The sequence below is a fragment of the Azospirillum mesophilum genome (assembly GCF_053470405.2).
This window is the reverse complement of record NZ_JBPXMQ020000026.1, coordinates 1-56,558: the sequence shown is the minus strand read 5'-3', so window position 1 is coordinate 56,558 and position 56,558 is coordinate 1. Positions and strand designations below refer to the sequence as shown.

Sequence of the window (56,558 nt, the reverse complement as noted above, 5' to 3'; positions counted from 1 at the left end):
CCAGCGCGCAAGACCAGCGGCAGGTCCACGGGCCGGTGCTCCACCCGCTCGGTGAAGCCCAGTGTCGGGCGGTCCAGGTCCCAGCCGCGCGCCAGGAACTCCGTGCGCCAGTAGAGCTGCCGGGCCGGGTCGAAGTAGCGGTGCACCGCGCTCAGCTCCGCCGAGGGCTGCGGCTTGGTTCCGGTCTGCGGCTCGTCGTTCGCCAGCCGGCGCTGGACCAGCGCCGTGACGCTCCAGGTGCCGTCCTCCTGCCCGCCGAGCGGCAGGCCGTCGTCGAAACGCACCCCACGGATGTCCGGCGCGTCCGCCACCGTGACCGGCGGGTCCGGCGTGCGTTCCGGCGCCGGGGCCAGCGGCTCCACGTCCGAGGCGACGACCGTCGGGTCGGGGACGAGGCGGAAAACGCGCAGCAGCGCTTCCTCCCGTCCCGGCTCGGGCCGCAGATCCACCGCCTGCCAGCCGGCGGGGACCGGGCGGTAGCGCGTCAGGGTGTTCCCGTCGCGCAGCTCGTCAATGCGCAGCCACGCCGGCCCCTCGATCCGGTGCACCAGCGGCTCCGCCGCCGTGGCGACGTCGTAGGCGCGGTCGGCCCGCTTGGCCAACGGCACCATGGAGCCATCGGGGGCGCGCTCCCACAGGCCCAGGCGGACGAAGCGGTTGGCGACGGGGTTCACCAGGGCGAATCGCAGCGCGTGCTCCCCCGCCGGAACGGGGATGCGCAGGGTCTGCGGCGCGCGGCCGGGGCCGACGCGCAGCGTCGCCGGGGCACCATCGTCCAGCCACCAGCGCACCTCCACCGGCTCGGCCGGCATGGTCGGCAGGGTGACCGGGGACAGCCGCGCCTCCACCTCCCCGGCGGCGGTGTTGATGATGGACACGGCGACGGTCGCCGTCCCGCCGAGAAGCTGTTCGGCGGGGCCGAGCGGTTTCAGCAGGGCGGCCCGTGCCTGGACGGCAGGGCTCTCCGGCTCCCATCCCTCCACCGGCACGGTGCGCACCCCGGCGCTCGATTCCGGGGAGGCCAGCCGTTCCCAGCGCGCCTTGCGGGTGAAGCGTCCCCACACCGCCGGCACACCCGGAACCGCCGCGTTCTCCTGCGCCAGCCGCGCCGCCTCGGCCAGCGCAGCACCGTTGCGCTCCGGCGCCCGTTCGAAGGCGGCGAGCAGCCGGTCGAGCCGCGCGCGCACCGCCTCGCCGGGGGCGGCCGGTGCCGCCGCGCCTCCCGCCTGCGGGGCTGACGCGCCGAAGGCGGCCAGCGTTCCCTGCGTCGCGGGCGGCAGGACCGCGAGCGGAAGGGCCGGCCGCTCCACCGCCACGCGGACCAGCAGCGGCGTGCCGTCCGTCTCCACGGCAACCTCCGACACGCCGGCGGGCAGGGTCAGCGGCTCCACCACGGCGGTGCCCGGCACGCCGGGGGCGCCCAGGGCTTCCAGCCCGGCGGCCGGCACGTTGTTGGTGTAGGACACCGGCCGCGCCGCCCCGCCCGTGATCGTCCCACCCGCGCGGATGCGGAACCAGCCGTTGGCCGGTGCCCCCTTTGCACTCGGGTGCAGCGGGCGCGCCTCCACCCGCAGCGTCGCGGGACCGGGAACGCTCAGCCGCACGGGGTTGCCCGGCAGGGTGAGGAAGGCGGCGAAGGGCAGGTCGCGGGCCGTGGAGACGACGGTGGCCGCCCCGGCGTGGCCGGTGACCAGGGGGGATGCGTCCTCCCACAAGCGCGGTCCGGGGTGGGCCGCCTGCCAGGCCAGCCACGCATCGGCGGAGGGTGCTGCGCGGATCGCGCGCCCGTCCTCCAGCGCCTTGGCCCAGGGCGAGCCCGCCGGCCCGGCCTGCCGGAACAGGGCGAGCGCCCGCTCCTCCTCCCCATGGCGCTGCGCCTCCAGACCTTGCCAGACCAGCCGTCGGGCGGGATCGGGGTCGGCCCCCGCCAACACCTCATACTCCGGCCACCAGCCGAGCCGGTAGGCGGCCTGCGGCAGGTCCGCCGGGCGCTCCCCCGGCGGCATCGCCAGCCCGACCTGCAAGGCCATGGCGTCGCGCCGGTCGGCCATCAGCGCGTCGGCAAGCGCGCGCAGCAGCGTCAGGTCCGGCCGCCGCGCGATCTCGGCGGCGAGCATGGCCTCCTGCCCCTCCAGGTCGTTGGTCTCGCGGTAGCGCCGCATCAGATCGTCGAAGGCCTGCCGCCGCGCCTGCGGGCTGCGCGCGTCGCGGTAGAGGCCCTTCAGCACCCGCTCCGCCAGATAGTGCTCGCCCTGCCGTTCCAGCATGCGCGCCTGCCCCACCGTCGTGCCGCCGCCCGAGGGCTTCTCCACCGTTGCGAAGGCGGTCCGATGACGGGCGCGAAGCAGGCGCAGCAGCGGCAGCCAGCCGTTGTGAAGCTCCCGCGCCGCCTCCGGCCGGCGGTCGAGGTCGCGCAGGAAGGCGCAGCGGTCCGGCTGTTCGGTCCAGGACGGGCAGGTGATGGCCGCCGCAACCGCGCCGGTGAACAGGCGGTAGGCGTCCGGCTGGCCCAACCGGGCGGTCTCCTCCATCTGCGCGCCGGACGCCAGCGGCTCCGGGCGGGAGGCGCGGTACTGCACGGCGACGCGCACCGGCGGCCCGCCCTGTTCCCTCCACAGCGTGACCGTCCGCACCCCCCTGGGCAGCGGCAGTTCGGCCGTGCCCGCCTCCACCAGCGGCCCCGGCGGGTGGTTGACCGCGAAGGCGCCGTCCTGCGTCGGAACAACCGACCCTTCTTGATCGCGCAACCCCAGCCGTCCCGGCCCCGGCTGGTAGGCGTTCGGCGGCAGGTCGCGGCCGGGGTGCAGGCGCACCCGGCGCGGCGGGGCGCCGTCATACTGCACGAACAGGTCCACCGACCGGTCGAGCCCCTCGCGCGCCGCAATCAGGCGCAGCTGTGACGGCGCCTCCCGCGCCGGCAGGACGTAGCGGAAGGGGGCCGAACGCTCCGGCACGGGAAGGAAGCTTGCCCCGAGCAGCCGGTCCTGCAACAGCTCGGGACCGAGCCCCGCCGGGTCGGGCGGGCGCGGCGGGTCGAAGGGGCCGATCAGCCGGTCCTCCGCCACCCAGCCATTGCCCGGCCGCAAGCCTTTGGGCAGCCGTTGGGGCAGCAGCTCGCGGTATTCCGTGTAGCTGCCGCGAAGGCGCTCCGCCGCCCGCTGCACCGCCGGGTCGCCGGGGCGTTCCTTCGCCGACCGCTCCATCAGCGCCGAGGCGGCCAGCCCCGCCCCGCCCCAGCGGTTGTCGCGGGCGAGGCGCCGCGCCTGCGCCTCCAGCGCGGCGGGGTCGAAGGGGCTGTCGGCGCTTGTCAGCTCCGGCGCGTTCAGGCCGGGCAGCAGATAGCCCGCTACCCCGCCCGCCAGGACCCGCACCGCCACGGGGGCCGAGGCGTCGAAGGCCAGCCGGTGCGTCCCCGTCGGCACGTCGAGATAGCCGATCCGCTCCAGCCCCACCGCTTGGGGGGCGCCGTCCAGCCGGAAGGGTTCGGACAGGTCGGGCGTGGTCTCGAAGGACAGGGTCCGCCAGTCGGCCCCGTCCAGCCGCACCGCGATCCGGTAGGACAGCGTCCACACCGCGCCACCTTCCGCGAACAGTGCGCGGGTCCGCAAGGCCAGCCGCGCCGGACCCTGGACCTCGGCCGCCGCCTCGACGTTGGGCGTCAGCCGGTCGTGGGCGAGCGACTGCATCCGGCGCGTCAGCGTCGCGTCCGGCGCGTCGAGGTCCAGGCGGTCGCGGTACAGTGCCAAGTTCGGAGGCTCCTGCCGCGAGACGAAGAGGGCGAGGGCGAGCGGCCCGCCGTTCCCCGCCGGGTTCCGGACGCGGGCGATGGCGGGCGCGTCGGTCGGGCCGCGCACCAGCAGGTCGCGCCCGTCGATGGAGCGCTGCGGGTCCTGGAGCACGGCAAGGCCGCTGCCGTCCGATAAGGACACCTCGACCGCCTCCCGCTCCAGCGCGGCCCCCTCCGGCCGGCGCAGGCGCAACGCGCCGTCGGCGGGCAGGCGCACGGTCACCGACGCGCCCGGCGCCAGGGTCACCGCATGCAGGCCCGTCCCCCGGTCGCGCACCGGCCGCTCGCCGCCGGCCCAGAGCGGCGCGCCCTCCACATTGTCCCAGCGCAGCAGAGGGGCCGTGCCGCCGGACAGCCGGTCCTCCAGCGCGTCCACGTCGGCCCGCGCGCCTCCGGGGATCAGGCCGGGCGCGCACAGCAGGGCCGCCACAGCCATGGTCGTCGCCATCAGGACCGCGCGAAGCCGGCGCCGGATCATCGAAAGCCGCCCAGCAGGCAGTCGGCCAGCACGCCCCGCAGCGCCGCGTCGCGCGCGAGGTCGTGCCGCAGGTCGCGGGCCATCTCGACATGCATGAAGCCGTAATGGCCGAGGTCGCGCATGGCCTCCGCGTTGGTGTTGGTGGTGGCGCCGAGTTCGCGGATGTCGAAGGGGTAGAGCAGTACCGGCACCGCCCAGCCCGTCTTCAGGCAGCGCGCCCGGTCCCGGACGGCGGGTGGCGGAACCTTGGTGCCGTTGCTGACGATGGCCCCGGCCTCCGACCCGGCGTCGCTGTTGCGCTTCTCGTTCTCGAACCCGTGCAGCTGGACGACCAGCCCGTCGCCGTGCGTGCGGGCGAAGGCGCGGGTGAAGGCGTTGAAGTGGCTGACGCGCTCGTGCGCCATGTCGGCCTTCACCCGGCGCCCGCCCTCCTCGTACCAGCGCGGGACGCTGTTCCAGGCGGCGGCGGCGAAGGGCCGCTCGGCCATCAGGCGGGCGGCGATGGTGCCGGTGTCCAGATCCTTGAAGCGGTGCGGCGCCTCCAGAAGGATGGGGGCGGCGCGCCCGCGACGGATCAGGTAGACGCCCTTGCCCTCGCCCCGGCCGTGCGCCTCGCGCACCACGGTCATGTCAGTGTCGCCGACGCGCAGGCTGCCCAGCGCGAAGCCGAGTTGCCCCAGCGACCGTTCCACCGCCGGACCGGCGTCCCCTTGCAGCAGGCGGACGAAGGCCTCCTCCGCCTGCTCCGCGGCGGCCCGCGTCGCGGCGACGTAGCCGCCGGACAGGGCCGTTTCCTCCAGCAGCCGGTCGATGTCGTCCATACCCATATCCTTGCCGAAGGCCGTTCCCGCCATGGCCAGTCCCCCCGCGATCGCCAAAACCAGAAGACTCCTAACGCGCATGGCCCACCCCCTCCCGCGAGGCTTCCTGCCGGATGTCCCGCCGGGGCAGGAAGCCCGGCAAGGTGCGCGCCAGCGACAGATAGGCCTCCGGCCCGGACTCCAGCCGGACCCGCAGCCGGTAGGTCCCCGGCGGCAGATCGGTGCCGAGCGGCAGGAACAGCGTCCGTTTGGCCCCGACCGACTGCGCGCTGCCCAGGACCGGCGTGTCGAAGGGCTCCGGCCCTACGCGGACGCTGTAGTCGCGGCGGCGCAGGGTCCAGCTCGGGTAGGGGCCGGCGGCGCCACCCGGCCCGCCCTCCACGGCGATGGACAGGTTCTGCCGACCGCTGGCACCCGGTTGGGCGAAGAGGTGGGCGGCCAGCAGCTCGTCGCCCGGCGTGCGCTTGACGTAGTCGAACACGGTTTCCCCCACCGGCAGACGGATGGCGCGGCGGCGGATCAGGCTGTCCTCCGCCGGCTCCGCCTGATTGACGAACAGCCGGGCCGGCCCCGCGCCCACGGCCCTGACCCGGTGCGGCCCGGCGGGCACCGGCGGCAGCGGCACGACCGCCCGCGCCGCCCCGACGGACGGCGCCGCAAGGGACCGCCCGTCCAGTTCCACCTTGACGGAGAGCGGCCCGCCCTGCTCCCGCAGGGCCAGCAGTTCCGGCTGGATCGGCGCCCCGGCGAAGGGCGGGACGAAGGTCAGCGCCGCCTCCGTCCCGTCCGCCGGCAGCGGCGTGAAGATGGAGGCGAGTGCCGCCGGCCGGGCCAGCGTGGCGGCGCGCGGCACCAGCAGGTCGCGGGCGAGCCAGGGGCCTTGCGGCGTCACCTCCTCCCAGTCGTAGCGGCCGGCGAGGATCTGCTCGTCCTCCTGCGGCGGGCGGCGTTGCAGGGTGATGAGCGGTGCGTGGTTCGTGCGCAGCAGATCGCGCCAGCCGGCGGGGCGCAGGGGGAACCATGTCAGCGCGCGGGCGTCGGCGTCCTCCGCCTCGGCGAAGCGGTCTTCCGGCACCATGGAGCGGCGCGCCGTCCCCGGCGGCCGGTTGGACGCCGCGAAGGTCAGCGGCTCGGTCGCCTGGACGCGCAGTTCGCGCACCGGTTCGGGCAGGTCGAAGTGGATCAGCGCGGGCTCCGACAGCTCGGCCACCGGATTGCCGGCCAGCCGGTCGTAGGCGGAGGGGATGAAGCTCAGCGTGATGACGCCCTCCTCCAGCACACGGCCCCCCTCCCCGGCCAGCTGATAACGGAACTGCGGCGGCTCGGGTCCCGGCGGCACCCTGGGATCCAGCCGCACCCGCCGGACCGCCAGTTGGAACGGCGTCGCCGCCCCGTCGGCGTGCAGGATCGGGAAGGTCAGCGGGGTTTGCGGGTCGGACTGGAACACGCGGAGCGACCCCGCGGGCGGGGTCAGTTCCCGCTCGCTCCCCACCCCCTTCACCGGGTCGTCCCGCAGGAAGGCGCGCACGGCCACCGGCGCGTCGGCGGCGATCTCCAGCAGGCCGCCGGCGAACCGCTCCTGATGCGGCGGGCGGGCGGTGGACCAGCCGATGGCGCTGCTGCGGCGGTCCCCCGGCTTGGCGCCGTACCAGGTGATCCGCGCGCTGCCCTCGGTGGCGGCCGGCGTGCCGTCCGGCTGGCGGACGGGGGCGAAGCGCAGCTCCACCACGCCGCCCGTCTCCGGCAAGGGCACGGTGCCGACATGGGCGGCGTCGAGCAGCAGGCCCGGCGGCGGCGCGGGGGCGTCCACCCGCTCCCCCACGACCTCGCGGACCACGAACAGCTCCCGCCCCGCGTAGTCGCGCCCGGCCACGCCGCTCGGCCCCAGCGGGATCCAGCGGTTGCGCAGCAGGTTCTCGCGCTCCTCCCCGTTCAGCAGGGCGGGCGGGTAGACGTTGCCCTCCGCCAACCGGCGGCGCTGGTCCTCGTTCAGGCGCTGCCACAGCACGCCGACGCGGTGCTCCGCCACCGGCTCGCGGGCGTAGACGCGCAGGGACACGCGGGTCAGCGGCACGTCCGCCGACTGGAGCCGGACGCGCAGCGCGCTCGCCGAGGGGTGCGCGGACAGCCCCAGGACGGTGGCGTCGGCGGCGGTCGGCACGTCGGTCCCCTCGCCGTAGAAGGCGGCGGTCACCGGTTTGGAACCGGCCAAGTTCCGAAAGGTGATCGGGCTGGTGCGGCGCTGCCACGTCCCTTCCTCCAGCACCGCGCCGCGCCCGTCCACGAGCTGGTAGTCGATGGCGTAGCGCCATTTCGCCTTGGGGTCGGCGGTGGCCTCGGGCGGCACGTCGGCGTGGCTGACCACGCGCACCAGCTCCGGATGGTTGGGCATCGGGAAGCTGGTCCAGCGCTGCGCGTCCAGCCCGTAGGCGATGCTGGGGTCCGCCTTGTCCAGGCGTTCCAGGGCGGCGGGCTCCTCCCCGAACCAGCCCTGCGCGCCGCGCCACAGGGCCAACGCGGCGCCGAGCAGGGCGGGAAGGACGAACAGCAGGATCAGCAGCCGGCCGAGCAGCCTCATCCGCCCCCTCCCCGCTCCGGCAGGAGCCAGGCGGTGCGGCTGTCGATGAAGCGCGCGACCTGCGCGCGGTCCAGGCGGGCGGGCGCGAAGCGCTCCTCCGACTCCGGGTCGGCGGGGGTGAGGTTGACCAGGGCGGCGACGGCGCCGTCCGCCCCGGCGATCATCAGGAAGCTCTGCCGGCTGTTGGGGTCGATCAGCCGTTCCAGCCGGTAACCCCGGGCGCCCTGCTGCACGCGGCGCAGGGCCAGCCCGTCGCGGCGGTCCAGATAGTCGGTCAGCAGCGCGCGCAGGCCGTCCGGCAGGGGGGTCGTGCGGGCTCCGGCCTCGGCCAGCCGGTCGGCGGGGTCGGCCTCCGCCGTGGGGATGCCCAGCGTGTCGAACAGGGACTGCTCCGCCTGCGCCTCGTCCCGCTGGGCGTAGGCGCCGCGCAGCAGCGGCGACAGCCAGAGCACCGCGAACTCCTTCCCGCGCGTCTGGCCAAGGTAGAGCGTCTGCCGGCTCTGCCCGACACCATAGCCGGCGGTCTCCAGCCGCCCGTCCACCAGCCCCAGGTCGATGCCGGCGCGGCTCACCCGGTCGGCCAAGCCCTGGGCCAGCGGGGTCATACGGGCCGGCCCCAGCTCCGTCCGGCCGAGTTCCGTCCGGCCGAGTTCCGTCCGGTCGAGCGCCAGCAGCGCGTCGTGCGGCGGCAGGACTCCGTCCTCCGGCACGCCGAAGGCGCGGGACTGCACGGCCATCAGCGGCCGGTCGCCGGACTCCCGCAGGATGGCCTGGTTGACGAGGCTGAACAGGTTGGGCGGTGCGGTGGGCAGGGTGACGTTGGCGCTGCCGTCGCCGTTGGCGCGCGGGTCCGCCCCGGCGACCAGCAGGGCGCGGGCGCCCAGCTGCGCGAACAGCGACAGGCCGAACTCCAGCGTGTTCAGTTCGGCCAGCGGGTGCGGCACCTCGACCAGATAGGGTGCCGCGTCCGGGTCGAGCGCGATGGCGACGGTGCCCCAGTGCCGCTCGCCCCCTTCAGCCTCCGTCAGCAGCAGCGTGCGCCGGCCGCCGCCTTCATGAATCGACAACTGGTAGCCCAGCGCGCTCGCGGCCAGACCGGCGGCGGCGAGATCCTCGGCGGTCGGCGCGCGGCCCGCCAGGATGTCGGACAGGAGGGGCCGCAGCACCTCCGCGTCTATGTAGAGCAGCTGGTCCAGCCGGGGCGGGGCGTAGGCGTTGCTGCCCGCCTCGGCGATCCGGCCGGGCTCGCTCAGCCGTTCCAGCAGAAGACCCTGGAGGCGCCCTCCACTCCCCTCCCGGCCAATCCTGTCCGGGGGAAGGGACGCCGCGACGATGCGGGCAGATGCGGGCGGCGCCAGGGTCAATTCGGCGAAGCCGCCGGTGGTGGCCTGCCGCTGGATGTTGCGCGCCGGCGGGCGGCCCCATTCGGTGCGCAGGGTCCCCGCCGCACGCTCCAGCCTGGGAAGGTCCAGCGTTTCCGGCACGCGGTCCACGATGCGCAGGACGGGCGCGCCCTCCCCGCCGCCCTTCTCCGCCGGGCCGCGCAGTTGCAGCACCGATCCGGCCACCGCCTCGTGGAAGGCCTGGAACAGCGACTGGTAGGCGAGCCGCGCGTCCGCCATGCTGTCGCCGGACAGCGACGGGCTGGTCCCCGCCACCGCCAGGGCACGGGCGCCGAGGTCACGGAACAGCGCCGTCCCGGCGTCGGCGAGGCCGCGCGATTCCAGCGGGTCCGGCACCTCCACCACCAGCGGCGCGCCGCCTGAGTCCGGAGCGTCCGTGGTGATGACGTAGGCGCCCCAGCCGCGCCCCGGCGCCTCCTCCCGCAGCAGCAGGTAGTGGCCCTCCACCCGCTCCGCGCGATAGCCGATGGCGTGCAGAATTCCGGACACCTCGCGCAGCGCGTCGGGCGCGGTTCCGCCGGGTTCCAGCAGCCGGGCGACGGCGCGGCGGAAGCCCTCCGCCTCCTCCGGCGCGGGGGGATCGGCGCGGTCGGCGGACCAGTGCGCGTAGACGCCGACGCGGGCGGCGGCCAGGGCGTGGGCCAGGCTGTCCTTGCGGTCGCGCACCGGCACGGGCTCCGTCGCCGCCGTGCCGGGGGTGACCGCCGCCACCGGCAGGAAGGCCGCCAGCGCGAAGCCGACGAGGCTGCCGGCCGCCACCCCGGTCAGGGAGATCTGCAAGGTCGCGCGCGTGAAGCGGGCCAGGATGTTCTTGTCGAACATCTTGATCGCCATCAGCGTGGAGAGCAGATAGCCGAACCCGTAATAGTCGGTGATCTTGACCTCCAGCCCGCTCCAGTGCAGGGCGTAGGCCAGGGCCATCTTGTAGGCGAAGCTGATGTTGAAGAAGAGGAGGATCTTGCGCGCCCCCTCCATCGTCACGCTGGCGAAGACGGGCGTGCGCAGGACCAGCGCCGCCAGCCCGTAGATCACGAAGGCCTCGACGAAGGAGCTGAGCACCTTCACCGGCTGGTACCATTGCAGCGCGATCAGCGCGGGGATGAGGATGCCGTTGAACTCCCACCCGTACAGCAGGTTCATGCGCGAGGCGAGGAAGGCCGTGACCACCAGGATCACATAGGCCTTGGGGCTCGCCAGGACGGAGGTCGCGATGCCCTCGTACAGGTAGGCGATGCCGCTGATGCGGAAGTTGGTGAACTCCATCAGCCCGTAGCGGACGATCAGGTAGGTCAGCCCCAGCGTCACGGCCACGGGGAACAGCCCGCGCAGGAATCCCGGCTTCCAGAACTGGTTGGCCAGCAGCGCGATGACGATCAGCCCGAAGCTTTGCAGATTGTGCCGCCAGTCGAAGGCCAGCCCGAAGCGGTCGTCCAGATACTGCCCCAGCACCGGCAGCAGCCACGCGTCGAAGCCCAGCCGCACGACGATGCTGCACAGGACCAGCGCCATGAAGCGGTCGCGCCCGAAGATGCTGCTCCAGGTCGCCCCGCCCGACAGCCGCTCCGACACCAGCCAGACGAGGAGGTAGGTGACCGCCGCCTCCACCATGATGACGGCGGCCGACCAGGGGCGCGCGATCATCAGCGGCACCAGATAGCCCGGCACCACCAGCCCCGACAGGACCCAGCCGAAGCGCAGGTTGAAGAAGGCGATGACGTGCACGCCCACCCAGGTCGTCGTGATGACGGAGCTGGACAGGCTCCCTTCCGGAAAGACCGGCAGCGGGAACAGGGCCTGGAGCCATTCCATCGCCGGGCGCCCTCAGCCGGCGACGGACAGGGCGCCGGCGATGCGGGCCAGCAGCTCCGCCGACTCCACCGGCTTGCGCACGACCGCCGCCACACGCGCCCCACCGTTCGCGGAGGCCACGTCGAAACCGCCGCTGGCCGACAGGACGATCACCGGCGGCGGGTCGGGGACCTCCGCCGCCAGCGCGTCCAGCGTGCGCAGCCCGTCCATCACCGGCATCATCAGGTCCAGCACCACAAGGTCGAAGCGGCGTTCGCGCAGCCGCGCGATCCCCGCCGCCCCGTCTGGTGCTGTGACCACCGCGTAGCCTTCGACCTCCAGCTTCATCGCCAGCAGCTCGCTCAGCAGGTCGTCGTCGTCGATCAGAAGGATGCTTGCCACCGCGTCGTCCCCCTCACAGCAGCTTGCGCAGGCACAAACGGAAGTCGAAACCGGTCCCCACACCCGACATGGCGTCGAGCCGCCCGCCCCAGGCGGCGAGCCGCCGCGCCCCGGCCTGGATGGCGCGCAGCTCCGCCGAATCCGGGTCGCGGGCGCCCAGCACGACATCGCGCAGCCGCTCCTGCGGCATGCCGACGCCGTCGCTGGTGCAGCGCACGACCACGTCCTGCGGACCCTCCGCCAGCTCGACCAGCACCGCCGCCCCTTCCCGCGCGTCGCGGACGAGCAGCAGCAGGATCGCCAGCATCAGCTCCCGCGTTTCCCGCGCGCCGGCGACGACCAGGGTCACCAGCTCCGGCCAGCGGCGCTCCAGCCGCACGCGGCGGCGGGAGGCCTCCTCGGCGGCGTGCTCCAGCGCCGCGGTCAGCGGCTCGCGCGGGTCGATGGGGTAGAGCCCCTGGGCAGCGCCCTCCGGCTCCGCGTCGAAGAAGGCACCGACGCGGGCCAGCCGCTCGCGCGTCCGTTCCACCGCGCCGCGCAGCCGGTCCAGCGCCCGCGCGCGTCCCGCCTCGCCCAGGCGCGCGTCGCCCAGCAAGTCGGCGGCGAGCAGGATCGCCTCCATCTCGTTGCGCAGCTGAAGGTCCAGGTGGCGGGCCAACGTCGCCTGGAAGCCGGCCAGCCGGGAAACGTCGGTCACGTCCACCAGCTCGCACAGCAGGGCGCCGCCGACCCAGCGTCCGTTCTCCCCGGCCAACGCCGGGCGGCTGGGGGCGGACAGCTTCAGGAGATAGCGGGTCCCGTTCCCGCCCAGCCGTGCCGGCAGGCTGACTCCGCCGCCATCCGACATGATTCGCCGCAGCAGGCCCCCGGCCTCCGCCGGGTCCACCCCGGCCCCGCGCACCAGCAGGTCGAGCGGCGTGACGAGGTCGGGCGCCAAGCCCGCATCGCGCAGCACCTCCCCCATGCGGTCGTTGACGAGCTGGGGCCGGGCGAAGGGGTCGAACACCGCGATGGCCGAGCTGGTCTCCGCCAGGACCGCCTCCAGCAGGTCGAGCCGGTGCTCCAACTGCCCGACGATGCGGCGGATTTGACGGTCCACCGACTTGCCGACCGCATCCGTGTCCGGCCGTTCCGCGACGGACCGCTCAGCCACCAGCAGGTCGCCCAGTTGCTCCGCGATGGCGGCGAAGCCCGGCACCGCCGGGCGGTCCTGACCCGGCTGTTCTGGAGCCACGAAGACCCAATAGGCCAGCGGGTCGCCGTCCGGCGGCAGCGGCGCCACGAAGGCGGCCTCGCCCGGCCCGGCCGGCAGCAGCCCCTTCGCCGGGCGCACCGGGCCGGCTGCGGCGGCTTGCGCGTAGGGCGGCCGCAACGGGTCGCGCGCGTCGGCCGGCAGGTCGGCCAGCGCGCAGCCGTGGGCGGCCACCTCCCGCAGCGCGTGGCCGTCCGGCTCCAGAAGCAGCGACTTGGGCAGGTTGAGCAGCCGCGCCGCCAGCGCCATGCTCAGCGGCACGCGGTCGGCCTCCACCTCCGCCGTGCCACGGTGCAGCCGCTCCCGCACCTGAGTGGACACGCCGCGCAGGATGCAGCGCAAGGACCGGTCCTGCTCCATCTCGCGCTGGCGCTGCACCAGCGGCAGCAGCAGGAGCTGTGACAGCAGAAGCTCCGTCAGCGGCAGCACGGCGCCGCCCCAGCGCAGCACAGCGTAACCGAGCGCCAGCAGCAGCAGGACCACGGCCAGCGCGGTCCACAGCGCCAGACGGGGGCCGATCCGCCCGTAGACCAGGGCGCCCAGCGCGCAAGCAAGCGCGACCAGCACCACCGTGCCCAATAGGCCGAACTCCAGCGGCGGCCCGGCGAGAAGCGTGGCGAAGGCGGAGGCGTGGAAGGCCAGCGCGCTCATGGTCTCCGCCCCCGGCGTCACCGGCGTGTTCAGGCCGGGGCCGGAGGCCGGCCCGACCAGCACCGTCCGGCCGGCGACCATCTGCGGCAGCAGCCGGCCGTTGACGAGGCTGTCGTAGCCGGCGGTGGGAAGTGGTCGGGCGTCGTCGGCGAAGCGAAGCAGGAAGCCGCGCTCCCCCGCCTCGGGAACGGCCGCGCCCGCCGCGCGGGCTGCCGCCGCCTCCACCGTGGGTGCACGGTCCCCCTCCACCGGAATGGAGGTCCATTGCCGGCGGTGGATGCCGTGCTCGGCCGGCGCCAGTGCTGAGGGGCGCGCCACGAACAGGTCGTTCCGTCCATCCTGCGCGCCGTCCGGCAAGCCGGGAGCGCCGGAGGCGGGCACCAGCAGGATGCGGGCAGCGCCGAGATCCCGCAGCGCCTTGACGGCCGGCGTCCAGCGGTCCGGCCCGCCGTCCGACATGCCCTCGCCCGGCATTTCGACGATCAAGGGGAGCGGTTCGCCGCTGTCCCCCAGCCGCGCCGCGCCCAGCCCCACCGCCGCGTCGTACAGAAGGCCGTTGGGCAGGCGGAACAGCGCCAAAGCCGACAGAACCACCGTTGCGGCGAAGGCGGCGAGCGCCAGAACGGACGGATGGCCCAGCGATGCCTTCAGCGTCCCCTCCCCCAGGCAGCACGAAAGTCGTCAGCACGAAAGTTGTTCGACTTCGGTACGAAAGTACCGGTGGGGACATAACCAGCGAGCCCGCGATGCGTTCCTACTCTGGTATGCCATAGGTGCGGTATGCCACGGACGCCGGTTTGCTACGGATGGACACGGCGCCTGTTGATCCTCCCAGACACGGCAGCGGTGCCCCGCGCCCTACAGGAGAATCAACCATGCCCGATGGAAAAGTCCTGCTCGTCACCGGAGCGTCCAGCGGCATCGGCGCCGCCACGGCGCGCGCGGCGGCCGCGGCCGGCTGGCGCCTTGCCCTGGCGGCGCGTTCGGCCGACAAGCTCACGGCGCTGGTTGGGGAGATCGGGGAGGACCGCGCCTGCGCCGTCCCCTGCGACGTCGCCGACTACGACAGTCAGGTGCGGATGGCGGACGCCGTGATGGCGCGTTTCGGACGCATCGACGCCGTCTTCGCCAACGCCGGCACCGGCGGCAAGCCGGGCGGCTTCTCCGCGGCCCCGCCCGAGAGCTGGCGCCGGATGGTCGAGGTCAACATCCTGGGCGTCGCCTACACGCTGCGCGCGACGCTGGAACAGGTCAAGGCGGCGCGCGGGCATGTGGTGATCACCGGCTCGGTCGCCGGGCGGCGGGTGCTGGCCGGGTCGATGTACGCGGCCACCAAATGGGCCGTGAGCGCCATCGGCTACGGCCTGCGGGAGGAGCTGCGCGGAACCGGCGTGCGCGTGACGCTCATCGAGCCGGGCATGGTCGACACGCCCTTCTTCGACAACCCGCAGCCCGACGCGCTGAAGCCGGAGGACATTGCCCGCAGCGTCCTCTACGCCCTGGACCAGCCGCCGGGCGTGGACGTGCACGAACTGACCATCCTGCCGACGCCGCCCCTGGCCCCTCCCGCCGGCTGACCGTCAGGGGGCCTTCGCGCCGCTGAGGAACAGGGCCACCGCGTCGCGGACGTAGCGGTCCACGTCCCCCACGGGGCAGGGGTGCTGGGGCAGGATCAGCCGGCGCATCAGGATGTTGCCGGTGACCATGCCCATGAAGGCCCGCGCGGCGACCTTCGGGTCCTCCACGCGCAGGGCGCCCTGCCCGGCCAGCGCGGGGAGCTTCAGTTCTCCAACGTGACGGTCGATCCGGGGACCAGCTCCGTCCAGCTGCGGGCGGTCTTCCCCAACCCGAACCAGGAGCTGCTGCCCGGCCTGTTCGTGCGCGCCCGCGTGGAGCAGGGCGTGGCCGAAGGCGCCATCGCCGCCCCTCATGTCCAAATTCTTCATCGACCGGCCGGTCTTCGCCTGGGTCATCGCCATCGTCATCATGCTGGCGGGTGCGCTCGCGATTCTCCGCCTGCCGGTCGAGCAGTACCCGAAGATCGCGCCGCCGACGGTGTCCATCACCGCCAGCTATCCCGGCGCCTCGGCCAAGACGCTGGAGGACACGGTCACCCAGGTCATCGAGCAGAAGATGACCGGGCTCGACCACTTCCGCTACATGTCCTCGGCCAGCGATTCGTCGGGCAACGTCACCATCACCCTGACCTTCGAGCCGGAGGCCAACCCCGACATCGCCCAGGTCCAGGTGCAGAACAAGCTGAAGCTGGCCACCCCCCTCCTGCCGCAGGAGGTGCAGCAGCGCGGCCTCCAGGACACGATGAGCCGCGTGCCCGGCGTGGGCGACATCACCGTCTTCGGTCCGCAACACGCCATGCGCATCTGGCTCGACCCCGACGCGCTGAACAGCCATCAACTCACCACCACCGACATCGCCAGCGCGATCAGGACGGAGAACGCGCAAGTTTCCGCCGGCCAGCAGTTCAACGCCACCATCATGGCGCAGTTACGCATGCAGTCGCCGCGGCGGGCTGTCGTCGTTCGGCTTTTCGGTCAACGTGCTGACCATGTTCGGCATGGCGCTGTCCATCGGCCTGCTGGTGGACGACGCCATCGTCGTGGTGGAGAACGTCGAGCGCGTGATGGGCGAGGACGGGCTGCCCCCGCGCGAGGCGACGCGCAAGTCCATGGGGCAGATCACCGGCGCGCTGGTCGGCATCGCGCTGGTGCTGTCCGCCGTGTTCGTGCCCATGGCCTTCTTCGGCGGGTCGGCTGGCGCCATCTACCGCCAGTTCTCGCTGACCATCGTGTCGGCCATGGCCCTGTCGGTGCTGGTCGCCCTGGTGCTGACGCCGGCGCTGTGCGCCACCATCCTGAAGCCGCTGAAGAACCATGACGGCCACGGCCATGCGAAGGGCGGCTTCTTCGGGCTGTTCAACCGGGGCTTCGACGCCGGCAGCCGCGTCTACCTGCGCGGCGTGCGCGGGGCGGTGTCGCGGCTGGGGCGCTACGGCGTCGCCTATCGGTTGATCCTCGGCGGGCTGGCCTACCTGTTCCTGCAGATGCCCTCCTCCTTCCTGCCGGAGGAGGATCGCGGCCAGCTGTTCGTGCTGTGGTCGGCGCCGCCGAACGCCAGCATCGAACGCACGCTGGAAACCAACAAGCTGGTCGAGGCCCATTTCCTGGAGCAGGAAAAGGACAATGTCGAGGGCCTGTTCACCATCGCCGGCTTCAACTTCGCCGGCCGCGGGCAGAACGCCGGCATGGCCTTCGTCCGGCTGAAGGACTGGGAGGAGCGCAAGACCCCGGCCAGCAAGCCCGCCGCCATCGCCGCGCGCGCCATGGGCGCCCTGTCGCGGGTCAAGGACGCGGTGGTCTTCGCCTTCATGCCGCCGTCGAGGCGTGCCGCCAGCGCCTGCGCCCGATCATCATGACGTCGCTGGCCTTCGTGCTGGGCGTGCTGCCGCTGGCGACCAGCAGCGGCGCCGGTTCGGAAAGCCAGAACGCCATCGGCGTCGGGGTGATGGGCGGCATGATCTCGGCCACCGTGCTGGCGATCCTGTTCGTGCCGGTCTTCTTCGTCGCCGTCTACCGCCTGTTCGGCAGCAAGCGCGTGGGCCAGCAGGCCCGGCACGCGGAGCCGGTTCCCGCCGAGTGACCGGCACCGCCTGGACGGACGGGCACGCCGTCCGTCCGTCCGGCGCGCCCGTTCACCCGTGGTCGGGTTCGGCGCTCTCGAAGAGGGCCTTCGCGTGCCGGACGAGCGGGCAGGACGCGCTGCGCACCTTCCGCAGGAACAGGGTGCGGCCGGGGACGCTGCGGGGAACCTCCCAGAGATGCTGGTAGACGTAAGGGCGCGGCTTGCGGTCCCAGTTGTCGTGCAGCGCGCAGCCGTCCCGCCCCACCCCCGCCAGGGACAGCAGCGTGGGCATGACGCTTTCGTCCGGGACCAGGGAATAGCGGAAGGAGTCGCGCAGCCACGGATCCTCCAGCCGCTCCAGCGCGGCCTCCACCGCCTTGCGCGTCAGCGACCACCATTGCGAGCCCTTGTAGACCGTCTCCAGCGGGTATTTCCCGGTCTTCATGATGCGGAGAAGCCCCTCCAGCGCCGGGATGTCGGCCTCCCGGAAGTGGCGCGTTTCAAGCTCCGGGTTCCTCGGGCAGGAGGCGGGGGAGTCCGGAAGATACGCCTGATCGTACCGGTGCCGGAAACTGTTGGGTTTGCCCGTCCACAGGTTGAGGCCGCTGTCCATGACCTCGAAGAAATGGGCCTGCGACGTGATCACGAAACTGTCGTCGGAGATCAGGGTCAGACGCCGCACGGACGGCACCCGCAAGGCCAGAGCGATCAGGTCGTTTGTCGCCTCCACCATGGAATAGCCGCCCCAGAAGACCTCGCGTTCGCGGATCACCGTCACCGGCGACCGGGCGGTGCAGTCCTTCAGCCGGGAGAAGTCTTCGTTGGACTTGCGGTCCACATGCACGAAGAAGCCGATGTCCGGATGGTCGAGCGTGCCGATCAGCGCTTCAAGGATTGCCGGCTGCCGGCAGGCCAGGACCAGAATGGCGAATTTCATGGGAAGACCGTCTCCGTCCCGCGGCATGCTCCGGCGCACTCCCGCGGCTCCCCGGCGGGCGCGTCGCCGGAACAATGACGACGGGCGCTGCGTCGCGCAACTTCAAATAGGCTATGCATTCATATTGCCTATTTCTGAGACATTCTGTAGTCATACACACACCCAGTTCGCGAGTCTGGCGCGCGGACCTGCGGCTTTGATGGCGGCCTGGATGGCGCGCGTTCACGGAGAGAGCCGAGCCGAGGATGCCCCGCAGCGCCATCTGCACGATCATCACCCCGGATTACGCGGACTACGCGCTCGCCCTCCGCTCGTCGCTGGACGAGAGCGGCTGGACCGGTCCCCTGTTCGTGCTGGCGACCGCCCCCTGCGCCATCCCGCATCCGGGCATCCGCCTGTGGACGGTTCCGGGACTGGCCGCAACGTCGCCGGGCGCGCGGGCGACCCTCGCCACCCACGGGAAGGACAGGGATCGGCTGCGCTGGTGCATGAAGCCCGTCTTCCTGGCCCACCTACTTGAAGAGGGGATGGCGGACGCGGTCGTCTATTGCGATCCGGACCTCTTCTTCTTCGAATCGCCACAGCCGCTGTTCGACGAGTTGCGGACCGGCGGGATCCTGCTCACGCCGCACTGGCGCCCGGCGACCCCGGAGGCGTCGCCGCAGGACTTCCGCCTGAACTTCACGGACGGGCTGTTCAACGCCGGCTGCGTCGGGGCGAACCGGGCGGGGACCGACGCCCTGCGCTGGTGGGCCGCGGCCTGCCGCCACGCCTGCGAAAAGAACCCCGCCGAGGGCCTGTTCGACGACCAGCGCTACCTCGACCTCATGCCGCTCCATTTCCCCCGGACACGCATCCTTCGCCACCAGGGGTTCAACCTGGCGGTGTGGAACCGGCATCTCCGCGATCCGGGGGAGGACGGGGTGCGGCCCGTCCCCGACCGGTTCCCGGTCTCCCTCGTCCACTTCACCCGGAAAACGATGTCGCTGATCGACCAAGGGCACGACCCGATCCTGGAGCCTTATCTCGCCCGCTACCGCGCCGCCCTGGACCGGGTGCGCGCGACGCGGAGGGTGCCGGCATGAAAGGGGCGGACCTGAAGGGCACGCTGACCGTCTGCCTGACCAACTGGCGCCGGCCCGAGCTGCTGCGCCGGCTGCTGCCGCGGCTGGCCGCCAACAAGCTGGAACCGCGCCTTTTCGTCTGGAACAACGGCGAGCCGGCGGACTTCCCGGAAGCCCATTGGACCGTGGCCTCGTCGGTCAACATGATCTGCTGGCCGCGCTGGTTCATGGCCACCTGCGCCGAGACCGAGTATGTGTGCATCATCGACGACGACATCGACGTGATCCACCAGGACTCCCTGGAAGTCCTCGTGGCCGAGGTCGCGGGCTCGCCGCCCGGCACCATCGCCGGGGTGGAAGGGGTGGTGCTGTCCCCGGCCGGCGGATACCGCGACGGCACGCACCGCCGGATGGGGGACCACCGTCCGACCAGCGTGCCCTGCGACGTGGTGAAGGGGGAGGTGATGGCCATGCGCACCGCCGACCTGCGCCGCCGCCTGCCCCTGAGCGACCCGGCCCGCTACCGCGAGGACGACATCGCCGTCAGCGCGCTGCTGGCCGAGGGGCAGCGGGACCGGCACCGCTGCATCGCCAACCCCTGGCGCTACTTCCGCGTCTACGACGCCCCGCACGCGCTGTGCGAGCAGCCCGGCCACTCCGACCGCCGCGACGCGGCGGCGCTTTCCTGGTTCGGCGCGCAGCCGATGCCCCACCCCACTGTCGTCGCGGCCTGAAGCCCTCGCCCGCCTCCGGCGGGAGAGGGATTTTAACGGACTGTGTTGCGTGAGGACCGGAAAATTGCTCGCGGTCGGGATGGAACCGGCCGCCGTCCGTGTTTGACTCTTCAGGAGAGGAATGCTGCCCGTCCCCTGGAGTTCTCGCATGCGCAACGCCGTGCTGCTGATGCTTCTGGCCTGTTCAGCCTGCGTGGTACCGCCGCCCGTCGCGGTCCCGGTGACGCCCCCGACCACGCAGGTCGAGCCCCAGCAGTTGCCCTGCCGGGAGTTCAACACGCCGGTCGTGATCGACGGGCAGCAGCAGCAGGCCGTAGGCCTCGCCTGCCTGCAGGCCGACGGCAGCTGGCGGGTCCAGCAGACCATCCCCGGACAGGCGTCGCAGACCTACGTGGTGCAGCCGCAGGTCTACCGGCCCTACTACCCGCCGGCCTACTGGTCCGATCCCTGGGTCTACGGCCCGCCGCTGTTCACCGGCGGCGTCTTTATCGGCAGCGGGTGGGGCGGCGGATGGGGGTACGGTCACCATTACGGGTGGGGCCACGGTGGCTGGGGGCATCCCGGATGGCACGGCGGGCCCGGATGGCACGGCGGGTGGGGCGGCGGGTGGCATGGCCACCGCTGATGAGGGCATCACGCGCCGATCTCACGCGCCAATGACGGCCTTCACCCGGTCCGCCGTCAGCGGCAGGTCGCGGATGCGCGCGCCGGCCGCGCGGGCGACCGCGTTCGCCACCGCCGCCGAGGTCGGCCCCTGCGTGGCCTCGCCGGTGCCCAGGTAGGGCTGGCCCGGCCGGTCGATGATGTGGACGTCGATCCGGTCGGGAACCGAGGGGAAGCGCAGGATGGGGTAGCCGCTCCAGTCCAGGCTGGTCACGCCGTCCCGGCCGAAGTCCACCGCTTCGAACAGAGTCCAGCTCATGGACTGGATGATGCCGCCCTCGATCTGGTTGCGGATGCCGTCGGGGTTGACCGCCTGCCCGCTGTCCACCGCGGCGACCGCGCGCACCAGACGCGCTTGGCCGGTTTCCCGCTCCACCTCCACCTCTGCGGCCACGGCGGCGTAGGCGGCGAGGTTCTTGTAGCGCGCGAAGGCGAAGCCGCGCCCGCGCCCCTTCGGCAAGGCGGCCTCCGCCCAGCCGAAGCGCTCGGCGGCCACGGTCACCACGTCGCGGGCGCGCGGGTCCTCCAGGTGGCGCAGGCGGAACTCCACGGGATCGGCGCCGGCCGCGACGGCGAGGTCGTCCATGAAGGTCTCGATGGCGAAGACGTTCATGTAGGCGCCGAGCGCCCGCGCCGCCGAGGTGCGCAGCGGCGCCTCGGGGATGAAGTGGTGCACGACGCGCGCGGCGGGCAGCGTGTAGAGCGGGATGGCGTTGCGGTCGCCGCCCCCTTCCGGCTGCGGCAGCGGCTTGGGCGGTGGCGGCTGGAAGGGCTGTTCGAGATATTGCGCGGACAGCAGGTTGCCGGCGGCCCCGGGCCGGGTGTTGTGCGGGTTGCTCCACACCTCGTACTGCCAGTCGACGATGCGGCCGGAGGCATCGAGCGACGCGCGCAGCTTCGACACCATCGCCGGGCCGTAGGGCTCCCAGCCGTGCTCGTCCTCGCGCATCCACTGCACGCGCACCGGCCGGCCGGGGAAGGCGCGCGCCAGCAGCGCGGCGTCGGCCCCGGCGTCGTCGGCGGCGTTGTGGCCGTAGCAGCCGGAGCCCTCGACATGCACGCAGCGGACGGAATCGGCGGGCATCCGCAGCATCTCGGCGATGGCCTTGCGCAGCGGATAAACGCCCTGGCTGTGGGTCCACACCGTCACCGCGCCGTCCTGGAACAGCCCGACCGCGCAGGACGGCCCGATGGAGGCGTGCATCTGGTAGGGCCGGCGGAAGGTTGCCTCCAGCGTCTTCACCGCACCCGGCGCGGCGGGGCCGCGGTCCAGGATGGTGCGATGCTCGGCCGGCCAGGTCTCGATGCTGTCGTAGAGCGTCGCCCGGTCCGGCAGCGGCGGGCCGGGATCCCAGCGCGCCGCCTCGGCCAGCGCCCGCAGGGCGGTGACGGCCTGGAATTCGCGCTCGGCGATCACGGCGAGGTAGCTGCCGTCGCGCACCACCTTCAGCACGCCGGGCATCCGCTCCACGGCCGCCGTGTCCACGTCGCGCAGGCGGCCGCCGTGCGTGGGCGGGCGGACGACGCGGGCGTGCACCATGCCCGGCAGCCGCAGATCCTGCACATAGGCCGGGCCGCCGGTCACCTTGGCCGGGATGTCCACCCGGTGCAGGGGCTGGCCGATCACCGTGTAGGCGCCGGGGGCCTTGAGCGGCGAGTCGGGTGCCGCCTCCCGGTGCAGCTCCTGCCCGGTGACCAGCTCGCCATAGCGGAGGCTGCGCCCGTCCGGTGCCACGATGGCACCCCCGCGCGCGGTCAGCTGGTCGGCCGGCACGCCCAGCCGCTGGGCCGCCAAGTCGGTGAGGATGGCGCGCACCTGGGCGGCGGCGTTCAGCAGCGCCGTGCCGCTGTCCTGCATGGAGTGGCTGCCGGCGGTGTAGGCCTCGTTCGGCGTGGTCTGCGTGTCGGCGGTGATCAGGGTGATGGATTGGGGATCGACCGACAGCTCCTCCGCCGCCACCTGGATCAGCGCGGTCTTGATGCCCTGCCCCAGCTCCACCTTGCCGGTGAAGACGGTGATCCGCCCGTCGGCGTCGATGCGGATCCAGGAATCCAGCATCGGGGCGTCCTTCAGGCTGCCGGGCAGGCGCGGGGCCTTGTTCGGCTCCTTCCCGGCGTTCTGCGCCTCCTCGGCCAGCAGATGGCGGAGCGGCGTCATGGCGAAGGCGACGACCAGCGCGCCGCCGGCCAGCACGGCGCGGCGCGACAGGCTGCCGGAAAACAGGCCGCTCATGGCCGGCCTCCCTCAGGTCCGGAGGGGGCTCCGGAGGGCGCTTGCGCCGTCTGCACCGACCCGGCGGCGCGCTTCACCGCCCGCAGGATCCGCATGTGCGTCCCGCAGCGGCACAGGTTCGTCTTCATATGCTCGCGGATTTCCGCGTCGGTCGGGTTCGGCTTGCTTTGCAGCAGCGCCTGCGCCCGCATCACCATGCCGGCGATGCAATAGCCGCACTGCGCCGCCTGCTCCTCGATGAAGGCGCGTTGCAACGGGCTGGGGTTTTCCGCGCTGCCCAGCCCCTCGATGGTGGTGATCTTGCGGCCTTCCAGCAGCAGGACCGGCGTGACGCAGGAGAAGACCGCGCGCCCGTCCACCAGCACGGTGCAGGACCCGCACTGGCCCAGGCCGCAGCCGAACTTCGCCCCGTTCAGGCCCAGGTCGTCGCGCAGCACGTAGAGCAGCGGCGTCGCCGGGTCGGCGTCGATCCGGTGATCCTTGCCGTTGACGGTGAGGGTGACCATCAGGATGTCTCCTTCCCCTGGCGGATGCGGCGCACGGTTCCTTCGATGTCGCTCCAGGCCGGGCCGTTGACGAAGCTGCCGCGCAGATAGGTTGCCAGCGCCGCGATCTGGCTGTCCGTCATGACGTCGGCGAAGCCGGGCATGATCGCGCCGGGCTCGCTCTGCCGCGGGTGGATGCCGTCCAGCACGATGTGGATCAGGTTGCGCGGGTCCGGCCCGGTGACGGCCGAGCTGAGCGCCAGCGGCACGCCGCGCGCGGTGACCGGCCCGCCGTCGTTGTGGCAGGACGCGCAGGCCGCCGCGTAGATGGCGCCGCCCTCCCCGCCGGACGCGGAGGATGCGGGCGGAGCCGGCTCACGCCCCGCCGGCGCCATGGAACCGATATAGGCCGCGATGGCCCGCACGTCGGCCTCCGGCGCGCGGGCGAGGTTGTGCGACACCGGCGCCATCGGGCCGGCGGCGGCCCCGTGCCGCGAGTCCACGCCGCGCAGGTAGGCGAAGACGCGGTCGGCGGTCCAGGGCACCGGCGCGGTGGAGTTCCGGTTCAGCGCCGGCGCGTGCCAGCCCTCCACGCTGCCTCCGGAGTAGGTCTTGTCCCGCTCCTCCGCACCCAGCCGGTTGCGCGGGCTGTGGCAGGCGCCGCAATGGGCCACCGCCTCCGCCAGATAGGCGCCGCGGTTCCAGTCCTCGCCCTGCCCGGCGGCCGGCGGCACGGGTCCCTTGTCGAGGAACAGCAGCTTCCACCCGGCCAGCAGCGGCCGGAAGCCCAGCGGGAAGGGAAGCTGGTTGCGCGGCGCCTCCTGCCGGACCGGCTCGCGGGTCATCAGGAACGCGTAGACCGCGCCGATGTCCTCGTCCGTCATGCGGGTGAAGTGGTCGTAGGGAAAGGCGGGGTAGAGGTGGTCGCCCTCGCGGTCCACGCCCTCGCGCATGGCGCGGCGGAAGGCGGCCTCCGACCAGCGCCCGATGCCGGTCTCCGGATCCGGGGTGATGTTGGTGGCGTAAATGGTGCCGAATGGCGTCGGCAGCGGCGCGCCGCCGGAATAGGGCTTGCCGTCGGGCTTGGTGTGGCAGACCACGCAATCGCCGATCAGCGCCAGCTGCGCCCCTTTCGCGACCCGCGCCGGATCGGCCGGCGGGGACGCCGCCGAATCGATGGGGTCGATGGACGGCCGCCATGCCAGCGCGGCAAAGCCCACGACACCCACCACGACCAGCAGGAGGAGCCCCAGCAGGAAACGTCTCAAGGCATTATCCTTTCCACGCCCAGCCCGTCCCTCCTCCATCTAGGGCGATGCACCCGCCCGCCAATCGTCCGGCGCCGGATGAGAGCGGTCAGGGCAGCAGAATGGTCGCCCCGACGCTGGCGCGGTCCTCCAGCCGGCGGTGGGCCTGCGCCGCCTCGAGCAAGGGCAGACGCGCGCCGACCAGCGGGCGGACCAGCCCGCGCCGCAGCGCGTCGAACAGCCGTTGCGAGGACTGCCGGACCTGCGCCGGGGTCCCGGCGTAATGGCCGAAGTTCGGCCGCGACAGCCGTGCCGAGCGCTCGGCCAGCGCGGCCACGTCCAGCGGCTCCGGGTTCCCGGCGGCCTGCCCGTAGCTGACGATATGCCCGCAGGGCGCGAGCATCGCCAAGTCGCGGGCCACGCTGTCGCGCCCGACCGCGTCGTAGATCACGTCGGCCCCGCGCCCGCCGGTCAGCTCCAGCACGCGAGCCGGCACGTCGTCGGACGCCAAAAGGACGTGGGCGCAGCCGTGGGCGCGGGCGACGCGGGCCTTCGCCTCCGACCCGACGACGCCGATCACCGTGGCGCCGAGCGCGCTCGCCCACTGCGCCAGCAGCACCCCGACCCCACCCCCCGCTGCGTGCACCACAACCGTCTCCCCGGCGGCCAGCGGGTGGACGCGGTGCAGCAGGAACTCCGCCGTTATGCCCTTCAGCAGAACGGCGGCGGCCGTCTCGTCGTCGAGGTCGTCGGGCAGGGAGACCAGCAGTTCCGCCGGCATCGTCCGCCGCTCCGCATAGGCGCCGACGGGCGCGCAGGCGTAGCCGACCCGGTCGCCGGGCGCGAGGCCGCTGACGCCGGGACCGACCGCTTCGATGATGCCGACCCCCTCCATTCCCGGCACGCCGGGCGGCTGGAGCAGGCGGAAATAGCCAGTGCGGCAGTACACGTCGATGAAGTTGACGCCGATGGCCGTGTGGCGGAGCGTCACCTCGCCCGGACCGGGCGGCGGGACGGACACGCGCGTCCATTGCATCACGTCGGGGGGACCGTAGCCGCGGACGACGATGGCGTTGGTGTCTCCTGCGCCTTTGCCGAACGTTCCGCCACGCGCACCCCCCTCACCCTGCCCTCTCCCCGGAGGGGAGAGGGTTCTGAACGGTGCGGAAAGGGTTTTCTTCAGGCCCGCGAACCCGGATTCGTACACGCCCTCGGCCACCAGCCGGACCATCTCCGCCTCATCGTCCGGCGGGCAGTCGAAGGCGCCGGACCAGTGCCAGAAGGTCCGGTTCCCGTCCGTCACCGGCCGCAACCGGATCTGCGCCACATAGCCGAACAGCGGCAGCGGCGCGTCCAGGATGCAGTAGGACAGCGCATGGTCCCGGTCGGACAGCGTCAGCAGTTGTTCGCGCAGAACCGCCCCGCCGGTCAGTCGGAAGCGCCGCACGGCACCCACCGCGTCGGGCGCCTGCCCGTCCTCGATCAGGCTGTCGGCGACGGCCGGGTGCCAGTCGCGGTGGCTGTTGAAGTCGCGCAGGATCCGCCAGACCTCCGCGACCGGCGCGTCGATGACCGTGGAGCGGACGATGCGCGGCATGTCAGGCGCGCCTCATCCGGTCCTTCAGCGCGTCGAAGGCCGACTGGAAGACGCCCTGCCCGATCAGCTCCACCAGTTCCCGTTCCCGGCCGGGATCGCAGTCGAACTCCGCCGACCATTCCGCGAAGCAGCGGTCGCCGTCGGTGATCGGGGTCAGCTTCAAGGTGGCGATGTAGTCGCGCACGCCCATGGGGCTTTCCAGGATCGAGTAGCTGCACTGGAAATCATAGTCGGACAGGGCCAGCAGCTTCTCCCGGATCACGCCGCCGTCCTTCAGGCGGAAGTTCCGGATGCAGCCGACGCGGTCGGACGGCTGGCCCCCTTCGATCCGGCTTTCGGCGCAGAAGGGCGTCCAGTTCGGCAGCCCGTTGAAGTCGCGCACCGTCGCCCAGACCCGATCCGCCGGGGCGTCGATGACGCTGGAAGTGTAGACTTTCACCATGGCTCCAGCCTCCCCTTAATGCTTCGTGCCGTCTTCCGGTTCGGCGAGCGCGCGGTGGCCGAGGCCGCCGGTCAGCTTGTTGATGTCCACGCCCTCGATGCCGATCTCGCGCAGCAGCTGGTCCACCAGCGGCGCCTGGGCGCGGTAGCGGAGTGCGGAGTTGACCACCGAATCCGCGATGCCGGTTCCGTTGCTGTCGCCGTTGGCGTGGTGGCCGTTCATGCCAAGCCCGTCCACATGCAGGATCTTGATGCCCTCGATCCGCTCCATGGGGCGGACGCTCTCGCGGATGATGGCCTCCAGCTTGTCGATCAGCTTCAGCCGCATGGCGGAAGCGCGGGAGTCCGGCGTCAGCACGTTCTGCGCCTCGTTCATCTGGCGGGCGCCCTCCGCCTCGATCTCGTAGCGCAGGCGGGCGGCCAGCGCGCGGATCTTGTCGGCCTCGGCCTCCGCGTCGGCGGCGATGCGCGCGGCCTCGGCGCGGTCCATGGCGGCGAGCCGTTCGGCCTCGGCTTCCGTGCGCAGGCGGACGGCGTCGCGCTGGGCTTCCTGGGCGGCGGCGATCAGTTCGATCTGCTTGCGGCGTTCGGCCTGCTCGATCTCGCGGGCGGAGAAAACCTTTTCCTCCGCCGCAACGGCCAGCGCGCGGGCCTCCTCGGCGCGGGCCAGCGCTTCGGACTGGGCGCGGGACTGCTCGGCGATGGCGATCTGGCGCTCCTGCTCCGCCAGTTCCAGAGACTTGCGGCGTTCCACCTCCAGCCGCTGCACCTCGCGTTCGCGGGTGATGCGCTCCTCCTCCAGGCGGCGTTCGGTCTGGATGCGGATGCGTTCCACCTGCTCGCGGGCGGTGAGCTGCGCTTCCTCGGCGGTGCGGTCCTGCTCGGCCCGTTCGCGGGCGAGTTCGGCGCGCTGCATGGCGCGGCGGATTTCCAGCTCGCGTTCCTGCGACAGGCGGGCGTATTCAGACTCCCGCTCGATCTCCAGCATCAGCTTTTCGGCCTCCAGGTTCTTGTTGCGGATCTGGATGGCCGTGTCCTGCTCGATGTCGTTGCGCACCTTCTTGCGCTGCTCGATCTCCTGCGTCAGGCGGGTCAGGCCCTCCGCGTCGAAGGCGTTGGACGGGTTGAAATACTCCATCGGCGTCTGGTCGAGGCTGGTCAGCGACACGCTTTCCAGCTCCAGCCCGTTCAGGGCGAGGTCTTCGGCGACTGAGGCGCGGACGCGCTTCACATAGTCGCCGCGCCGGACATGCATCTCCTCCATGCTCATCTCGGCGGCGATGGCGCGCAGCGCGTCGACGAAGCGGCCCTCCACCAGCTCCTTCAGCCCCTCCGCCTTCATGGTGCGGGAGCCGAGAGTCTGGGCGGCGATGGATATCGCCTCCGGGTTCGGGGCGACGCGGGCGTAGAATTCCGCCACCACGTCCACGCGCATGCGGTCGCGGGTGATCAGCGCCTGCTCCCGCGCGCGGCGCACCTCCAGCCGCAGGGTGGACATGTTGACGGGCGTCAGGTCGTGGATGATCGGCAGCACGATGGCGCCGCCGTTCACCACCACCCGCTGCCCGCCGAGGCCGGTGCGCACGAAGCTCACCTCCTTCGTGGAGCGGCGGTAGAAGAAGTAGAGGAAGTAGGCCACGACCGCCACGACGATGGCGATGACGACCAGCCAGGCGATCAGCGCACCGATCGTTTCTCCGGACATGGGGGTTCCCTCCCTGTTACGCGCGCGCCTTGCGCTTTATCGTCGTGAAGGCCCGCGTCTGTTCGGTCAGCGCGGATTCCACCGGCAGGCGTTCCATGGATGAGGCGCCGTAAAAGCCGTCGCACTCCGGGCAGCGGTCCAGGATGAAGGCCGCGTCGTCGGGCATGCTGATCGGGCCGCCGTGGCACAGCGCGATCACGTCCCCGCGCACCCGTTTGGCGGCGGCGATCCAGCCGTTGATGTCCGCCGCGCATTGCTCCAGCGTCTTCGCGGTCTCCGCCCCGATGCTGCCGCCGGTGGTCAGGCCCATGTGGCAGACGATGACGTCCGCCCCGGCCTCCGCCATCGCCTCCGCCTCCCCTTCGGAGAAGACGTAGGGGGTGGTCAGCAGGTCCAGCTCATGGGCCGCGCGGATCATGTCCACCTCCAGCCCGTAACCCATGCCCGTCTCCTCCAGGTTCGCCCGGAAAGTGCCGTCGATCAGCCCGATGGTCGGGAAGTTCTGCACGCCGGAAAAGCCCAGATCGGCGAGATGCCGCAGGAAACGGTCGCGGATCAGGAAGGGGTCGGTGCCGTTGACGCCGGCCAGCACCGGCGTGCGCATCACGACCGGCAGCACCTCCCGCGCCATCTCCACGACGATCTTGTTGGCGTTGCCGTAGGCGAGCAGCCCGGCCAGCGACCCCCGCCCGGCCATGCGGTAGCGGCCGGAGTTGTAGATGACGATCAGGTCGATCCCCCCGGCCTCCTCGCATTTGGCCGACAGGCCCGTCCCCGCCCCGCCGCCGACGATGGGCTCCCCCCGCGCGATCTTGGCGCGCAGGGATTCAAGGATGGTCTGGCGGGCTATGCGTGGCATGACAGTCTCCTGGCGTTCACTCCCTCTCCCCTCCGGGGAGAGGGTTGGGGTGAGGGGGTCCCGCATTGCCTGCGCTTTCCGTCCCCCGTGAACCCCCTCACCCGGCCCTGCGGGCCACCCTCTCCCCAGAGGGGAGAGGGAAAGCCGGTGCATCGCGGCCTCATCCCATCACCTCCCCGAAGGCCTTCACCAGGGCGTCCGCGAAGGCCGGGTCGTTGATGGGATGAGGCAGGCGGATCAGCTTGCGGTTCGGGGCCGGGCGCACGGTCTCCTCCAGCGCGCGGAACAGGGCGGCGTCGGCGGCGGGGTCGTGGAAGGGCTTGCCCGGCGCGTCGATCAGCGACACCCCACCCTCCGGGATCAGGAAGCGCACGGGGCCGTCCATGCGGTTCAGCTTCTCCCCGATCCAGCGGCCCATGCGGGCGTTTTCCTCCGCCGTGGTGCGCATCAGCGTCACCTGCGGGTTGTGCCGGTAGAGGGTGCGGTTCTTGTACGGGGCCGGCACCGTATCGATGGGTCCCCAGTTCACCATGTCCAGCGCCCCGCAGGAGCCGACATAGGGCACGCGGGTGCGGATGATCGCATCGAGCCGCCCCTCCCCCGCGCTCATCACCCCGCCCATCAGGAGGTCGGCGACCTCCGTCGTCGTCACGTCGATGACGCCGGCCAGCAGGCGGGAGTCCACCAGCTTTTCCATCGACTGCCCGCCGGTGCCCGTGGCGTGGAAGACCAGTCCGTCGTAGCGCTCCTCCAGCGCCCGCTGGACCATCTGCACGCAGGGCGTGGTGACGCCGAACATGGTCAGGCCGACGGCGGGCTTGTCGGCCATGACGGCGCGCGGGCGGTGGGCGATCATGCCGGCCAGCGCGTGGGCGGCGTTGGACAGCACCTGTTCGGAGATGCGGTTGATCCCCTGCACGTCGGTGACGGAGTGCATCATGCAGATGTCCGACGGCCCGACATAGCCCTTCACGTCGCCGCTGGCGACGGTGGAAACCATCACCTTCGGCAGGCCGACCGCCAGCCGCCGCATGGCCGGCGTGGCGAGCGCCGTCGCACCCGACCCGCCGGCGGAGATCAGCCCGCCCACGTCGCGGCGCGTCAGGATGAAGCGCTCGAACGCCTCCGCCATCGCTGCGACCGACGTGCCCCGGTCGCCGGTGAAGACCGCCGACGCTCCCTTCGGATGACAGCGCGCGACCTCCTGCGGGCCGATGTCGGCGGGGCTCGGCCGGCCGGAGGTGGACAGGTCCACGGTGACGGTGCTCAGCCCCAGCTTTTCGATGCGGTTCTTCAGGAAGAACAGCTCCTTCGCCTTGGTGTCGAAGGTGCCGGCGATGTAGGCGGCGCGCCCGATGGTCTGCGCCACCGGAACCACCATCTCGCGCGGGGCGGCGTCCTCCAGGACCGGAGCGGCCACGGGTTCGGGCGCGGCGCGCGGCGCGGTCCGGCCGCCGGAACTCCAGCGCGTCGGCGCACGGGCGATGCTGTACACGGGCGCTTCGGCGGGCAGGTCGATGGCCGGCACCGCTGCGATCTCCGCCGCCGCGCGGCGCACGACGAAGGAGCGCACCTCCGGTTCCGGCTCGTCCGCCGGAGCGGCGGCGGTGGACACCTCGTCCTCGTGCCCGTGGCTGCCGACGCCGATCAGGCGGCGTTGCAGCTCCGGGTCGCGGGCGAGGTCGGCGGAGGGAAGCTCGCGGGCGATGCGGCCGTTGACCATCACGGCGACGCGGGAGGCCACGTCGAGCGCCACGCCCAGATTCTGCTCCACCAGCAGCACGCTGATTTCCGCTTCGCCGCCCAGGCGCTTCAGCATGGCGGCGACCTGCTCGACGATCACGGGGGCGAGGCCCTCCGTCGGTTCGTCCATGATCAGCAGCTTCGGGTTCGCCAGCAGCGCCCGCCCGATGGCGAGCATCTGCTGTTCGCCGCCTGAGAGCTGCCCGCCGCCGTTGTTGCGGCGTTCCTTCAGGCGCGGGAAGGCGTCGTAGACACGCTCCACCGTCCAGGGTCCCTTCGGCCCGGCGGCCAGCCGCAGATGCTCGTCCACGCTCAGCGACGGCCACACCCGGCGGCCCTGCGGGACATAGCCGACGCCGTGCGCCACCACGTCGTTGGGGGCGAGGCCCAGGATTTCCCGGCCCAGCACCCGCACCGATCCGCGCTGCGCCCGCACCATGCCCATGACGGCGTTGCACAGCGTGGTCTTGCCCATGCCGTTGCGCCCGACCACCGCCAGAACGCCGCCGCCCAGCCCCAGCGTCACCCCTTGCAGCGCGTGCGACTGGCCGTAATAGACGTGCAGGTCGGAGACCTGGAGGACGGGCTCAGCCATGCCGGCCTCCCAGGTAGATCTTCTGCACTTCGGGATCCGTCTCGATGTCGGCTGGCAGGCCGTGCTTGAAGACGCGGCCCTGGTGCATGACGGTCACCGTCCCGGCCACCTGCAAGGCCACGGCGAGGTCGTGTTCGATGATGATGAAGCCGATGTGGGCGGGCAGAGCTTTCAGGATGTCCACCAGCTCGCGCCGCTCCGCCGGGCTGAGGCCGGCGGCGGGCTCGTCGAACAGGATGAAGCGCGGGGCGCCGGCCAGCGCCATGCCGATCTCCAGCTGCCGCTGCTGCCCGTGCGACAGCTCCGACACCGGGCGGTCGGCGACCTCCTCCAGGTGGATGGCGTGGGCGAGTTGGCGCGCGGCTTGGCGGGCCGGATGGTCCTCGCCCGGCCGCAGCAGGCTCATCCGCCGCCGCCCCACCCCGCGCACGGCGAGATACAGGTTGTCGATCACCGGTAGCCCCCGGAACAGCTGGGAGTTCTGGTAGGTCCGGCGCAGGCCCCGCCGGATCCGCTCAAAGGGCGGCAGTTCGGTGATGTCCTCCCCAAAGAAGCGGATGCGCCCGTTCGACGGCGGGAAGTCGCCGGTGATCGTGTTGAACAGCGTCGTCTTCCCCGCCCCGTTGGAGCCGAGGATGGCCCGCCGCTCCCCCGCCGTGACGGACAGCGTGACGTTGTCCACCGCCAGCAGCGCGCCGAACACCCGGCTGACCCCGGTCAGTTCCAGCGCGTTGGCGGAGGCGACGGATTTGAGGCGTTCGGCGCGTTGCATTTACGTCCTCGCGTGGAGCCCCCTCCCCAACCCTCCCCCGCTTCGCGGGAGAGGGAGCTTGAAGCCCCTCCACCGCAACGCGGGGGAGGGTTGGGGAGGGGGCGAAGGCGCCTACCGGCACTCCGGATTGTCGCGGCTGGCGGGGCCGAGCTTCATGAACTCCGCCTCGTCCATGCCCATGGTCTGGGTCACCTGCGGGATGACCTTGATCACCTTGTTCGCCAGCGTGTTGTTCGGGCCTTCGACCACCTCCGTCAGGAAGATGTCGGCGACGGCCTGCCGGTTCTTGTCCAGGCTGACCTTGCCCGTCGGCGTGTCGAGCGTCAGCTTGGACAGCGCCGCCTGGAAAGCCTTTTCACCGCTGCTCAGGTCGCCCTTCACCTCGTTCAGACCGGCGACCATCGCCTTGCCGGCCAGATAGTAGGCGTGGGCGAACAGCGAGGGCGACGGCAGCCCGTCCGGGAAGGCCTTCTTGTAGTCGGCGACGAACTGCTTCCACTTGGGATCGTCCCAGGTGTCGGCGATGGGGCCGGCGGACGGCGTGCCGATCAGGTAGCTGCGCCGCTTGCCCTTGGCGCCCAGCACCGTCTGGTCCACGGTGATGGAGCCGGCGATCATCGGCTTGGACCCGCCGTTCTGCTCGTACTGCGTCAGGAAGTTGGTGGCGTCGGCCCCGCCCAGCGCCACGTAGATCGCGTCGATGTTGTCCGGAAGCTTCGCGATGATGGAGGAGAAGTCCTTGTTGCCGATGGGCACCCAGAACTTGTCCACGACCTTGCCGCCCGCCTTGCAGTATTCGAGCATGAAGCCCATCACCTGGCTGTACGGGAAGCCGTAGTCCTCGGCCACGGTGACGACGCGCTTGTACCCCTTGGTCTTGTAGCTGTAGTCGCCGAGCCCCGCCGCCCACTGCACGCCGTCGGTGTTGAAGCGGTAGAAGTTGGGCGCCGGGTTGCGCAGCGTGGTGTCCTGCGCGGCGGACGAGCCGTTGATGAAGGTCACCTCCGGGTGCGTCTTGGCGAAGTCGCGCATGGCGACCCCCTCGTCGCCGGACAGCGGGCCGACCAGGATGTCGACCTTGTCCTGCTCCACCAGCTTGCGGGCGGCGCGGATGGCGCTGTCCGGCGTGGCGTCGGAGGAGCCCTTGACCAGCTCGATCTTCTTGCCGCCGGCGGTGTTGTTCGCTTCCTTCAGGGCCAGCTCCAGCCCGCGCAGGCCGTCCTGACCCAGCACGGTGAAGGCGCCCTCCAGCGTGGCGAGGCCGCCGACCTTGATGCTGTCGGCCGCCCAGGCGGGGATCGCGGACAGGCCGGCGAGCATCGTCGCGGCCAGGAAAGCACCCTTCACGCTCCGCATCCCCCTCGTGCTCCGCACCATCATTCCCTCCCTGACGATTATCGTTGTGTGGATGCGCCTTCGGACCTCCGCCGGGTCAGCCGCTGCCACAGCCCGACCAGCCCGTCGGGCGACGCCAGCACGATGACGAGGAAGGCCACCCCGATGACGAGGTTGAACCGCTCGGGGTCGATCAGGTCGATCGCGAAGTTCTGCAACAGGATGAAGACCAGCGCCCCGACATAGGGGCCGACCGGGTGCGCCATGCCGCCCAGCACCGCCATGACCAGCACGTTGATGCAGGGGCCGGCGGCGATGGAGCCCGGCGAGATGCGCCCGTTGAACCACGCCAGCAGCAGCCCGCCGATGGCCGCCAGCAGCCCGGACATGGCGTAGGCGGCGACCCGGTGGGCGTACACGTTGAAGCCGATGGCCCGCATGCGCCGGGGATTGTCGCGCACCGCCTGCAAGGCCAGCCCGAAGGTGGAGCGCGTGACGTAGACGACGCCGGCGTAGGCTCCCGCCGCGAAGGCGAGGCACAGATAGTAGAAGGGCAGCGGCGCCCGCAGGTCGAGGCCGAAGAGGCTCGGCGGCTTCAGGCCGGCGAAGCCCGCGAAGCCGTTGAACACCGCGTAGTTCTGCCGGCAGAACAGCGAGAAGGCCACCGCGATCGCCAGGGTGATCATGATGGTGTAGATGCCCTCGGTCCGTGCAGCCAGCATGCCGGTGACGGTGGCGAAGGCCGTGGCGATCAGCAGCGCGACCGGGATGGCCGCCCACCATTCCCAGCCCAGCGAGAGGTCCGGCCGGTTCGACACACCGAACACCGCGACCATGTAGGCCGACGCACCGGCGAAGGTCAGCTGCGCCAGACTGACCATGCCGCCATAGCCGCCCAGCCACATCAGCGACAGCGCGATGGTGCCCATGAACAGCGTCTGCGCGCCGATCTGCACGATCCAGAAGTCGCTCGCCATCAGCGGGTAGGCGAGCAGCGCCAGCACCAGCAGCCCGTATTTCACGATGCGCCCGTGAAGCGCGGCGTTGGCCGGCGTGCGAAGTGCGGTGTCCTGGATGGCGATGGTCATACCCGGCGCCCCATCAGCCCTTGCGGCCGCAACGCCAGCGCCGCGACCAGGATCAGGAAGGTGTAGACCGCCCCGTAGGTGGGGGAGTAGGCGAGCCCGTACTGCTCGGCCAGCCCGATGATCAGCGCGCCGACGGCCGCCCCCGTGATGCTGCCCAGCCCCCCGACGATCACCACGATCAGCGAGGCCAGCAGGTAGCGCACGTCCTCGCCCGGCGCGATGGACAGGGCGGTGCCACCGACCACCCCGGCGAAGCCGGCGAGCCCGGCCCCGACCATGAAGGTGATGGCGAAAACCCGCTGCACGTTGACGCCGCTCGCCGCCAGCATGGCGCGGTCGTCCACCCCGGCGCGGATCATCATCCCGACCTTGGTCCGGTTCAGGAACAGCCACAACCCGACCCCGATAGCCGCCGCCGCCGCCAGCAGCGTGATGCGGTAGCTGGGGTAGCGCCAGTTCGGCGTGAAGGGCAGTGCCAGCGACCCGTCGATGACCTCCGGCGGCGTGAACTGGTAGGTCTCCCCACCCCAGAACCACAGGATCAGGTCGGCCAGCACGATGGAGATCCCGATGGTCACCATGGTCTGGCGCAGGTCCTGCCCCTCCATCCGGCGGAAGATCAGCAATTGCAGGGCCAGCCCCAGCACGGCGGTCGCCGCGAAGCCCGCCGCCACGCCCAGCAGCCAGTATTCGGTCCGGTCCGCCACCGTCCAGCCGACATAGGCGCCCAGCAGATAGAGCGCCCCATGCGCGAGGTTGACGTTGCGCATCAGCCCGAACACGAGCGTGAAGCCGCTGGCGACCAGGAAGTACAGCGCCCCGAGGGTAAGGCCGTTGAGGGTGGTGAGGATGAATTGCTTCATCGCCCGCACTCCCATACTCCCTCTCCCCTCCGGGGAGAGGGTTGGGGTGAGGGGGGTGCGCTTTTGCCGGACGTACCGCCATGCGCACCCCCCTCACCCTGCCCTCTCCCCGGAGGGGAGAGGGTTCTGGCGCGCAGTGCGGGAGTCGCCCTCACGCCACCACCCCCACGCCGTACCGGCTGCGCTGCGGGGCCATATCCGGGGCCTTGTGGAACTCGCCGTCCTTCATGACGAACAGCAGGCGGGAGCGGTCCTGGAGGATGCGGATGTTCGACACCGGGTCGCCGTCCACCAGGATCAGGTCGGCGAGGTAGCCTTCCCGGATCTGCCCCAGCTCGCCGCCGCGCCCCATGATCTCGCCGCCCCACTTCGTCGTCGAGACGATGGCCTCCATGGGCGAGAAGCCGCAGTGGTCGACGAAGTACTCCAGGTCCTTGGCGTTGGTGCCGTGCGGGATCCATGCGAAGCCGTAGTCGCCGCCGGGCAGCACGCGGATGCCGCGCTTCAGCATCTTGCGCATGGTCTCGCAGGCGATTTCCGCCTCGCGCTGGTACTTGATGGCGAGCGGGCTGTCCGGCTTGATGCCCCAGGCCGCCGCGTCGCGCCCGGTGCGGAACAGCCAGGCGAGCGCCGGCGCCACGAAATGCCTATCTTTGGCGGCCTCCAGCATGTCCAGCGCCTCCTCGTCGGCGTAGGAGGCGTGATAGATGATGTCCACCCCGTGCCGGACGCACATCTTCACCGATTCGGCGGAGCGCGCGTGGGCGCACACCCGCCGGCCGCGCCGGTGCGCCTCGCTCACGGCCATGGCGACCTCGTCGTCGCACATCGGCGTTTCCTCCGCCGCCACGCCCGCGATCTCCTCGCCGGAGATGTTCAGCTTCAGCAGGTCCACGCCGTACTTGATGAACATGCGCACGGCGCGCCGCATGTCCTCCGGCCCGGTCACCACCCAGCCGAAGCTGAGTTCCGGTGCGGGAATGTGCGGGGGCGAGGTGTCGCCGAGCCCACCGGTCGTCGCGATCTCCTGCCCGTTGGCGAGGTAACGGGGGCCGGGGATCAGGCCGCTGTTGATGGCGTTGCGGATCACCACGTCCAGCCGCGGCTTGGCCGCCGCCGCCCCGACGCAGGAGGTGAAACCGGCGTCGATGTAGGTCTTCGCCACCTTGGCGGCCCACAGCGTGTGCTCTTCCGGCGGCATGCGCTGGATGGATTCCAGGTCGGGCTGGTCATTCCAGGAAAAGTGGGTGTGCGCCTCCGTCATGCCGGGCATCAGCGTGGCGCCGGCCCCGTCGATGACGGTGGCGCCCACGGTCGGCAGGCTGCGCAGGCCGCGCGCCACGCGCCGGATGCGGTTGCCCTGGATCAGCACCTCGCCGGTGTAGGGATACTCGCCCGTGCCGTCGAGAATGCGCACGTTCGTGACCAGAACGTTCGCCATCGTGTCCTCCCTGAAGCGCCCCTCTGGCCGTCTGTCGCGGTCCCTGTCTTGCGGCCTTGTCTTGCGGCTTTGTCTTGGGGGGGCGGCTGAGCCGTTATCGTCCCTGAAGCGCCTCCCTCAGGATCGCCGTGCAATCGGCGGCGCGCTCCAGCGTCTGCCAGTGGCCGCAGCGGGTCAGCACCCGCACGGGTGCGGCACCGTTCATGCGGTCTGAAATCGTCCGCGCGACGGAGGCCGGGGCCACCGCGTCCTCGTCCCCCGCCACCAGCACCGTGCGCGCGCGGATGCGCGACGGATCGGCGGCCTGAGCCCCGGCCAGCGCCTCGCAAGTCTTGGCGTAGCCTTCCGGGCACTGCCGCATCAGCGACTCCCGGACGAAAGCCGCCACCGCCGGCTGGCTCGCCCGCGTGTCGGAGGACAGCGCCGCCTGCACGATGGCGTCGGCGATGGGCTGCATGCCCTCCGCCCGCGCCTTGGCGGCGCGGTCGCGCAGGCCCTGCCGCCCGGCATCGGCCGGGGCCATCAGCGGCCCGAACAGCGTCAGGGAGCGCACCAGCCCCGGATGCTCCACCGCCAGATGCTGCGCCACGATGGTGCCCAGCGAGTGGCCGACGACATGCGCCCGTTCGATCCCCAGCACGGTGCAGACCTTGACCATGGACGCGACGAACAGGCCGACGGAGAGATCCCTGTCCGGCGTCCCCGACCGGCCGGAGCCCGGCAGATCCGGCCGCACCCACCGGTACCGCCCGCCCAGCGCCATAACCTGCGGCGCGAACGTGTTCGACGTGCCGCCGAGCCCGTGGATCATCAGCACCGGGTCGCCCTGCCCGTCCACCTCGACCGCCATGCGGTCCACGGTCACGGTCGCCATGGCGTCAGCCCTCCAGCGTGTTTTCCAGCACGCCGATCCCGCCGATCTCCAGCTTCACCCGGTCGCCGGGCTTCAGGAACTTCGGCGGCGTGAAGCCCAGCCCCACCCCGGCCGGCGTGCCGGTCAGGATCAGGTCGCCGGGTTGCAGGGTGATGCCGCGCGACATCGTCTCGATCAGCGTCGGCACGTCGAAGATCAGGTCGCGGGTGTTGGAATTCTGCCGAAGCTCCCCGTTCACCCAGGTCCGCACCGGCGTATCGGACAGGTCGATCTCGTCCGCCGTGACGATCCAGGGGCCGAGCGGGCAGAAGCCGTCCAGCGACTTGCCGAGGAACCACTGCTTGTGGCGGGCCTGGATGTCGCGCGCCGTCACGTCGTTGGCGATGGTGTAGCCGAAGACGTGGTCCATAGCCTGCGCCTTCGGGATGTCGCGCCCGGCCCGGCCGATCACCACGACCAGTTCCACCTCGTAGTCGATCTGGTCGCTGACGCCGTGCGGGTAGCGGATGGGGGCGCCGGGGCCGATCACCGTCTCCGGCAGCTTCGTGAAGATGATCGGGTGTTCGGGAACGGCGTCCTTGGCCGATGACGCGCTGCTGTCGAAGCCCGACCGCGTGAACTCGTGCGCGTGGTCGTGATAGTTCTTGCCGACGCACATCAGGTTGCGCCGGGGAAGCGGGATCGGAGCCAGAAGCTCCACCCGCGACAGCGGGATGCCGTCGCCTTTGGGGCGCAGGCCGTCGCGCAGATCGCGCCAGCCGCGGATCACCTCGACCATGCCGAAGGGGCGCTGTGCCCAGGCCGGCGGTTCGACCGGCCATATCCGTCCCTGTTCCGCGTCCACCAGCGCGACCTGCGCGCCTTCCTCCCTGCGGATCGTCGCCAGCTTCATGTCTGGTCCTTTTTCGGGCTTTGTGGGGGGGTGAACCTTATCGGTATAAAATTGCCTCACCACTGGTTCATCGTGACCCAAGCAAGTCCGTGTCGTCAATAATCCGTGTGGCTGATTATTGATGTACCAATGTAGTGTCTTGGCGCGGCGGGCCGGCGGACCTTATGGTTCGTGATTGGTGCCACCGCCTGAGCGGACGCACCAGCGTCGCGACCGGAGGACCGGCCCCATGTCCCTGCCGATGTCGAAGCCGCAGCCCGTTTCCGCCCCGAAGCCGCCCGACACGCTCGGCCGCGCGCGGATCGCCTACGACCATCTGCAACGCGCCATCGCCAGCGGCCTGTGGCGCCCCGGCGAACAGCTGCCGACCGAACGGAGGCTGGCGGAATCCCTGGGGCTGGCGCGCAACACGGTGCGCCGCGCGCTCGACATGCTGGAGGCGGAAGGCCGGATCGCCCGTGGCGTCGGGCGCGGCACCTTCCTGGTGGAGATGGACGGGCCGGCGGGGCTCGACGGCGGCGCCCCGCTGTTTCCCGCCGCTATCATGGCCGCCATCATGAACGTCAGCCCGGCCGAGGTCATGGAGGCGCGCATCCTGCTGGAGCCGGCGGTGGCCGACCTCGCCGTCGCCCGCGCGACGCTCGCCGACTTCACGGAGATGGAACGCTGTCTGGCGGAGTCCGAGGCCGCGCGGACCGTATCGGAGTTCGAGCACTGGGACGGCGCCCTGCACCGCGCGGTGATCGCCGCCTGCCGGAACGAGCTGCTGGATGCCTTCTACGCCGTGCTGAACCGCATCCGCGACAGCGCGGAATGGACCCTGCTGAAGCAGCGCAGCCTGACGCCCGAGCGCCGCGCCCTTTACGAGACGCAGCACCGCGCCATCGTCGCCGCGCTGAAGGCCCGCGACCCGGCGGCGGCGCGCGCGACGATCCGGGCGCACCTGATCACCGTGCGCGATGCGCTGTTCACACTGTGACGGCTTCCAATCCCGTCACATCACCGCCAGCAACAGCAGCGGCAGCGTCAGGAAGGCTATGGCGGTGGAGCCCAGCACCATGCCGGCGACCTCCTCCGGCGCGTTGTTGTAGCGCAGCGCCCACAGATAGTTGAACACGGCCACCGGCATCGTGCTCTGCAGCAGCACCACGCCGCGGATCGTACCGTGCAGGCCCATGACCTGCGCGACGGCCAGCCCCGCGCCGAAGCCCAACAGGATTCGCATTGCCGACATGCCCAGCGACCGCGCGATTCCCCGCATTCTCAGCCCCGCCAGCGCAACGCCCAGGGAGAACAGCATCAGCGGCACCGCGCAGTTGCCCAGCAGCGTCGTGGTGTTGGACACCCACTGCGGCGGTCGGACCCCCGTCAGCAGCACCAGGACCGCCAGAACCACGGCGTAGATCACCGGCGTGCGCAGCACTTGCTTGAGATTCGTCGTCCCGGCGGCGAGCGCCGGCCCGATGGTGAACTGAAGCACCGCCAGCGCCGCGAAGAACAGCACGGCCAGCCCCAACCCGGTCTCGCCGAAAGCAAAAAGGCACACGGGGATCCCCATGTTGCCGCCATTCGGGAAGCTCAGCGCCGGCAGATAAACCCGCAGCGGCAGCCGGAAGGCCAGCAGCACGGGCGTCGCCAGCAGCCCCGCCAGAAACATGCAGCCGACCGAGGCGAGCGCCATGGTCAGCAGTTCCTCCCCGCCGATCGTCAGCCGCACCAGCGAGGCGAAGACGAGGCACGGGGTCGAGACGTTGATGGCGAAGGTGGTGATGAAGGCGCTGTCGTAAGGAAGCTTGGCGCGGCTCCACCCGTAGCCGAGGGCGGCGATGAGAAAGACCGGCACCACGACGGCGGCGATGCCGGAGAGCGGGGCGAGAAAGTCCATGGTCGGGTGGCGTCCGGGGTTCGCGGCGGAAGGGCGGGCGGGGAAGCGGATGGCCCCCTCCCCCGGTCCGGCTCCACTACAGGGGCGAACGCGCCGCCCTTCAACGCCAAACTGCGTGGGGCGACCTCTGTCCGGACCTTCGGTGCGCGAGGCTGCGACGTCACGGGTTCCGGTGCCGGAAGGGCGACCGGCCGGGCGGCCACCCGGATGGCCATGTCCATCTGGCGGCGGGCGGCTTCCGCCTCCCGCTCTTTTTGAAGGCGGCGGAAGGCGATCTCGCGGGCGCGGAATTGCTGCTCCTGCCGCAGGGTGACCGCCAGACGCCGCAGGGCGGCCGTGCGCGCCTGACTGTCCGTCATGGCTTGGCCGGCGGCGGCCCGGAAGTCGCCCACGGTCGGAAAGCGCCGGAAACCCGAGCGGAAGGACGACCAGACGCCCCGGAAGCCGGCGATCCATTCCTCCGCCGGCCAGCCGGCCATCTCCAGCACGTCCGCCTCAAGCACGTCGGCGTCCGGCAGTTCCAGCCCGAAGCGCGCGGCCAGCTTCTCGATGCCGGTCAGCACATTCGCGACCCCAATGGGCGGCGAGGCGGCGTCCAGCGCCGCTTCGACCTGTTCGGCCAGCGCGCCGATCTCCTCCGGAGGGCGGTCGCCGATCTCGAACCGCAGGTCGGCCCGGTCAAGCCGGGCGAGCGAGACGATCGCGGAGGGCAGCGAGCACGTCGGCGTTGCGGGAAGCCAGGGCGCCTCCCCGCTGATCGGATCCGGAAGACTTGGAAAAGGAACGATGGCGGCGGTCATTCTGGTCGCTCCGGTTGGAGGGGCGGCGTTCGGCGGCGGGCAGGCGGGCGGTGTCGGCGGTGTCCGGGGTGACGGGGGCCGGCGTTTCGGCAGGGGCGACCAGCTCGCGGGCAACCCACTTGCGCCAGGCGGCGCTGGGATCGGCTGGCCGGTAACCGTTGCGGGCGTGGGCCTTCCGGCACCAGGTCACGAACTTCCGGGTCACAGCCGCCGGTTCAACCTCCGGCCGGGTTTCCGTTGCCCAGACGAGGTCTTCGGCGGTCGGCTGCCAATCCTCGTTCAGCGGATCGCTCTCTCCCGCCCGTCGGGAGGAGGAGTTTTGAGAGTCAGGATTCAAGAGATTCCCAGTCCTTAGGAGTCCGTCAGCCGGCTGACACATCCCGTCGACGGATCGACCGGAGGAGTCGGCGGCCCCAACTCCGGCCAGGGCGTAGACCATGCCCCGGAAGCCGCGCTTGCGGCGCGTCTCCACCAGCGCGACCTCCGGCTTCTGCAGCGTGGCCAGCACGGCGCAGAGCCACGGCCGGCTTTTTCCAAGCTCGGCGGCCAGTTCCTCCTGAACCAGATCGGCGCACACGCCGTCCACATCGGCGCGCGCGTACAGGCCGGACAAGACCGCGATTTCCGCGGCCCCCACTCCGGGCGCACCGATCCACCGCCGGTACATCACCATGTACGGCTTCATCCTGTTCCCCATGATCCAGCGCTTCGATTCCCGACGGCGGACAAAGCGGGAGCGTCAGCGGAATCGGCAATTCCGCTTGGTTTTCCGGATCCACCCTGGCATCATGGAGTCGCCAAACTGCTGATGCGGGATCCGGTTCTCCCGGTCTCCATCGGTTTTCAAGACCTCGGTCTACACAGGGGCACAGGTTTCCCGACCTGTGCCCTTCGTGTTTCCGGAGGTCGCGTCCTCCACTACGTCATCCTCGCCTCCTTCGGCGTTTTCAGTCGACACACGAGTCCCGTTCGGGCGCGGTTCGCCCGTTTCGAGGGATGTTGTCGCGCACCCCCCAGGCTGTCCACGATTCAAATGCGCGTGCTCCGGCCCGGCCGGCCGCCCTTCATCGGCGGCGAGGAGTCAGCGGAATCAACGCTTTGCCGGGCATCGGCGGAGCCGTCACGGCGGAGAAGCGTCGCCGTTCTGCCGAGAAACCGGCCTGTCCACGTCGCCGTTCTGCCGAAAGATTCCTCAGGGTCCCAAGCGCCGGACTCCGGCAAATGTCGCCGTTCTGCCGAATAACGTGGGCTGTGACGTTCCGGTGACTCCGCAAAGGGCCGGAGAATCGGGGGAGAATCGGGGCAAAAGGGCGCCGCCCGAGTGTCGCCGTTCTGCCAATGGGGGAGTCACGGGCTGGACTCAGGCTCCCGTCGACTCCCCGAATCCCTAGGGAAACCAACGGGTTCAGGGTCTCCGGACGGCTCTTCCGGGCGGCGGACCGTCAGAACGCGGACGTTTCGGCCCCCCAGATCCGCTCCTTGATGGGTGCCCACCCCGGATCTGGCAGAACGGCGACATTCGCCGGGACGGTCACAGGGAAGCTCCCGCCGGTTCCGGGAATCTTTCGGCAGAATGGCGACGTTGGCGCCTGCGCCGTGGAACAAGCGGGGCGCATCGGGAATCATGTCCGTAACCGCGCCGGGGCGCGGTGCGGGAGACAGGGTGCATGGACGAGAAAGAGAACGCGGAACTGCTGGACCGGCCGGTGCAACTGGCGCTCCGCCTGGATTCCCCGTTGCGCGGCGACGTGAACAACGACCGGGCGCTGATGGCCTATTCCTTGTTCGGCCTGTCCAAGGACAAGGTGGAAAGCCTGCCCACCTACGACGACGGCAAGGTGAAGATCGAGGTGCGCGCCCCGCGCGACGTCGGCGTTGCGACGATCTGGGACAAGTCGGTGCTGATCTACGCCGTCTCCCTGCTGCGGGAGAAGATGGCGGAGGGCAAGATGGGGCCGGAGGTCGGCAAGCTGCACTTCACCACCAGCGACCTGCAGCGCATCGTCGGCAAGACCGCCGGCGGCAGCGCCTACGACAAGATCGAGGGGGCGCTGGAACGGCTCCAGGGTACGCAAATCAAGACCAACCTGGAGGCCGGCGGCGAGGGCGAGAGCGGCGCCTTCTCGTGGATTTCCGACTACAAGCTGCTGTACCGCCGCGGCAAGAAGGACGGGGAGCGGCAGGTGCGCGGCCTGACGCTGGTGCTGTCCAACTGGGTGGTGCGCGCCGCACTCGGCAACAACCTGCTGACCTATTCGGAGGACTATTTCGCGCTGAAGCCTATCGAGAAGCGGCTTTACGAGATCGCCCGCGCCCACCTGTCGCACGGCAACGCCTTCTGGATGGCGCTGGAGCCGCTGCGCAAGCGCGTCGGCTCCGACAACGACCTGCGCAAGTTCAAGAACGCGCTCGGCCCCGTGCTTCAGGCCGACCGAATCCCCGGCTACGGCGTGCGCATCGTCGAGGCGGCGGAGTACAAGGAAACCATGGTCGCGCGCGGCGCCACCGTGGCCCGCGTCCTGAACGCCGACCTGCCGGTGCTGTTCTGGCGCAAGGACCGGGGCGACCCGTCCTCCTGGATCGACGCGCCGAAGGTCGAGTTCGACGAGGTGGTCTGATACCGTGATCGAAACGTCAGAACGTTTCGATCACGGTATCGGCCGCGACGGCGGCCCGCGAGGGCCGAAGCCTGCGTGGCGTGTGAACGCAGCGGTCCGAATGTTTCGGACCGCGTATGAGCTTTACACACCCTCAGGCGATGCCCAGCAGGCGGATCAGGCCGATGCCGATGGCGGCGAGCGCCAGCAGCGACAGCACCACCGCCGCGGTGACGCGCAGCCCCGACCGCGCCACCAGCCGGACGTCCACGCCGAGCCCCAGCGCCGCCATCGACAGCACCGTCAGGACTCCGGCGACGCTTTCCATCGGCGCCAGCAGGGCGTGCGGGACCAGACCGGCCGCGCGCAGTCCGGCCAGAGCCAGGAAGCCCAGGATGAACCAGGGCACGAGGCGCCGGGTGGGCAGCGCGGTTCCGGCCGCCGGGCTCCGCGCCGCGACCAGCGCCAGGGCGAAGACGACCGGCCCCAGCATCAGCACGCGCACCAGCTTGACCAGCGTGCCGATCTGCACGCTCAGCGCGCCGACCGGGGCCGTGGCGGCCAGGATTTGCGGGACCGCGTAGACGGTCAGCCCGGCGAGCACGCCATACTGCATGGGGCTGAGCCCCAGGACGGGCACCAGCAACGGCAGTCCCACCACCACCAGCACGCCGAGCACCGCCGTGAAACCGATGGCGGCGACCACGTCGTCGCCGTCGGCGCCGATCACCGGCGCGGTCGCGGCGATGGCCGAATTGCCGCAGATGGAATTCCCGCAGGCGACCAGCACGGCCATCCGCCGCGGCAGCCCGAGCGCCCGGCCGATGCCGTAGCTGACGGCGAGCGCCGCCGCGACCACCCCGCCGATGCCCACCAGCAGGCCCGGCCCCGCCGCCAGCACCGTCTGCGGATCGATGGAGGCGCCGAGGAGCATCACCGCGATTTCCAGCACCGTCTTGGCGCTGGCCCGGATGCCGGGCGCCCAGCGCGGCCCCGGCGTCCAGACCGTGCGCAATGCCGCCCCGATCAGGATGGCGAGCACCAGCGGCTCCAGCCACGCCTGTCCGAACACCCATTGTTCCAGACCTTGCAGGGCCACCGCCGCAACAGCCACGCCGGCGCTGAGAAACAGCCCAGGCAGCAGCGCGCGGGGCGTCGGGGTCGGTTGCAAAGGCTGGGGTGCGGTGTCGTTCGGCATCGGTCGGCTCCGGATCGGATGCCGGTAAGCTGTGCTCTCTCGACCAATCGTTCCAACGGATTATACTTGTGAAATCGTTCGATGAAATCGAACGGTTGGAACCGGGGATGGGCGAAGCATGACGCTGGAGCAGCTGCGCATCTTCGTGGCGGTCGCCACGCATCAGCACGTCACACGGGCGGCCGGGGCGCTGCACCTGACGCAGTCGGCGGTGAGCGCCGCCGTCTCCAGCCTGGAGGCGCGCCACGCCGTCCAGCTCTTCCACCGGGTCGGCCGCCGCATTGAGTTGACCGAGGCCGGCCGCCTCTTCCTTGAGGAAGCCAAGGCGGTGCTGGCCCGCGCGGCGTCGGCGGAGCGCCTGCTGGCCGACCTGTCGGCACTGAAGCGTGGCCGGGTCACCGTGCACGCCAGCCAGACCATCGCCGGTTACTGGCTGCCGGAACGGCTGGTCGCCTTCCGCCGACGCTTTCCAGAGGTCGACGTCGACGTGGCGGTCGGCAACACGGCCCAAGTTGCCAAGGCGGTTCTGGACGGCACCGCCGATCTCGGCCTTGTCGAGGGGGAGGTTGGCGACCCGTTGCTGGAGCAACGCACACTGGCCACGGACCGTATGGTGCTGGTCGTGCCCGGCGGCCATCCCTGGTGCGACCACCCTCCCCTTCGGCCGGCGGATCTGGCGCGGTCACCCTGGGTGCTGCGCGAGGTCGGATCCGGCACGCGGTCGGAGTTCGAAGAGGCGCTCCGCCGCCTCGCGCTGTCGCCGGCGGATCTGCCCGTCGCACTGGAGTTGCCCTCCAACGAAGCGGTGCTGTCGGCGGTGAAGGCGGGCGCCGGGGCCACGGTGATTTCCGAACTGGTCGCGGGCAGCGCGCTGGCGGCGGGACAGCTCCGTCGGATTCCCTTCGCGCTGCCGGAGCGTCCCTTCCGCCTGCTCCACCACCGGGAACGCCACGTCAGCCGGGCGGCCGACGCGCTCCGTGGGGTGCTGCTGCCGGATTCGGCTTGACGGGGGTGCCGTGTATGACGTCACACAGGGGCCTGACTTGCCACCCCTTCGACAACAGCGCGGGATTTTCCGAATGAAGGTCATCCAGTCCGTAAGCTTCCGCCCCGACACCGCCTGGGCGGCGCTGGACATCGCGGAGATCGACGGCGCGACGGTGCGCCTGCACTGGACCGACCAGCCCTACAAGTGGCACGTCAACGACGGTGAGGAGGTCTTCGCCGTGCTGACCGGGGCCGTGGACATGCATTACCGGATCGACGGCCGGGAGGAGGTCGCGCGGCTCGGCCCCGGCGATGTCTTCCACGCCGGCGCGGGGGACGAACACGTCGCCCACCCGATCAATGAGGCCCGCATCCTGGTCGTGGAGCGCAAGGGGAGCGTGTAGCTCCCCGGTCGCACCGGACGGCTTATACGCGGTCCGAAACATTCGGACCGCTGCGTTCACACGCCACGCAGGCTTCGGCCCTTGCGGGCCGCGACCGCCGTCGCGGCCGATACCATGTTCGAAACGTCAGAACTTTTCGAACATGGTATTAAGCCGCGTTGCCCGCGATGGGCTGGAGGCCGCGCGTCATCTGGCCGAACGCCTCGCGGAAGCGCGGGCTGGCGGCGTCGGCGTCGCCGAAGCGGACATGGACGGCGCCCTTGTCCAGCGCGCGCACCTCGAAGCCCAGCGACAGGCCGTGGCGGTCCAGCCGCAGCGTTCCGCGGTCGCCGGCCGTCAGACCGGTCACCCCGATCAGCATCGCGCCGCCGCTCGACAGGTCGCGGATGTTGCACGACTGGTCGCGCCCGTGCACGCCCACCGTGCAGGCCTCGTTCACGCGGAAGCGCGGGCTGCGGCGCCGGTCGGCGTCGCTGGTCGAGGTGCGCACGACGCGCACCAGCACGCGGCGCAGCTCGTCGATGCTGCCCGCCACCTCGTCCGAGCCCGCCCGGACGCCAGTGGCCTGCGAGCCGGTCTGGTCGGCGTCGCTCGACACGGCGGCGATGCGCACCGACACCTCCTGCGCGGCGTTGGAGGTCTCCACGACGCTGCGGCTGATCTCCTGCGTCGCCGCGGCCTGCTCCTCCATCGCCGCGGCGATGGCGCTGGAGATCTGGTCGATCTCGCCGATGGTGTCGCCGATCTCCGCGACGGCCTCCACGGCGGTGCCGGTCACGCCCTGGATCTCGGCGATCTGGCGGGTGATCTCCTCGGTGGAGCGGGCGGTCTGGTTGGCGAGGTTCTTGACCTCCTGCGCCACCACGGCGAAGCCCTTGCCGGCCTCGCCCGCGCGCGCCGCCTCGATGGTGGCGTTCAGGGCCAGAAGATTGGTCTGGCTGGCGATGTCGGTGATGAGCTTCACCACCTCGTCGATGCGGCCGACGGCGTCCGACAGGGACTGGATGGTGCCCTGGGTGCGCTGGCCGTTCTCCACCGCCTTGCGTGTGACGGCGCTGGAATGGGCGATCTGGCTGGAGATCTCGCGGATGGAGGCAGCCAGCTCCTCGGTCGCCGCGGCGACGGTCTGCGCGTTGGACAGGGCCTGTTCGGCCGCCGCCGCCACGCTCTGGGCGTTGACGCTGACGCGCTCGGCGGAGGTCGCCATGGCGTCGGCGTCCTGGGCCATGGACCCGGTGCGCAGGGCCACCTGCTCCACCGCGCGGCCCGCCTCCCGCTCCACCGTCTCGGCCATCGCCTGCAGGGCGGCGATGCGCTCCTCCTCGGCCTGGCGCTGGCGTTCCGCCCGTTCCTGGAGGGCGTAGTTCAGCTTGGCCTTCACGGCGCGCAGCTGCGAGCGGATGCGGGCGAATTCCGCCACGCCGGAACTGGGAATGACCGCCATCAGGTCGCCGCGCGCGATGGCGTCCAGATGCGCCTCCACCAGCCGCAGCGGCCGCCGGACCATGCCCAGCACGCTGACGCTGCCGACCCCCGCGACCAGGATGCCGGCCAGCATCAGCCCGATGGTGGTGGCCGCGTCGCCGCCCGCCGAGAGCGCCCGCCCGCCGAGCGCCAGGATGATCAGGGCCAGCACCAGGGTGGTCGGGACCAGCCGGCCGGCGATGCTGGCCATGGCGTTGCGCAGCCGCGGACCGAATCCCTGCTCGACGATCTGGCCGTCCAGCAGGCCGTATTCCTTCCCGCCGCCCGCGCGGATGGCGGCGTAGATCCGTTCCGCCGCCGCCACATCCTCGCGACTCGGCTTGGAGCGGATGGAGATGAACTCGGTCACCTCGCCGTTCACGGTCAGAGGGGTGACGTTGGCCTTCACCCAATAGTGATCGCCGCTTTTGGAGCGATTCTTGACCAACCCCTCCCACGGGCGCCCGGCCTTGATGGTTTCCCACAGGTTGGCGAAGGCGACCGGCGGCATGTCCGGGTGCCGGACAAGATTATGAGGCGACCCGAGTAATTCTGTTTCCGAAAAGCCGCTGATATCGACAAAGGCTTTGTTGACGAAGGTGATTTTGCCCCGCGTGTCGGTGCGCGACACCAGCAGCACACCGTCGGCCATTTCAATCTCGCGGTTCGTGACCGGCCCATTGTCGCGCATATCAGGCACCCTGTTGCGGTAAACACAAGCACACACATACTTAAGACGTATTTCTACTGTATTAATGCGCGAGCGGAGTCACGGGATTGTCGCGGCGCCGGATGCGCTCGCGGCGGGGGGCGCCGGCCGCCCGAACGGCCAAGCCCACGATGAAAAATCTTTCATGGAAGAATGCGCGGCCAGCTCGCGTTCGTCTGGGTGTCGGCGCATCAACGACCGCTGGTGCGGTCGCCGACCGGAGACTGAAGACCATCATGAACGTTCGCGCTTTCTCGATCGCCGCTCTCGCCGCCTCGCTTCTGGCCGCTCCGGCGGCATTCGCCGCGAACAGCCCGGCGCCCGCCACTTCCGCCGCCGCGGCGCCCGCCGCTTCCGCTCAAGTCCCTGGCCAAGTTCCTGCCACAGCTTCGGAATCCGGCAAGGGCAACGACACCGTTTCGAAGGAGACGCCGGCCGCCGCCACGCAGGCTCCCGCCACGATCCACAAGCAGGCCGGCGCCAAGACCCCGGCCGAGGCCACCCACAAGGCGCGGCACACCGTCCAGAAGAGCGCCGCCCAGAAGCACGCGGCCCATGAACACGCGGACGCCGTGAAGGCCGGCGCCGCCCCGACGATGGCCGGCGGCGCCCCCACCACCGTCGCCCAGTAGGCGGCGGTTTCCAAAATGCTCGCGGCGCCGGGTCTCCCCCGGCGCCGCTTTTTTTGTCTCAGGCGCAGGCCGCGTCAGTTGGACGCAGGGTAGGTGCAGAGCAGCCGCTGCTGGCGCTGCTGGTAGCCGATCAGGCCGCGCAGGGACAGCGGCAGGAAGCCGCGGGCACGGTTGGCGGCGGCGATCTCGAACATCAGCGCCTGCTGGTGGAACAGTCCGGCGTAGACCTGCCGCAGCGGCATCTCCGGATCCCAGACGTGGATGGCCTCGGCGCCGGCGCCGTTGACCTCGATGATCCGGAAGTCCTCGCCGGCGGCGAGCGCTTCCGCCGAGGCGAAGCGGACGTCGAATCGGCCGAAGTGGAAGCCCGGCATGGCGTCGGCGATCTCGTCGAAGCGCCGGACCAGGGCCGGGGTGATCAGGGCGTGGCCATCCTTGTACAGCCCGCCGACCCGGCTGCTGCCGACCAGCGCCAGCCGCACCACGGCGCCGGCCGGCGGCACCTCGCCCAGCCGGTCGCGCAACGCCTGCCGGTGCAGCTTGGCCTTCCAGGAGGCGCGCGGGTCGTGGGCGATGAGCCGCTCCAGCGTGGACACCCCGTCGCCGACCACATGCGGGTAATAGCGCAGGGTCAGCGAGAAGATGGTGCCGCGCGCCTGTCCCGGCGGACGGGCGTAGAAGATGCCGGCCTCCCCGGCGTAGGGAACATAGGCCTGCAGGATGAAGCCGCAGCCCTGGGGCATCTCGCGCAGGTAGGCCTGCAACTCGCCCGCGTCCCGGACCAGCCGCACGCCGAAGCCGCGCCAGCCGATGTCCGGCTTGGCGACCAGTGGGAAGGACAGACCGGCCTCGGCGGCCATCGCCTCAAGCCGTTCCACCGACCAAGCGCCGTCGTTGATCGCGGCGGTGCTCTGCGCGGCCCAGTGGCGGGCGGCCGGGCCGATCAGCTCCAGGCAGCGGATCTTCGACTCGCCCAGCAGGCCGCCGGCCTCGATGGACGGGTTGGCGGCGGTGGGCAGGGTCAGGCTGCGGTGCCGCAGGCCCAGCGCGAACCATTGCAGCACCAGCGGCACGTAGAACAGCAGCGGCGGGATGCGCTCCGCCAGCCCGATCGGCTTGTAGCCGGCGGGCACCACCGGCATGCCGGGCAGCCGCACCTCCGGGGTCGTCGCCGCGCCGCCGGAGGCTGAGGGGCCGAAATCCGGGGCGACGAGCCCCGTCGCCTTGCCGACCAGCGCCCGGCCGTGCCGCGTGCGCAGACCGACCAGCACCGCGGCCAATGCCAGCCCGGCCATCGACACGTCCCCCGACGACAGCCCGATGGAGGAGGTCAGCAGCGCCAGCAGGATCCCAACATGCAGGACCGCCGTCGCCAGCGTGGTCAGCAGGAACCGGTCGAAGCGCACCCGGATGGCCCCGCAGGCGAAATACATCGGGAACAGCACGCCCGGCACCAGCCGCGCCGTGATCAGCGTCGCCAGCAGGTTGTTCTCCAGCGCGCTGCGGCATTTGGAGAAGGCTGGTCGTTCGGTGTAGCGGCGCAGCCGGGCCACCCGCGTGGATAGCAGGCCCAGCGAATAGATCAGGCAGTCGCCGCCGATGATCCCGGCCAGCAGGGCCGTGGCGGTGAGGCTGAAGTCGAGCGTGCCGGCGCTGACGAGGCCGGCCCCGGCGGCGATGGCGACGTCTTCGTGCAGCACGGTCAGAGCGGCCAGCGCAATGGGGAACGCGAGGGGCATCTCTTGGATCAGGGCGAACAATTCGGCAAGCACCAGGCGCGTTTCCGGTAACAATCAAGCGCACCACTTTGTGTCACACCGGCCTCGCAATCAAAGCACAAAGAGTCGCGACCGCTCAGATTTCGCTGCGGTTGTCACGGGGCGCGCACGCGAAGGGTTGGCAGGGTCCGTCCGCCCTCACCCTCCGGTTAGGTCGGTGCCGAGGACGAACGTGCCGATGACGCTCACGATGGCCATCGCGACCAGCACCGCCACCACCGTCAGAATGACCCGATTCGTGGCGCGGATGGAGCGGCAACGCGGGCAGAAGCGATGCGCCGCCGCCGTGGCTTCGTCGCACCGTTGGCAGGAATGCAGGGTCACGCGGCGCCCCCCAAGTCCAAGTCTAACGCCAGGTTCAAGTCCAAGTTCCGTCCGGATCGCCCCGCCACACACGCCAACTTTTATGAGACCAAGAGCAAGCCGGGACCACCGAAGATTTCACCACCCCAAAGCTTGGGGTTTGACGGCCACGGTTCTAGCGCGGCGGGAGGTGATTGGACCATTAAATTAATTTAACTGCCGTACTCGAATGGCTTTGCCGTAAATGCCGCGCGAATCGAACGGTTCGGATCGCGGCGCTTTCAGTCCATGGATGCATTGTCCCAAACGGCCGGAGGGTTTTCCCCCGGCATGGCCCTGTCGCGCCGGCTGGTGCGGAGCTGGCCGCTTGCCCTGTGGGGGCTGTTCACGCTGGTGATGGCGGTGATCGCGGTGGAGAAACCCGGCCGTCCGATCACGCACATCTACCGCGACGCGACGCGCGACTGGTGGGCGGGCGTGCCGGTCTACACCGACGGCATCCACGGCTTCCTCTATTTCCCCTCCAGCGCGGTGCTCTACGGCCCGATGGCGGCCTTGCCGCTGGGGCTGTGCGATCAGGTCTGGCGGCTGGCTCTGGTCCTGGTCTTCTCCACCGCCGTGTTCCGCGCCGCCACGCTGATGCGGTCGGACGACGGGCCGCGCACCGCCTCCTGGGTGCTGGCGCTGGCCATCCCGACCGCCTCCATCAACGTGCTGCGCGGGCAGTGGGAGCTGATGATGCTGGCGGTCGTGATGCACGCCGCCATCGACGTCGCGCGCGGCCACGACCGGCGCGGCGGTCTGCTGCTGGCGCTCGCCGTCGCGCTGAAGCCGCTGGCGCTGGTGCCGGCGCTGCTGTTCGGCGCGGTGCGGCCCGGCGTGCGCCGTCCGCTGCTGCTCGGCATCGCGGCGGCCTTCGCGGTGCCCTTCCTGCATCCCGATCCCGGCTATGTGGCCGGGCAGTATGTCGCCATGGTCGGCAAGCTGACCACGGCGGCGGCCCCCGACAGCGGGCGCTGGTTCGACCTGACCCGCCTGCTGGCCGAAATCGGGCTGTGCCCGAGCTACGCCGCCATGACCGCCCTGCGGGTGGTGGCCGCCGCGGCCACGCTCGGCGCCGCGCTGATTGCGGCGCGGCGGCTCGACCCGCCGACGGCGGCGCTCGTCACGCTGATGCTGGCGGTCTTCTACCTCGTGCTGTTCAACCCGCGGACGGAGGAGGGCTCCTACCTCAACGTCGCGGCGCTGGTGGCGCTTGCCGCCTTCGTGGAGCATCGCCGCCACCCGGCCGGCGCCGTTCCGGCCCTGCTGTTCGCCGCCGTGTTCGGGCTGGGCGCGCATTTCTACGGCGACTGGATCTACCGGCCCACGCAGATGTGGCTGAAGCAGGGCCTGACGCTGCTGCTCTACGCCTACCCGGCGCTGGTGATCGCCACGGGCCGCAGCCTCGTGGAGCCGGAACCAAGCCATGCCCACGCTGTTGCAGAGGGATCCTGACCCGAGGAGGAGGTGTCCCCATGCGCCGTTCCCTGATGCTTGCGTCCGCCCTGGCCGTTCTGGCGGCGGCTTCGCCGGGGCTGGCCCAACAGCGCAGCGCGCTCGATAAGGCGGACCGCAACTTCCTGGAAAAGGCCGCGGGCAGCGGCCTCGCCGAGGTCGAACTCGGCCGGATGGCCCAGGACAAGGCCCAGAACGATCAGGTCAAGCAGTTCGGGCAGCGCATGGTGGACGACCACTCCCGCGCCAACGACCAGCTCATGCAGATGGCTGGCGGCAAGAGCCTCACCCTGCCCGGCGAGCCGGACTCCAAGCACCGCAAGAAGGCGCAGGAGCTGCAAAAGCTGTCCGGCGCCCGCTTCGACCGCGCCTACATGCAGGACATGGTGCAGGACCACCGCCAGGACGTCGCGCAGTTCGAGAAGGCGGCCAAGCAGGCCAAGGACCCGGACGTGCGGCAGTTCGCCGAACAGACCCTGCCGGTCCTGCGCCAGCACTACGACCTCGCGAAGCAGACCGAGGCTGCCCTCACCCCCGCCCAGGCCAGCGCGACCCAGGGCGCGCGGACCCACAGCAGCGGTTCCAGCGGTACGATGAACCGCCCCAGCGGGTCCGGTCAGTAAAGCCCGATCAGCGGGGCTGTGCGGCGGTCTTCACGCTGGCGGCGTCCTGGAGGGAGGCCGCCAGTGACCGCGCGATGCAGTCGTAGCCGAAATCGTTCTGGTGGATGCCGTCCGGCCCGACGAGGTCGGACATCGACGCTTGGTGCGTCTGCACCCACTGGCGCATCACCGCGAAGCGGTGGAACAGGCCCACACCCTCCTCCGCCGCGATGCGGTCGATGCGCGCCTGCATGTCCGCGTGGCGGGGCTTCTCCAGCATGGCCGGGGCGTATTGCAGGTCCATCAGCACGACGTCGAGTCCGGCCGCCTTCAGGCGGCGGATGCCGGTGCGGATCACCACCTCCGCCGCGTCCGGATCCTCGCCGCGCAGGACCGTGTTGGCCCCGACCTGCCAGATGACGAGGTCCGGCTTTTCGTCGATCACGTCGCGCTGGAAGCGCCGCATCATCTCCGCCCCCACCTCGCCGTTGGCGCCCTTGTTCAGGACGGTGACGGCCACGCCGGGGAAGCGCTGGCGCAGGTGGTCGGCCAGCCGCGCGGGGTAGCTGTGCTCCGGCCCGCTTGCCCCGGCCCCGGCGGTGGAGGAGGACCCGATGGCGACGATGCGCAGCGGCCCGCCGGCCGCGATCTGCCGGGCGACGCGCGGCAAAGGGGCGGCGACGGCGGCGGTCTGCGCCGAATAGGAACAGGACATGGTCGGATTCCCGCTGGGACCGGCGGCCCAGACATGCGCGCCCGCCAGGAGCGGGGCCGCAAGCAGCAGCGCGGCCGTCAGCCCTTTCGCAAATCGTCCGCTCATGGCGCCGGCCTCGCGGCGCGATCCAGCATGGCGGTCACGGTCTCGGCCAGAAGGCGGCCGATGCAGCGGTGCACGAACTGAAAGGCTTGCAGCTTTTCCTCCCCGGCGTCGGGGCCGAAGCCCACGCGACCTTCCTCGAACCAGTAGCGCATCATCTCGTAGCGCGGAAAATGGAACACGTCGTTGTTCTGGGTCACCCACTCCACATAATCCAGGTACGGCTGGAAGGTGATGAGCTGGGTCGTCTGCGGGCTGTACTGCATGTCCATGACGACGATGTCCGCGCCCCGCCCGTGCGCTTGCGCGATGCCCGCCGCCACCGCTTCGCCGAAGCTGTCCGGGCCGATGTTCCGCATGGCGTCCACCGTTCCGACTTGCCACACGACCAGCGCCGGGGCGCTCGCAGCCAGGGCGCTCCCCAGGGCCGGCAGCATCTCCTCCGCCGTGTCGCCCGGCGCGTTGCGGACGGTCACGCCGACCTTCCGGTCAGGCAGGCGCGCCGACAGCTCCTTCTCCAGAACCGCCGGGTAGCTGGTCTCCGCCCGTCCCGGACCGGGCTTTGCCGTGTTCAGCACCAGGATGGGAAGGCTGCCGCCGCGTTTCATCCGCTCATAGGCGCGGGGCAGGGTTGCGTCGACCGTAAGGATGCGCTCCGGTACGGCGCAGGGGTCGTCGGGCGGCGTCTCCTCCGCGCGAAGGGGTGTCGCGGCGGCGAGCAGGCAGGCCAGCAGGATGACGGCGGCGCCCCTCATGCGCTCGGGTCCTTGGCGGGTGCCGGATGACGCGGGGACCGGCCGACGGTCTGGTACCAGGTCAGCACCCGCGCTGCCGCGATCATCGCGGCGATCCCGATGATGGTGACTGAAAACTGTGCAAAAAGCGAGGCGGTCCATTGGTTCAGGATCGTCTGCCCGGCAAAGGACAGGAAGATGCCCAGGCAGAAGACCTGAAGCGACTGCCGCCCGCACAGCACGACCGGCTCCAGAAAGGGGGAGCGCAGCCACGCGCTGTCGCGCCGCGCCACCTGCAGCACGACGTAGGCCAGCGCGAAGAAATGCGCGAGCCGCAGCGGGTCCAGGTCGGTCTTGCTGATCGGGTAGAGGATGTCGGCCAGCCAGACCGGCATCAGCGCGCCCAGCGGGGCGATCTGCCAGGACAGGACCAGCAGCAGCGCGGCGAGCAGATAGGCCGCCGCCCCCACCAGAAAGGCCGGCCGCCGCCGCGTCAGCGCCGCCGAGACGTCCGGAAAGCGCTGCATGGTGGAGCCCAGCACGAACAGAAGTTGCCAGGCGAAGGGGTTGAAGAACCACACCCCGCCCTCCGGATAGGTCGGCAGGTTCCAGCGGAACCCGCGCGCCGCCGCGTAGAGCGTCAGCGACCCCGCCAGCAGCACCAGCGGCCAGCGCCGCAAGACGGGCAGGATCAGCGGGAAGGACAGCAGCAGGACGATGTAGAGCGGCAGGATGTCCAGGTTCGCCGGCCGGAACTTCAGCGCCAGCGCCTGGGTCAGCGACAAGGCCGGGTCGGCGAAGAAGCCGGCGATGCCCAGCTCCTCGCTGAACAGCGGGTTGTCGAAGACGCGCGCGGTGTAGGCGACCTGGGCGGTGAAGGCGACGAACAGGAACAGGTAGGCGACGTAGAGCGTCCAGACGCGGTGCACCACCTTGGCCGCCGCGAAGCGCCAGCCGTGATGGGCGTAGACCTTGGAATAGACCAGCGACGAGGTGTAGCCGGAGATGAAGACGAACACCTCCGTCGCGTCGCTGAGGCCGTAGTTGCGCGGCGTCACCCAGGCGATCTGGTTGCCGGGGATGTGGTCGATGAAGATGAACCACAGCGCAAGCCCGCGGAAGAAGTCCAGCCGAAGGTCGCGCGTGCCACCCGAGGAAGCCGCCACATCACCCGTCCCGTGACGTTTACGAGGGTGGGCCAGCCTGCCACGGCCTGTGCGGCTGCAAAAATCCGCATAGGGGTTATCCACCGCGAGGGGGTGGCCGCCGGACGGTCCTTCCGTGCCTCCGTGGCGCCTTTTCGAGCCTCATGGCTCCAGAGGAACGCGTAGCGGATCACAAGGCCCGCCCGTGGAGCCGGCAGGCTCACGTCGGACCGGCCCCGTGTTTGGCGGTCTCGATGTCGGCGACGACGTCATCGGGGAGTTCTCCGACGATGAGCAATTCCCGCTCGCGGCGCTTCAGCCGCTCGTAATGCTCAAGGTCCGGCGCCGAGAGATACCCGCCGATGACGCGCCCATGGCTCGTCACCTTCACGACCTCGCGGTAAGCCTCGTCCTGGAAGCGTCCGAAACCGCGGACGAATTCACTCGCACCGACGACCGGCATGGCGCGCCCTCCTTAGCGTGAATTGCATAATTTACGCAATTCGCGGCGGCAGGCAAGGTGCTCGTCGGGGCGCCCCAGGGCCATTCAAAGAAAGCCGTTCTTGACGGTTGCAATGGTGGCACAGCGATCTTCGGCGCAGGCCATGCGGACGGCGGGGAGTGGGGCGCCGAAGAGAT

At 71.1% G+C, this 56,558-nt stretch carries 45 protein-coding genes and 2 pseudogenes (1 of these 47 running past the window's edge); 14 read left to right on the top strand and 33 right to left on the bottom strand.

The genetic code is table 11. The features are described from left to right. The 6 genes in view from ACSVC7_RS22285 to ACSVC7_RS22260 are tightly spaced (at most 37 nt apart) and all read right to left on the bottom strand, a layout consistent with a single transcriptional unit that may run on beyond the window. A protein-coding gene (locus ACSVC7_RS22285) for a hypothetical protein (protein WP_448206759.1) crosses the window boundary here: on the bottom strand, positions 1-4,265 show its 5' portion. 709 nt of this gene lie to the left of the window's left edge; the window shows 4,265 of its 4,974 coding nt (coding positions 1-4,265); the start codon lies at positions 4,263-4,265; the stop codon falls past the left edge of the window. Beyond that, positions 4,262-5,119: a hypothetical protein gene (locus tag ACSVC7_RS22280; RefSeq protein WP_448206760.1), complete on the bottom strand. Its 858-nt coding sequence runs from the start codon at positions 5,117-5,119 to the stop codon at positions 4,262-4,264. Before ACSVC7_RS22280 ends, ACSVC7_RS22285 begins: the two co-directional genes overlap by 4 nt. A 37-nt stretch (positions 5,120-5,156) precedes the next feature. Next, entirely contained in the window at positions 5,157-7,664 is a 2,508-nt protein-coding gene (locus tag ACSVC7_RS22275) for a hypothetical protein (RefSeq protein ID WP_448206761.1), read from the bottom strand. Beyond that, entirely contained in the window at positions 7,661-10,876 is a 3,216-nt protein-coding gene (locus tag ACSVC7_RS22270) for a poly-gamma-glutamate biosynthesis protein PgsC/CapC (protein ID WP_448206762.1), read from the bottom strand. The genes ACSVC7_RS22275 and ACSVC7_RS22270 overlap by 4 nt, the downstream gene beginning before the upstream one ends. A gap of 12 nt (positions 10,877-10,888) precedes the next feature. After that, the gene (locus tag ACSVC7_RS22265; RefSeq protein ID WP_448206763.1) at positions 10,889-11,257 is read right to left on the bottom strand and encodes a response regulator; all 369 of its coding nucleotides are present in this window, start codon (positions 11,255-11,257) and stop codon (positions 10,889-10,891) included. A 13-nt stretch (positions 11,258-11,270) separates the two neighbouring features. Further along, a complete protein-coding gene (locus tag ACSVC7_RS22260) occupies positions 11,271-13,754 on the bottom strand; it encodes a hypothetical protein (RefSeq protein ID WP_483508642.1) in 2,484 nt (827 codons plus the stop codon). 281 nt (positions 13,755-14,035) lie between these two features. Between ACSVC7_RS22260 and ACSVC7_RS22255 the strand changes: the two genes are divergently transcribed. After that, positions 14,036-14,737 (top strand): SDR family oxidoreductase, encoded by a 702-nt coding sequence (locus ACSVC7_RS22255; RefSeq protein WP_448206765.1) that lies wholly within the window; start codon positions 14,036-14,038, stop codon positions 14,735-14,737. Positions 14,738-14,740: 3 nt separating this feature from the next. Here the strand turns inward: ACSVC7_RS22255 and ACSVC7_RS22250 are convergent, their stop codons facing one another. After that, positions 14,741-14,905, bottom strand: coding sequence for a TetR/AcrR family transcriptional regulator C-terminal domain-containing protein (locus tag ACSVC7_RS22250; RefSeq protein WP_483508651.1), 165 nt, complete (start codon positions 14,903-14,905; stop codon positions 14,741-14,743). A gap of 48 nt (positions 14,906-14,953) precedes the next feature. On the opposite strand from ACSVC7_RS22250, the pseudogene ACSVC7_RS22245 reads away from it, so the two are divergent. The 3 genes and pseudogenes from ACSVC7_RS22245 to ACSVC7_RS22235 form a co-directional block, all read left to right on the top strand. Further along, positions 14,954-15,001: pseudogene (locus tag ACSVC7_RS22245) on the top strand (hypothetical protein); the annotation flags it as partial. A 145-nt stretch (positions 15,002-15,146) separates the two neighbouring features. Continuing rightward, positions 15,147-16,557 (top strand): annotated as a pseudogene (locus tag ACSVC7_RS22240) (efflux RND transporter permease subunit); the annotation flags it as partial. A gap of 32 nt (positions 16,558-16,589) precedes the next feature. Further along, positions 16,590-16,817, top strand: a complete 228-nt coding sequence (locus ACSVC7_RS22235) for an efflux RND transporter permease subunit (RefSeq protein ID WP_448206767.1) — start codon at positions 16,590-16,592, stop codon at positions 16,815-16,817. A 52-nt stretch (positions 16,818-16,869) separates the two neighbouring features. Here ACSVC7_RS22235 and ACSVC7_RS22230 read toward each other — a convergent pair whose 3' ends face one another. Next, positions 16,870-17,736 (bottom strand): beta-1,6-N-acetylglucosaminyltransferase, encoded by an 867-nt coding sequence (locus ACSVC7_RS22230; RefSeq protein ID WP_448206768.1) that lies wholly within the window; start codon positions 17,734-17,736, stop codon positions 16,870-16,872. 245 nt (positions 17,737-17,981) lie between these two features. On the opposite strand from ACSVC7_RS22230, the gene ACSVC7_RS22225 reads away from it, so the two are divergent. The 3 genes from ACSVC7_RS22225 (at position 17,982) to ACSVC7_RS22215 (ending at position 20,159) form a co-directional block, all read left to right on the top strand. Further along, positions 17,982-18,821: a hypothetical protein gene (locus tag ACSVC7_RS22225; protein ID WP_448206769.1), complete on the top strand. Its 840-nt coding sequence runs from the start codon at positions 17,982-17,984 to the stop codon at positions 18,819-18,821. Next, positions 18,818-19,534: a hypothetical protein gene (locus ACSVC7_RS22220; RefSeq protein WP_448206770.1), complete on the top strand. Its 717-nt coding sequence runs from the start codon at positions 18,818-18,820 to the stop codon at positions 19,532-19,534. The genes ACSVC7_RS22225 and ACSVC7_RS22220 overlap by 4 nt, the downstream gene beginning before the upstream one ends. Positions 19,535-19,694: 160 nt before the next feature. After that, positions 19,695-20,159, top strand: coding sequence for a hypothetical protein (locus ACSVC7_RS22215; RefSeq protein ID WP_448206771.1), 465 nt, complete (start codon positions 19,695-19,697; stop codon positions 20,157-20,159). Positions 20,160-20,180: 21 nt separating this feature from the next. Here the strand turns inward: ACSVC7_RS22215 and ACSVC7_RS22210 are convergent, their stop codons facing one another. The 15 genes from ACSVC7_RS22210 to ACSVC7_RS22140 all read right to left on the bottom strand — a co-directional run bounded on the left by ACSVC7_RS22210 (position 20,181) and on the right by ACSVC7_RS22140 (position 38,367). Next, positions 20,181-22,430, bottom strand: a complete 2,250-nt coding sequence (locus tag ACSVC7_RS22210; protein WP_448206772.1) for a xanthine dehydrogenase family protein molybdopterin-binding subunit — start codon at positions 22,428-22,430, stop codon at positions 20,181-20,183. Further along, positions 22,427-22,936, bottom strand: a complete 510-nt coding sequence (locus ACSVC7_RS22205) for a (2Fe-2S)-binding protein (protein ID WP_448206773.1) — start codon at positions 22,934-22,936, stop codon at positions 22,427-22,429. Before ACSVC7_RS22205 ends, ACSVC7_RS22210 begins: the two co-directional genes overlap by 4 nt. After that, positions 22,936-24,183, bottom strand: a complete 1,248-nt coding sequence (locus tag ACSVC7_RS22200; RefSeq protein WP_448206774.1) for a c-type cytochrome — start codon at positions 24,181-24,183, stop codon at positions 22,936-22,938. Before ACSVC7_RS22200 ends, ACSVC7_RS22205 begins: the two co-directional genes overlap by 1 nt. Before the next feature lie 88 nt (positions 24,184-24,271). Next, positions 24,272-25,759, bottom strand: coding sequence for an SRPBCC family protein (locus ACSVC7_RS22195; protein ID WP_448206775.1), 1,488 nt, complete (start codon positions 25,757-25,759; stop codon positions 24,272-24,274). Between the two features lies 1 nt (position 25,760). Further along, positions 25,761-26,201, bottom strand: a complete 441-nt coding sequence (locus ACSVC7_RS22190; protein WP_448206776.1) for an SRPBCC family protein — start codon at positions 26,199-26,201, stop codon at positions 25,761-25,763. Positions 26,202-26,216: 15 nt separating this feature from the next. Next, the gene (locus ACSVC7_RS22185; protein ID WP_448206777.1) at positions 26,217-27,905 is read right to left on the bottom strand and encodes a flotillin family protein; all 1,689 of its coding nucleotides are present in this window, start codon (positions 27,903-27,905) and stop codon (positions 26,217-26,219) included. A 16-nt stretch (positions 27,906-27,921) separates the two neighbouring features. Further along, positions 27,922-28,764: a phosphoenolpyruvate hydrolase family protein gene (locus ACSVC7_RS22180; RefSeq protein ID WP_448206778.1), complete on the bottom strand. Its 843-nt coding sequence runs from the start codon at positions 28,762-28,764 to the stop codon at positions 27,922-27,924. A gap of 160 nt (positions 28,765-28,924) precedes the next feature. Next, positions 28,925-31,102 (bottom strand): ABC transporter permease, encoded by a 2,178-nt coding sequence (locus ACSVC7_RS22175; RefSeq protein WP_448206779.1) that lies wholly within the window; start codon positions 31,100-31,102, stop codon positions 28,925-28,927. Continuing rightward, positions 31,095-31,874 carry an ABC transporter ATP-binding protein gene (locus tag ACSVC7_RS22170; RefSeq protein ID WP_448206780.1) on the bottom strand — a complete coding sequence of 260 codons (780 nt, stop codon included), beginning with the start codon at positions 31,872-31,874 and terminating at the stop codon, positions 31,095-31,097. The genes ACSVC7_RS22175 and ACSVC7_RS22170 overlap by 8 nt, the downstream gene beginning before the upstream one ends. 111 nt (positions 31,875-31,985) lie before the next feature. After that, complete coding sequence (locus tag ACSVC7_RS22165; protein ID WP_448206781.1) at positions 31,986-33,221, bottom strand: ABC transporter substrate-binding protein; 1,236 nt, start codon at positions 33,219-33,221, stop codon at positions 31,986-31,988. 47 nt (positions 33,222-33,268) lie between these two features. Next, the gene (locus tag ACSVC7_RS22160) at positions 33,269-34,297 is read right to left on the bottom strand and encodes a branched-chain amino acid ABC transporter permease (protein WP_448206782.1); all 1,029 of its coding nucleotides are present in this window, start codon (positions 34,295-34,297) and stop codon (positions 33,269-33,271) included. After that, positions 34,294-35,160 carry a branched-chain amino acid ABC transporter permease gene (locus tag ACSVC7_RS22155; protein WP_448206783.1) on the bottom strand — a complete coding sequence of 289 codons (867 nt, stop codon included), beginning with the start codon at positions 35,158-35,160 and terminating at the stop codon, positions 34,294-34,296. Before ACSVC7_RS22155 ends, ACSVC7_RS22160 begins: the two co-directional genes overlap by 4 nt. A 151-nt stretch (positions 35,161-35,311) precedes the next feature. After that, the gene (locus ACSVC7_RS22150) at positions 35,312-36,601 is read right to left on the bottom strand and encodes a metal-dependent hydrolase family protein (protein ID WP_448206784.1); all 1,290 of its coding nucleotides are present in this window, start codon (positions 36,599-36,601) and stop codon (positions 35,312-35,314) included. Between the two features lie 94 nt (positions 36,602-36,695). After that, a complete protein-coding gene (locus ACSVC7_RS22145; RefSeq protein ID WP_448206785.1) occupies positions 36,696-37,475 on the bottom strand; it encodes an alpha/beta fold hydrolase in 780 nt (259 codons plus the stop codon). 4 nt (positions 37,476-37,479) lie between these two features. Next, on the bottom strand, positions 37,480-38,367 hold the full coding sequence (locus ACSVC7_RS22140; protein WP_448206786.1) for a fumarylacetoacetate hydrolase family protein: 888 nt from the start codon (positions 38,365-38,367) through the stop codon (positions 37,480-37,482). Positions 38,368-38,596: 229 nt separating this feature from the next. On the opposite strand from ACSVC7_RS22140, the gene ACSVC7_RS22135 reads away from it, so the two are divergent. After that, positions 38,597-39,346, top strand: a complete 750-nt coding sequence (locus ACSVC7_RS22135) for a FadR/GntR family transcriptional regulator (RefSeq protein WP_448206787.1) — start codon at positions 38,597-38,599, stop codon at positions 39,344-39,346. 15 nt (positions 39,347-39,361) lie between these two features. Here ACSVC7_RS22135 and ACSVC7_RS22130 read toward each other — a convergent pair whose 3' ends face one another. Further along, complete coding sequence (locus ACSVC7_RS22130; protein WP_448206788.1) at positions 39,362-40,252, bottom strand: AEC family transporter; 891 nt, start codon at positions 40,250-40,252, stop codon at positions 39,362-39,364. Between the two features lie 678 nt (positions 40,253-40,930). Further along, entirely contained in the window at positions 40,931-41,737 is an 807-nt protein-coding gene (locus ACSVC7_RS22125) for a hypothetical protein (protein ID WP_448206789.1), read from the bottom strand. A gap of 982 nt (positions 41,738-42,719) precedes the next feature. On the opposite strand from ACSVC7_RS22125, the gene ACSVC7_RS22120 reads away from it, so the two are divergent. Next, complete coding sequence (locus ACSVC7_RS22120) at positions 42,720-43,670, top strand: replication initiator protein A (RefSeq protein WP_448206790.1); 951 nt, start codon at positions 42,720-42,722, stop codon at positions 43,668-43,670. A 133-nt stretch (positions 43,671-43,803) separates the two neighbouring features. On the opposite strand, the gene ACSVC7_RS22115 is transcribed toward ACSVC7_RS22120, so the two are convergent. Further along, entirely contained in the window at positions 43,804-44,847 is a 1,044-nt protein-coding gene (locus ACSVC7_RS22115) for a YeiH family protein (RefSeq protein WP_448206791.1), read from the bottom strand. 118 nt (positions 44,848-44,965) lie between these two features. Here ACSVC7_RS22115 and ACSVC7_RS22110 point away from each other — a divergent pair, with 118 nt between their 5' ends. Both ACSVC7_RS22110 and ACSVC7_RS22105 read left to right on the top strand, forming a co-directional pair. Beyond that, on the top strand, positions 44,966-45,853 hold the full coding sequence (locus ACSVC7_RS22110) for a LysR family transcriptional regulator (RefSeq protein WP_448206792.1): 888 nt from the start codon (positions 44,966-44,968) through the stop codon (positions 45,851-45,853). Between the two features lie 73 nt (positions 45,854-45,926). Then, a complete protein-coding gene (locus ACSVC7_RS22105; RefSeq protein WP_448206793.1) occupies positions 45,927-46,238 on the top strand; it encodes a cupin domain-containing protein in 312 nt (103 codons plus the stop codon). A 148-nt stretch (positions 46,239-46,386) separates the two neighbouring features. Here the strand turns inward: ACSVC7_RS22105 and ACSVC7_RS22100 are convergent, their stop codons facing one another. Further along, positions 46,387-48,354, bottom strand: a complete 1,968-nt coding sequence (locus ACSVC7_RS22100) for a methyl-accepting chemotaxis protein (protein WP_483508634.1) — start codon at positions 48,352-48,354, stop codon at positions 46,387-46,389. Positions 48,355-48,647: 293 nt separating this feature from the next. Here ACSVC7_RS22100 and ACSVC7_RS22095 point away from each other — a divergent pair, with 293 nt between their 5' ends. Further along, positions 48,648-49,043: a hypothetical protein gene (locus ACSVC7_RS22095; RefSeq protein WP_448206795.1), complete on the top strand. Its 396-nt coding sequence runs from the start codon at positions 48,648-48,650 to the stop codon at positions 49,041-49,043. 74 nt (positions 49,044-49,117) lie between these two features. Here ACSVC7_RS22095 and ACSVC7_RS22090 read toward each other — a convergent pair whose 3' ends face one another. Next, complete coding sequence (locus tag ACSVC7_RS22090) at positions 49,118-50,782, bottom strand: DedA family protein (protein ID WP_483508632.1); 1,665 nt, start codon at positions 50,780-50,782, stop codon at positions 49,118-49,120. A 177-nt stretch (positions 50,783-50,959) separates the two neighbouring features. Then, positions 50,960-51,145, bottom strand: a complete 186-nt coding sequence (locus ACSVC7_RS22085; RefSeq protein WP_448206797.1) for a hypothetical protein — start codon at positions 51,143-51,145, stop codon at positions 50,960-50,962. 309 nt (positions 51,146-51,454) lie between these two features. On the opposite strand from ACSVC7_RS22085, the gene ACSVC7_RS22080 reads away from it, so the two are divergent. Beyond that, positions 51,455-52,621, top strand: coding sequence for a glycosyltransferase 87 family protein (locus ACSVC7_RS22080; RefSeq protein ID WP_448206798.1), 1,167 nt, complete (start codon positions 51,455-51,457; stop codon positions 52,619-52,621). A 20-nt stretch (positions 52,622-52,641) separates the two neighbouring features. Further along, on the top strand, positions 52,642-53,244 hold the full coding sequence (locus tag ACSVC7_RS22075; RefSeq protein WP_448206799.1) for a DUF4142 domain-containing protein: 603 nt from the start codon (positions 52,642-52,644) through the stop codon (positions 53,242-53,244). Positions 53,245-53,251: 7 nt separating this feature from the next. Here the strand turns inward: ACSVC7_RS22075 and ACSVC7_RS22070 are convergent, their stop codons facing one another. The 4 genes from ACSVC7_RS22070 to ACSVC7_RS22055 all read right to left on the bottom strand — a co-directional run bounded on the left by ACSVC7_RS22070 (position 53,252) and on the right by ACSVC7_RS22055 (position 56,382). Next, complete coding sequence (locus ACSVC7_RS22070) at positions 53,252-54,043, bottom strand: SGNH/GDSL hydrolase family protein (protein WP_448206800.1); 792 nt, start codon at positions 54,041-54,043, stop codon at positions 53,252-53,254. Next, entirely contained in the window at positions 54,040-54,795 is a 756-nt protein-coding gene (locus ACSVC7_RS22065; RefSeq protein WP_448206801.1) for an SGNH/GDSL hydrolase family protein, read from the bottom strand. Before ACSVC7_RS22065 ends, ACSVC7_RS22070 begins: the two co-directional genes overlap by 4 nt. Continuing rightward, complete coding sequence (locus ACSVC7_RS22060; RefSeq protein WP_448206802.1) at positions 54,792-55,940, bottom strand: OpgC family protein; 1,149 nt, start codon at positions 55,938-55,940, stop codon at positions 54,792-54,794. Before ACSVC7_RS22060 ends, ACSVC7_RS22065 begins: the two co-directional genes overlap by 4 nt. Positions 55,941-56,139: 199 nt before the next feature. After that, positions 56,140-56,382: a type II toxin-antitoxin system prevent-host-death family antitoxin gene (locus ACSVC7_RS22055; RefSeq protein WP_448206803.1), complete on the bottom strand. Its 243-nt coding sequence runs from the start codon at positions 56,380-56,382 to the stop codon at positions 56,140-56,142. Positions 56,383-56,558: the final 176 nt, after the last annotated feature.

What these genes read in the sequence shown, in the direction of transcription:
- ACSVC7_RS22280 (WP_448206760.1), bottom strand. Translation starts at nt 5,119, where the DNA reads ATGGCGGGAACGGCCTTCGGCAAGGATATGGGTATGGACGACATCGAC.
- ACSVC7_RS22275 (WP_448206761.1), bottom strand. Translation starts at nt 7,664, where the DNA reads ATGAGGCTGCTCGGCCGGCTGCTGATCCTGCTGTTCGTCCTTCCCGCC.
- ACSVC7_RS22270 (WP_448206762.1), bottom strand. Translation starts at nt 10,876, where the DNA reads ATGGAATGGCTCCAGGCCCTGTTCCCGCTGCCGGTCTTTCCGGAAGGG.
- ACSVC7_RS22255 (WP_448206765.1), top strand. Translation starts at nt 14,036, where the DNA reads ATGCCCGATGGAAAAGTCCTGCTCGTCACCGGAGCGTCCAGCGGCATC.
- ACSVC7_RS22235 (WP_448206767.1), top strand. Translation starts at nt 16,590, where the DNA reads ATGACGTCGCTGGCCTTCGTGCTGGGCGTGCTGCCGCTGGCGACCAGC.
- ACSVC7_RS22230 (WP_448206768.1), bottom strand. Translation starts at nt 17,736, where the DNA reads ATGAAATTCGCCATTCTGGTCCTGGCCTGCCGGCAGCCGGCAATCCTT.
- ACSVC7_RS22225 (WP_448206769.1), top strand. Translation starts at nt 17,982, where the DNA reads ATGCCCCGCAGCGCCATCTGCACGATCATCACCCCGGATTACGCGGAC.
- ACSVC7_RS22220 (WP_448206770.1), top strand. Translation starts at nt 18,818, where the DNA reads ATGAAAGGGGCGGACCTGAAGGGCACGCTGACCGTCTGCCTGACCAAC.
- ACSVC7_RS22210 (WP_448206772.1), bottom strand. Translation starts at nt 22,430, where the DNA reads ATGAGCGGCCTGTTTTCCGGCAGCCTGTCGCGCCGCGCCGTGCTGGCC.
- ACSVC7_RS22205 (WP_448206773.1), bottom strand. Translation starts at nt 22,936, where the DNA reads ATGGTCACCCTCACCGTCAACGGCAAGGATCACCGGATCGACGCCGAC.
- ACSVC7_RS22195 (WP_448206775.1), bottom strand. Translation starts at nt 25,759, where the DNA reads ATGCCGCGCATCGTCCGCTCCACGGTCATCGACGCGCCGGTCGCGGAG.
- ACSVC7_RS22190 (WP_448206776.1), bottom strand. Translation starts at nt 26,201, where the DNA reads ATGGTGAAAGTCTACACTTCCAGCGTCATCGACGCCCCGGCGGATCGG.
- ACSVC7_RS22185 (WP_448206777.1), bottom strand. Translation starts at nt 27,905, where the DNA reads ATGTCCGGAGAAACGATCGGTGCGCTGATCGCCTGGCTGGTCGTCATC.
- ACSVC7_RS22180 (WP_448206778.1), bottom strand. Translation starts at nt 28,764, where the DNA reads ATGCCACGCATAGCCCGCCAGACCATCCTTGAATCCCTGCGCGCCAAG.
- ACSVC7_RS22175 (WP_448206779.1), bottom strand. Translation starts at nt 31,102, where the DNA reads ATGGCTGAGCCCGTCCTCCAGGTCTCCGACCTGCACGTCTATTACGGC.
- ACSVC7_RS22170 (WP_448206780.1), bottom strand. Translation starts at nt 31,874, where the DNA reads ATGCAACGCGCCGAACGCCTCAAATCCGTCGCCTCCGCCAACGCGCTG.
- ACSVC7_RS22160 (WP_448206782.1), bottom strand. Translation starts at nt 34,297, where the DNA reads ATGACCATCGCCATCCAGGACACCGCACTTCGCACGCCGGCCAACGCC.
- ACSVC7_RS22155 (WP_448206783.1), bottom strand. Translation starts at nt 35,160, where the DNA reads ATGAAGCAATTCATCCTCACCACCCTCAACGGCCTTACCCTCGGGGCG.
- ACSVC7_RS22150 (WP_448206784.1), bottom strand. Translation starts at nt 36,601, where the DNA reads ATGGCGAACGTTCTGGTCACGAACGTGCGCATTCTCGACGGCACGGGC.
- ACSVC7_RS22145 (WP_448206785.1), bottom strand. Translation starts at nt 37,475, where the DNA reads ATGGCGACCGTGACCGTGGACCGCATGGCGGTCGAGGTGGACGGGCAG.
- ACSVC7_RS22140 (WP_448206786.1), bottom strand. Translation starts at nt 38,367, where the DNA reads ATGAAGCTGGCGACGATCCGCAGGGAGGAAGGCGCGCAGGTCGCGCTG.
- ACSVC7_RS22135 (WP_448206787.1), top strand. Translation starts at nt 38,597, where the DNA reads ATGTCCCTGCCGATGTCGAAGCCGCAGCCCGTTTCCGCCCCGAAGCCG.
- ACSVC7_RS22130 (WP_448206788.1), bottom strand. Translation starts at nt 40,252, where the DNA reads ATGGACTTTCTCGCCCCGCTCTCCGGCATCGCCGCCGTCGTGGTGCCG.
- ACSVC7_RS22125 (WP_448206789.1), bottom strand. Translation starts at nt 41,737, where the DNA reads ATGAAGCCGTACATGGTGATGTACCGGCGGTGGATCGGTGCGCCCGGA.
- ACSVC7_RS22120 (WP_448206790.1), top strand. Translation starts at nt 42,720, where the DNA reads ATGGACGAGAAAGAGAACGCGGAACTGCTGGACCGGCCGGTGCAACTG.
- ACSVC7_RS22115 (WP_448206791.1), bottom strand. Translation starts at nt 44,847, where the DNA reads ATGCCGAACGACACCGCACCCCAGCCTTTGCAACCGACCCCGACGCCC.
- ACSVC7_RS22110 (WP_448206792.1), top strand. Translation starts at nt 44,966, where the DNA reads ATGACGCTGGAGCAGCTGCGCATCTTCGTGGCGGTCGCCACGCATCAG.
- ACSVC7_RS22105 (WP_448206793.1), top strand. Translation starts at nt 45,927, where the DNA reads ATGAAGGTCATCCAGTCCGTAAGCTTCCGCCCCGACACCGCCTGGGCG.
- ACSVC7_RS22100 (WP_483508634.1), bottom strand. Translation starts at nt 48,354, where the DNA reads ATGGCCGACGGTGTGCTGCTGGTGTCGCGCACCGACACGCGGGGCAAA.
- ACSVC7_RS22095 (WP_448206795.1), top strand. Translation starts at nt 48,648, where the DNA reads ATGAACGTTCGCGCTTTCTCGATCGCCGCTCTCGCCGCCTCGCTTCTG.
- ACSVC7_RS22090 (WP_483508632.1), bottom strand. Translation starts at nt 50,782, where the DNA reads ATGCCCCTCGCGTTCCCCATTGCGCTGGCCGCTCTGACCGTGCTGCAC.
- ACSVC7_RS22080 (WP_448206798.1), top strand. Translation starts at nt 51,455, where the DNA reads ATGGCCCTGTCGCGCCGGCTGGTGCGGAGCTGGCCGCTTGCCCTGTGG.
- ACSVC7_RS22075 (WP_448206799.1), top strand. Translation starts at nt 52,642, where the DNA reads ATGCGCCGTTCCCTGATGCTTGCGTCCGCCCTGGCCGTTCTGGCGGCG.
- ACSVC7_RS22070 (WP_448206800.1), bottom strand. Translation starts at nt 54,043, where the DNA reads ATGAGCGGACGATTTGCGAAAGGGCTGACGGCCGCGCTGCTGCTTGCG.
- ACSVC7_RS22065 (WP_448206801.1), bottom strand. Translation starts at nt 54,795, where the DNA reads ATGAGGGGCGCCGCCGTCATCCTGCTGGCCTGCCTGCTCGCCGCCGCG.
- ACSVC7_RS22055 (WP_448206803.1), bottom strand. Translation starts at nt 56,382, where the DNA reads ATGCCGGTCGTCGGTGCGAGTGAATTCGTCCGCGGTTTCGGACGCTTC.